At 66.7% G+C, this 47,469-nt stretch carries 45 protein-coding genes and 1 tRNA gene (1 of these 46 only partly in view); 29 read left to right on the top strand and 17 right to left on the bottom strand.

Features of this window, described 5'->3' with window-relative positions; translation table 11 throughout:
• The 11 genes from infB to IE187_RS16875 all read left to right on the top strand — a co-directional run.
• Positions 1 to 2,336, top strand: a 2,336-nt coding sequence (gene infB, locus IE187_RS16925) for a translation initiation factor IF-2 (RefSeq protein WP_189677187.1), incomplete at its 5' end; no start/stop codon positions are given.
• Positions 2,337 to 2,491: 155 nt separating this feature from the next.
• The gene (gene rbfA / locus IE187_RS16920) at positions 2,492 to 2,893 is read left to right on the top strand and encodes a 30S ribosome-binding factor RbfA (RefSeq protein ID WP_189677186.1); all 402 of its coding nucleotides are present in this window, start codon (positions 2,492 to 2,494) and stop codon (positions 2,891 to 2,893) included.
• Positions 2,894 to 2,924: 31 nt separating this feature from the next.
• Entirely contained in the window at positions 2,925 to 3,191 is a 267-nt protein-coding gene (locus tag IE187_RS16915) for an AbrB/MazE/SpoVT family DNA-binding domain-containing protein (protein ID WP_189677185.1), read from the top strand.
• Positions 3,188 to 3,580, top strand: coding sequence for a type II toxin-antitoxin system VapC family toxin (locus IE187_RS16910; RefSeq protein WP_229839461.1), 393 nt, complete (start codon positions 3,188 to 3,190; stop codon positions 3,578 to 3,580). The genes IE187_RS16915 and IE187_RS16910 overlap by 4 nt, the downstream gene beginning before the upstream one ends.
• On the top strand, positions 3,580 to 4,158 hold the full coding sequence (locus tag IE187_RS16905) for a thymidine kinase (RefSeq protein WP_189677183.1): 579 nt from the start codon (positions 3,580 to 3,582) through the stop codon (positions 4,156 to 4,158). The genes IE187_RS16910 and IE187_RS16905 overlap by 1 nt, the downstream gene beginning before the upstream one ends.
• A 15-nt stretch (positions 4,159 to 4,173) precedes the next feature.
• On the top strand, positions 4,174 to 4,878 hold the full coding sequence (locus IE187_RS16900) for a site-2 protease family protein (RefSeq protein ID WP_189677182.1): 705 nt from the start codon (positions 4,174 to 4,176) through the stop codon (positions 4,876 to 4,878).
• Positions 4,875 to 5,876 (top strand): tRNA pseudouridine(55) synthase TruB, encoded by a 1,002-nt coding sequence (gene truB / locus IE187_RS16895; RefSeq protein ID WP_229839460.1) that lies wholly within the window; start codon positions 4,875 to 4,877, stop codon positions 5,874 to 5,876. The genes IE187_RS16900 and truB overlap by 4 nt, the downstream gene beginning before the upstream one ends.
• Before the next feature lie 20 nt (positions 5,877 to 5,896).
• Positions 5,897 to 6,166 (top strand): 30S ribosomal protein S15, encoded by a 270-nt coding sequence (rpsO, locus tag IE187_RS16890; RefSeq protein WP_010183700.1) that lies wholly within the window; start codon positions 5,897 to 5,899, stop codon positions 6,164 to 6,166.
• Positions 6,167 to 6,339: 173 nt separating this feature from the next.
• Positions 6,340 to 8,712 (top strand): polyribonucleotide nucleotidyltransferase, encoded by a 2,373-nt coding sequence (pnp, locus tag IE187_RS16885; protein WP_189677181.1) that lies wholly within the window; start codon positions 6,340 to 6,342, stop codon positions 8,710 to 8,712.
• Positions 8,713 to 8,854: 142 nt separating this feature from the next.
• A complete protein-coding gene (locus IE187_RS16880; RefSeq protein ID WP_189677180.1) occupies positions 8,855 to 10,606 on the top strand; it encodes a DUF885 domain-containing protein in 1,752 nt (583 codons plus the stop codon).
• 52 nt (positions 10,607 to 10,658) lie between these two features.
• Positions 10,659 to 11,876, top strand: a complete 1,218-nt coding sequence (locus tag IE187_RS16875) for a histidine-type phosphatase (RefSeq protein WP_189677179.1) — start codon at positions 10,659 to 10,661, stop codon at positions 11,874 to 11,876.
• A 123-nt stretch (positions 11,877 to 11,999) separates the two neighbouring features.
• Here IE187_RS16875 and IE187_RS16870 read toward each other — a convergent pair whose 3' ends face one another.
• Together IE187_RS16870 and IE187_RS16865 are read right to left on the bottom strand one after the other, a co-directional pair.
• The gene (locus tag IE187_RS16870) at positions 12,000 to 12,800 is read right to left on the bottom strand and encodes a MerR family transcriptional regulator (protein ID WP_189677178.1); all 801 of its coding nucleotides are present in this window, start codon (positions 12,798 to 12,800) and stop codon (positions 12,000 to 12,002) included.
• A 71-nt stretch (positions 12,801 to 12,871) separates the two neighbouring features.
• Positions 12,872 to 13,714 (bottom strand): oxidoreductase, encoded by an 843-nt coding sequence (locus IE187_RS16865; protein WP_189677177.1) that lies wholly within the window; start codon positions 13,712 to 13,714, stop codon positions 12,872 to 12,874.
• A 190-nt stretch (positions 13,715 to 13,904) separates the two neighbouring features.
• Between IE187_RS16865 and IE187_RS16860 the strand changes: the two genes are divergently transcribed.
• From IE187_RS16860 to IE187_RS16845, 4 genes are all read left to right on the top strand, one after another.
• Positions 13,905 to 14,585, top strand: a complete 681-nt coding sequence (locus IE187_RS16860) for a response regulator transcription factor (RefSeq protein WP_189677176.1) — start codon at positions 13,905 to 13,907, stop codon at positions 14,583 to 14,585.
• Positions 14,566 to 15,909 (top strand): sensor histidine kinase, encoded by a 1,344-nt coding sequence (locus tag IE187_RS16855; protein ID WP_189677175.1) that lies wholly within the window; start codon positions 14,566 to 14,568, stop codon positions 15,907 to 15,909. The genes IE187_RS16860 and IE187_RS16855 overlap by 20 nt, the downstream gene beginning before the upstream one ends.
• 193 nt (positions 15,910 to 16,102) lie before the next feature.
• Entirely contained in the window at positions 16,103 to 18,568 is a 2,466-nt protein-coding gene (locus tag IE187_RS16850) for a TonB-dependent receptor (protein ID WP_189677174.1), read from the top strand.
• A gap of 23 nt (positions 18,569 to 18,591) precedes the next feature.
• A complete protein-coding gene (locus IE187_RS16845; RefSeq protein WP_189677173.1) occupies positions 18,592 to 19,305 on the top strand; it encodes a phosphatase PAP2 family protein in 714 nt (237 codons plus the stop codon).
• 37 nt (positions 19,306 to 19,342) lie between these two features.
• Here the strand turns inward: IE187_RS16845 and IE187_RS16840 are convergent, their stop codons facing one another.
• Positions 19,343 to 20,074, bottom strand: a complete 732-nt coding sequence (locus IE187_RS16840; protein WP_133190162.1) for a VIT1/CCC1 transporter family protein — start codon at positions 20,072 to 20,074, stop codon at positions 19,343 to 19,345.
• A gap of 206 nt (positions 20,075 to 20,280) precedes the next feature.
• On the opposite strand from IE187_RS16840, the gene IE187_RS16835 reads away from it, so the two are divergent.
• From IE187_RS16835 to IE187_RS16825, 3 genes are all read left to right on the top strand, one after another.
• Positions 20,281 to 20,958, top strand: a complete 678-nt coding sequence (locus IE187_RS16835) for a response regulator transcription factor (RefSeq protein WP_189677172.1) — start codon at positions 20,281 to 20,283, stop codon at positions 20,956 to 20,958.
• The gene (locus IE187_RS16830; RefSeq protein WP_189677171.1) at positions 20,945 to 22,306 is read left to right on the top strand and encodes a sensor histidine kinase; all 1,362 of its coding nucleotides are present in this window, start codon (positions 20,945 to 20,947) and stop codon (positions 22,304 to 22,306) included. The genes IE187_RS16835 and IE187_RS16830 overlap by 14 nt, the downstream gene beginning before the upstream one ends.
• Before the next feature lie 90 nt (positions 22,307 to 22,396).
• Positions 22,397 to 22,936: a DUF3833 family protein gene (locus IE187_RS16825; protein ID WP_189677170.1), complete on the top strand. Its 540-nt coding sequence runs from the start codon at positions 22,397 to 22,399 to the stop codon at positions 22,934 to 22,936.
• 99 nt (positions 22,937 to 23,035) lie between these two features.
• On the opposite strand, the gene IE187_RS16820 is transcribed toward IE187_RS16825, so the two are convergent.
• A complete protein-coding gene (locus IE187_RS16820; protein ID WP_189677169.1) occupies positions 23,036 to 23,290 on the bottom strand; it encodes a hypothetical protein in 255 nt (84 codons plus the stop codon).
• A 174-nt stretch (positions 23,291 to 23,464) separates the two neighbouring features.
• Between IE187_RS16820 and IE187_RS16815 the strand changes: the two genes are divergently transcribed.
• The 7 genes from IE187_RS16815 to IE187_RS16785 all read left to right on the top strand — a co-directional run bounded on the left by IE187_RS16815 (position 23,465) and on the right by IE187_RS16785 (position 33,387).
• Positions 23,465 to 24,169 (top strand): response regulator transcription factor, encoded by a 705-nt coding sequence (locus IE187_RS16815; protein WP_133190172.1) that lies wholly within the window; start codon positions 23,465 to 23,467, stop codon positions 24,167 to 24,169.
• The gene (locus IE187_RS16810) at positions 24,166 to 25,500 is read left to right on the top strand and encodes an ATP-binding protein (protein WP_189677168.1); all 1,335 of its coding nucleotides are present in this window, start codon (positions 24,166 to 24,168) and stop codon (positions 25,498 to 25,500) included. Before IE187_RS16815 ends, IE187_RS16810 begins: the two co-directional genes overlap by 4 nt.
• Positions 25,501 to 25,725: 225 nt before the next feature.
• The gene (locus IE187_RS16805; RefSeq protein ID WP_133190174.1) at positions 25,726 to 26,421 is read left to right on the top strand and encodes a carbonic anhydrase; all 696 of its coding nucleotides are present in this window, start codon (positions 25,726 to 25,728) and stop codon (positions 26,419 to 26,421) included.
• Positions 26,422 to 26,438: 17 nt separating this feature from the next.
• Positions 26,439 to 27,917 carry a SulP family inorganic anion transporter gene (locus tag IE187_RS16800; protein WP_165954579.1) on the top strand — a complete coding sequence of 493 codons (1,479 nt, stop codon included), beginning with the start codon at positions 26,439 to 26,441 and terminating at the stop codon, positions 27,915 to 27,917.
• Positions 27,918 to 28,220: 303 nt separating this feature from the next.
• Positions 28,221 to 29,039: a TorF family putative porin gene (locus tag IE187_RS16795; protein ID WP_438810934.1), complete on the top strand. Its 819-nt coding sequence runs from the start codon at positions 28,221 to 28,223 to the stop codon at positions 29,037 to 29,039.
• Between the two features lie 67 nt (positions 29,040 to 29,106).
• Positions 29,107 to 30,702, top strand: coding sequence for a tetratricopeptide repeat-containing sulfotransferase family protein (locus tag IE187_RS16790; RefSeq protein WP_189677167.1), 1,596 nt, complete (start codon positions 29,107 to 29,109; stop codon positions 30,700 to 30,702).
• Between the two features lie 102 nt (positions 30,703 to 30,804).
• Positions 30,805 to 33,387 carry a TonB-dependent receptor gene (locus IE187_RS16785; RefSeq protein WP_189677166.1) on the top strand — a complete coding sequence of 861 codons (2,583 nt, stop codon included), beginning with the start codon at positions 30,805 to 30,807 and terminating at the stop codon, positions 33,385 to 33,387.
• A gap of 81 nt (positions 33,388 to 33,468) precedes the next feature.
• On the opposite strand, the gene IE187_RS16780 is transcribed toward IE187_RS16785, so the two are convergent.
• Both IE187_RS16780 and asd read right to left on the bottom strand, forming a co-directional pair.
• Positions 33,469 to 34,116: an outer membrane protein gene (locus IE187_RS16780; protein WP_133190182.1), complete on the bottom strand. Its 648-nt coding sequence runs from the start codon at positions 34,114 to 34,116 to the stop codon at positions 33,469 to 33,471.
• A 557-nt stretch (positions 34,117 to 34,673) separates the two neighbouring features.
• Complete coding sequence (asd, locus tag IE187_RS16775; RefSeq protein ID WP_189677165.1) at positions 34,674 to 35,525, bottom strand: archaetidylserine decarboxylase; 852 nt, start codon at positions 35,523 to 35,525, stop codon at positions 34,674 to 34,676.
• A gap of 122 nt (positions 35,526 to 35,647) precedes the next feature.
• Here asd and IE187_RS21825 point away from each other — a divergent pair, with 122 nt between their 5' ends.
• The gene (locus IE187_RS21825; protein WP_416194508.1) at positions 35,648 to 35,986 is read left to right on the top strand and encodes an HNH endonuclease signature motif containing protein; all 339 of its coding nucleotides are present in this window, start codon (positions 35,648 to 35,650) and stop codon (positions 35,984 to 35,986) included.
• Between the two features lie 371 nt (positions 35,987 to 36,357).
• Here IE187_RS21825 and IE187_RS16770 read toward each other — a convergent pair.
• Positions 36,358 to 36,432 (bottom strand) — tRNA-Val (locus IE187_RS16770).
• Positions 36,433 to 36,513: 81 nt separating this feature from the next.
• Positions 36,514 to 36,891 (bottom strand): cell cycle two-component system response regulator CpdR, encoded by a 378-nt coding sequence (gene cpdR / locus IE187_RS16765; protein WP_133190186.1) that lies wholly within the window; start codon positions 36,889 to 36,891, stop codon positions 36,514 to 36,516.
• A gap of 111 nt (positions 36,892 to 37,002) precedes the next feature.
• Here cpdR and IE187_RS16760 point away from each other — a divergent pair, with 111 nt between their 5' ends.
• Positions 37,003 to 37,851 carry an N-formylglutamate amidohydrolase gene (locus IE187_RS16760; RefSeq protein ID WP_189677164.1) on the top strand — a complete coding sequence of 283 codons (849 nt, stop codon included), beginning with the start codon at positions 37,003 to 37,005 and terminating at the stop codon, positions 37,849 to 37,851.
• Between the two features lie 169 nt (positions 37,852 to 38,020).
• On the opposite strand, the gene IE187_RS16755 is transcribed toward IE187_RS16760, so the two are convergent.
• The 3 genes from IE187_RS16755 to IE187_RS16745 are packed head-to-tail and all read right to left on the bottom strand — an operon-like array spanning position 38,021 to position 40,883.
• A complete protein-coding gene (locus IE187_RS16755; RefSeq protein WP_189677163.1) occupies positions 38,021 to 38,596 on the bottom strand; it encodes a cytochrome b in 576 nt (191 codons plus the stop codon).
• Positions 38,596 to 39,366 (bottom strand): SapC family protein, encoded by a 771-nt coding sequence (locus IE187_RS16750; protein WP_133190192.1) that lies wholly within the window; start codon positions 39,364 to 39,366, stop codon positions 38,596 to 38,598. The genes IE187_RS16755 and IE187_RS16750 overlap by 1 nt, the downstream gene beginning before the upstream one ends.
• Positions 39,367 to 39,425: 59 nt before the next feature.
• Positions 39,426 to 40,883, bottom strand: a complete 1,458-nt coding sequence (locus IE187_RS16745; RefSeq protein ID WP_438810935.1) for an FAD-binding oxidoreductase — start codon at positions 40,881 to 40,883, stop codon at positions 39,426 to 39,428.
• A gap of 85 nt (positions 40,884 to 40,968) precedes the next feature.
• Between IE187_RS16745 and IE187_RS16740 the strand changes: the two genes are divergently transcribed.
• Positions 40,969 to 41,424: a hypothetical protein gene (locus tag IE187_RS16740; RefSeq protein WP_229839459.1), complete on the top strand. Its 456-nt coding sequence runs from the start codon at positions 40,969 to 40,971 to the stop codon at positions 41,422 to 41,424.
• A 99-nt stretch (positions 41,425 to 41,523) separates the two neighbouring features.
• A complete protein-coding gene (locus IE187_RS16735; protein ID WP_189677161.1) occupies positions 41,524 to 43,143 on the top strand; it encodes a DEAD/DEAH box helicase in 1,620 nt (539 codons plus the stop codon).
• Between the two features lie 244 nt (positions 43,144 to 43,387).
• Here IE187_RS16735 and IE187_RS16730 read toward each other — a convergent pair whose 3' ends face one another.
• The 6 genes from IE187_RS16730 to queA form a co-directional block, all read right to left on the bottom strand.
• Positions 43,388 to 44,011: a glutathione S-transferase family protein gene (locus tag IE187_RS16730; RefSeq protein WP_189677160.1), complete on the bottom strand. Its 624-nt coding sequence runs from the start codon at positions 44,009 to 44,011 to the stop codon at positions 43,388 to 43,390.
• Positions 44,012 to 44,075: 64 nt separating this feature from the next.
• Positions 44,076 to 44,948, bottom strand: a complete 873-nt coding sequence (locus IE187_RS16725; protein WP_189677159.1) for a dienelactone hydrolase family protein — start codon at positions 44,946 to 44,948, stop codon at positions 44,076 to 44,078.
• Positions 44,949 to 45,047: 99 nt separating this feature from the next.
• The gene (locus IE187_RS16720) at positions 45,048 to 46,115 is read right to left on the bottom strand and encodes an MBL fold metallo-hydrolase (protein ID WP_189677158.1); all 1,068 of its coding nucleotides are present in this window, start codon (positions 46,113 to 46,115) and stop codon (positions 45,048 to 45,050) included.
• A gap of 44 nt (positions 46,116 to 46,159) precedes the next feature.
• Positions 46,160 to 46,816: an HAD hydrolase-like protein gene (locus IE187_RS16715; RefSeq protein ID WP_189677157.1), complete on the bottom strand. Its 657-nt coding sequence runs from the start codon at positions 46,814 to 46,816 to the stop codon at positions 46,160 to 46,162.
• A gap of 9 nt (positions 46,817 to 46,825) precedes the next feature.
• Positions 46,826 to 47,296, bottom strand: a complete 471-nt coding sequence (locus tag IE187_RS16710; protein WP_133190206.1) for an EF-hand domain-containing protein — start codon at positions 47,294 to 47,296, stop codon at positions 46,826 to 46,828.
• Positions 47,293 to 47,469, bottom strand: partial view of a tRNA preQ1(34) S-adenosylmethionine ribosyltransferase-isomerase QueA gene (gene queA / locus IE187_RS16705; protein WP_189677156.1) — the final stretch only. It continues 867 nt past the right edge of the window; 177 of the gene's 1,044 nt are visible here — the last part of the coding sequence; its start codon lies off the right edge, out of view; the stop codon is at positions 47,293 to 47,295. Before queA ends, IE187_RS16710 begins: the two co-directional genes overlap by 4 nt.

Raw genomic sequence — 47,469 nt, 5'->3', positions numbered from 1 at the left:
CGCAGCCGGCGCCCGAGCCTGTCGCGGCCCCGGTCGCCGAGGCTGCTGAGCCCGTCGCCGCACCGGCCGCGGCCGTCGAAGCCGCACCCGCGCCCGCCCCTGCGGCAGCTGCCCCGGTCGCTGCTCCGGCTGCGCCTGCGCCCGTCGCTGCTGCGCCGGCCCCTGCTCCCGCGCCAGCCGCACCGCCTGCCCCGGTGCTGCGTCCGCTGAGCCTCGAGCGCGATCCGTCGATGCCGGCGCCGCGCCTGTTCACGCCAGTGCCGCGTCCCGAGCGTCCGCGTCCGGCACCGCCTGCCCCGGCGCCCGAGCCTGCGCCTGCTGCCGCCACGCCTGCTGCAGGTGCTGCCGGTGCCGCCAAGCGTCCCGCCATCGGCGTCGCCGCGCCGGTTGCGCCGAACGAACCCGCGCGTCCCGGCCAGCGTGACCGCAAGGGCGACGAGCGTCGCGGCGGCAAGCTGACCGTCAACCGTGCGCTCGACGGCGGCGACGGCGCCCGCGCCCGTTCGCTCGCTGCGCTCAAGCGTGCGCGCGAAAAGGAACATCGCCGGATGGGCGGCCCGCGCGAAGTGCAGGCCAAGCAAGTCCGCGACGTCGTCGTGCCCGAAGCGATCACCGTCCAGGAACTCGCCAACCGCATGGCCGAGAAGGGCGCCGACCTCGTCAAGATGCTTTTCAAGATGGGCTCGCCCGTCACGATGACGCAGACGATCGACCAGGATACGGCCGAGCTGCTGGTGACCGAATTCGGCCACAACATCGTCCGCGTCAGCGATTCGGACATCGACATCGCGATCGAGACCGATGCCGATCCCGAGGACACGCTGCTGCCGCGTCCGCCGGTGGTCACGATCATGGGCCATGTCGATCACGGCAAGACCTCGCTGCTCGACGCTTTGCGCGGCACCGACGTCGTGCGCGGTGAGGCCGGTGGCATCACCCAGCATATCGGCGCCTATCAGGTCACGCTGAAGGACAAGTCGAAGGTCACCTTCCTCGACACGCCGGGCCACGAAGCCTTCACCGAAATGCGCCAGCGCGGCGCCAACGTGACCGACATCGTCGTGCTCGTTGTCGCGGCCGATGATGCGATCAAGCCGCAGACCGTCGAGGCGATCAACCATACCAAGGCCGCTGGCGTCCCGATGATCGTCGCGATCAACAAGGTCGACAAGCACGACGCCAATCCGCAGAAGGTCCGCGAGGCCCTGCTGCAGTATGAAGTCGTGGTCGAGGAAATGTCGGGCGACGTCCAGGACGTCGAAGTCTCGGCGCTCAAGAAGACCGGACTCGACGAGCTGATCGAGAAGATCCAGCTCCAGGCCGAACTGCTCGAGTTGAAGGCCAACCCGAACCGCGCGGCCGAAGGCACCGTGATCGAAGCCAAGCTCGACAAGGGCCGTGGTCCGGTCGCGACCGTGCTCGTCAACCGCGGCACGCTCAAGGTCGGCGACATCTTCGTCGTCGGTGCCGAGAGCGGCAAGGTCCGCGCGATGACCAACGACAAGGGCCAGCAGATCAAGGAAGCCGGCCCGTCGATGCCGGTCGAGGTCCTCGGTCTCTCGGGTGTCCCGCGGGCGGGCGATCCGCTGTCGGTGGTCGAGAACGAAGCGCGTGCGCGTGAAGTTGCCGAGTATCGCCAGAGCGTCATCACCTCGAAGCGCACCGGCGGTGGTCCGGCGAGCCTCGAGTCGATGTTCAGCGCGCTGAAGGAAAAGCAGGCGATCGAATATCCGCTGGTGGTCAAGGCCGACACGCAAGGGTCGGTCGAGGCCATCGTCGGCGCGATCAACAAGATCTCGACCGATCTCATCAAGGCGCGCGTGCTGCATTCGGGCGTCGGTGGCATCACCGAGAGCGACGTTACGCTCGCTGGAGCGTCGGGCGCGCCGATCATCGGCTTCAACGTTCGTCCGAACGCCAAGGCGCGCGAGATCGCCGAGCGTCACAAGGTTGCGTTCAAATATTATGACGTGATCTACGACCTCACCGACGAGATCCGCGCCGGCATGGCGGGCGAGCTCGGACCGGAAGCGTTCGAAACGGTCGTCGGCCGCGCCGAAATCCGCGAGGTCTTCTCGGCGGGCAAGCACGGCAAGGCCGCAGGTCTGCTGGTTACCGAGGGCAATATCCGCAAGGCGCTCAAGGCGCGTATCACCCGGGCGGATGTCATCATCTACCAGGGCGAGATCGCCTCGCTGCGCCGCTTCAAGGATGACGTTGCCGAAGTGCGAGCGGGTCTCGAGTGCGGCGTGACCTTCACGTCGAACTTCGTCGACATCAAGCCGGGCGACTTCCTCGAAACGTTCGAAGTCGAACTGCGCGAACGCACGCTGTAATCGTGTTCCCCTCTCCCGCTTTCGCGGGAGAGGTAGGGGCCTGCGCAGCGGGAGGGTGAGGGTTTTCTTCTTCCTCCTGCTCGTCACGCCTCGACGAAGAAGACCCTCACCCAACCCTCTCCCGCCAAGGCGGGCGAGGGCTTTAGGCTTTAGCGATGCGCCCCAACGAAACCGCCGAATCCCGCAACGTCCGCCTGCTCCGCGTCGGCGAGCAGATGCGCCACACGCTGAGCGAGATCCTCGCGCGCGGCGACGTCCATGACGAAACGCTCGCCAAGCATTCGGTGACGATCACCGAAGTCCGCATGTCGCCCGACTTGCGCCATGCCACGGTGTTCATGAAGCCGCTGCTCGGCCGCGACGAGGAAGCCGTGCTGAAGGCGCTGCGCACCAACACAGCCTACCTCCAGCGCGAGGTCGCCGCGCGCGTCCATATGAAATATGCCGCCAAGCTCAAGTTCCTCGCGGACGACAGCTTCGACGAAGGCAGCCACATCGACACATTGCTCCGCGATCCGAAGGTGGCGCGCGATCTTGAGCCCGATACCGACGATTGACAACCGTTTAGGTAAGACACATCTTACCACGATGAATGCGCAGACCAAAATTTCGTCGAAAGGCCAGGTCGTTATCCCGAAGGATATTCGCGACTCGCTCCAGCTCAAAGCGGGCGAGACGCTGAATGTGTCGCGGCAGGGACGTCGTATCGTGCTCGAGGTTGCGGAGCCCGAGCGCGAACGGATCAGTTACGAGGAATTTCGGCGACGCGTTCCCTCCTATGTCGGGCCAGCGGTATCGATCGAAGACATGAACCGGGCAGTCGACCGGATGTTCGCGGAGCGCCACAGACCTTGAAGGCGATCGATAGCAATATCGCCTTGCGCGTGATCACCAACGACGATCCCGTTCAAACGCCAATCGCCGTGGCGTTGATCGCAAGCGAGCCAGTATTCGTGTCGCTCACGGTCGCGATGGAAATCGAATGGGTGCTGCGGAGTGCGTATCGCTGGACGACCGACGCGATTGCCAACGCGCTCACAGCTTTTGCCGCGCTCGACAATGTGCATGTCGAGGAAGCAGGGTGGCTCGGCTGGGCGATTCATCGTTTGCGCGACGGCGCCGATTTCGACGACATGATACACCTCATCGCCGCTCGCGATTTTGACGGGTTCATATCGTTCGAACGTAAACTCAAAACTCAGGCCGGGCCCGACAGCCCGGTCCCCATCGATCGTCTCTCCTGATGGCCAAGCTCTATTTCTACTATGCCTCGATGAACGCGGGCAAATCGACCAACCTGCTGCAGGCCGATTTCAACTATCGCGAACGCGGGATGCGCACGGTGCTGCTCACCGCAGGCGTAGACGATCGTTTTGCCGCAGGGACGATCACCTCGCGGATCGGGCTCGCCGCCGATGCGATTGCGTTCGATCGCGACACCGATCTCATCGCGGTCGTGACGCGCGAGGGCGAGGCTCCGCCCGCCTGCGTGCTGGTCGACGAAGCGCAATTCCTCACCGCCACCCAGGTCGATCAGCTTGCTACCCTTGCGGACTTCCACGGCATTCCCGTGCTCGCCTACGGGCTGCGCACAGACTTCCTCGGCGCCTTGTTCGAGGGTTCGGCACGACTGCTGGCGATCGCCGACTCGCTGATCGAGATCAAATCGGTCTGCGCGTGCGGGCGCAAGGCAACGATGAACCTGCGCGTCGATCCCACCGGCCGCGCGGTCGCGGCGGGGGCGCAGACCGAGATTGGCGGCAACGATCTGTACATTGCGCTGTGTCGTCGCCATTTCAGCGAAGCGCTTGCCGCCGCCTGACCCGAACGGACCCCGATGACCAATCCCGACCTGCCCTACACCATCGCGGTGTGGCTCATCCCGCTCGTGATCGCGATCGTGTTCCACGAGGTCGCGCACGGCTATGTCGCGCGGATCTTCGGCGACCATACCGCCGAGCGGATGGGGCGGCTGACGCTCAACCCGATCAAACATGTCGATCCGATCGGCACGGTCGTGCTGCCGATGATTCTGGCGATCGCACACGCGCCGATCTTCGGCTGGGCCAAGCCTGTGCCAGTGATCGCGTCGCAGATGCGCAACCCGCGGCGTGATATGATGCTGGTCGCGCTCGCGGGGCCGGCGACCAACTTCGTGCTGGCGACGCTGACCGCGCTGGGGCTGGCGGCGTTCGTCGGGCTCGCCGGCGGCGTTCCGGCCGAGGGCGCACCGCATACGGCGGTCGGCTTCGCGTTCGACGTGCTCTACAGCTTCCTGCTGATCAACGTGTTCCTGGGCGTCTTCAACCTGATCCCGCTGCCACCGTTCGATGGCGGGCATGTCGTGCAGGGCCTGCTGCCGCGCGCCGCGGCGATCCAGTACGCCAAGCTCGCGCGCTTCGGGCTGCCGCTGCTGCTGATCCTGCTGTTCGTGCTGCCGATGATCAGCCCGCAGCTCGACATCATCCGCCGTGTGATCGGACCAATCGCCAACGCCGTGGCGGATGTTTTCCTGCGGATCGCGCAGCTCGGCGGGGTGTGAGCGGCGTGCATGGCTGGCTGATTCTCGACAAGCCGCTCGGGCTGGGCTCGACGCAAGCGGTATCCGCAGTCAAGCGCGCGCTGCGGGCGTCGGGCTACGATGTCAGCAAGCGCGGCATCAAGGTCGGGCATGGCGGGACGCTCGATCCGCTGGCCACCGGCGTGCTGCCGATCGCGCTCGGCGAGGCGACCAAGCTGGCCGGGCGGATGCTCGACAGCGACAAGGTGTATGATTTTACCGTGACGTTCGGGGCGGAGACCGACACGCTCGACCTCGAGGGCAAGGTGATTGCCGAGAGCGCGGTGCGGCCGACGCTGGCGCAGGTCGAGGCTGTTTTGCCGCGCTTCACCGGGCCGATCGAACAGGTGCCGCCGGCTTACTCTGCGCTGAAGGTGGATGGGGAGCGGGCCTATGATCTTGCGCGCGCTGGCGAGGCGGTGGTGCTGGCGAGCCGGTCTGTGACGATCCATTCGCTCGTCTGCGTTCGAGAAGATGGCCCTCACCCAACCCTCTCCCGCGAAGGCGGGAGAGGGCTTTCCGCTCCCTCTCCTTCTCCCGCCTTCGCGGGAGAAGGTCGGGATGAGGGCCTTCGTCTTGACCACATCACCCTCACTGCCCACGTCTCCAAGGGCACCTACATCCGCTCCCTCGCCCGCGACATCGCGCTTGCCCTAAACACCGTCGGCCACGTCACCATGCTGCGCCGCACCAAGGCCGGCCCGTTCACCCTCGAAAACGCGATATCGCTGGACAAACTGGCCGAACTCGGGCAGGCGCGCGCCCTTGAAGACAAACTCCTGCCATTGAGGGCGGGGCTGGACGACATCCCGGCTCTCTCCCTCTCCCCCGATCAGGCAGGGCTGCTCCGTCAGGGGCGGGTGTTGATCGGGATCGCCGCCGACGATGGCTCCTACTTCGCGACATCGGAAGAAATTCCCGTCGCTCTGGTGGAAGTCGAGAACCGCGAGGTTCGCGTCGTTCGCGGTTTCAATCTCTGAATGATGTCGAAGGAAGAAACATGACGATCACTGCAGAGCGCAAGGACGCGCTCGTCAAGGAACATGGCCGCGTCGAAGGCGACACCGGCAGCCCCGAAGTCCAGGTCGCGATCCTCACCGAGCGCATCCGCAACCTGACCGAGCACTTCAAGGGCCACAAGAAGGACAACCATTCGCGCCGCGGGCTGCTGATGATGGTCAACAAGCGGCGCACGCTGCTCGACTATCTTCGCCACAAGGACGGGGCGCGGTATACCGCCCTCATCGCGAAGCTCGGGTTGCGCAAGTAACTCAGGACCTCACGGAACGGCGCCCTCGGGCGCCGTTTCTACATCCAACCCCTTTCGCCATTCCGCAATTCGGCGGTTTGGCCGGGAGCCACGAAAGGCTCCGAACCGCGCGGACCGGCTAGTCCGCACATAGGCCCCACTGGCATCCGGCCAGTGGTGTTGAAGGAAACGATATGTTCGATACCAAGACCGTAACCACCCAATGGGGTGGCAAGACGCTGACGCTGGAAACCGGCCGCGTCGCGCGCCAGGCAGACGGCGCCGTGATGGCGACGCTCGGCGAGACCGTGGTGCTCTGCGCCGTGACCGCCGCCAAGGGCGTGAAGGAAGGCCAGGACTTCTTCCCGCTGACCGTCCATTACCAGGAAAAGTATTCGGCTGCCGGCCGCATCCCCGGTGGCTTCTTCAAGCGTGAGCGCGGCGCGACCGAAAAGGAAACGCTGACCAGCCGCCTGATCGACCGCCCGATCCGCCCGTTGTTCCCCGAAGGGTTCTACAACGAGATCAACGTGATCTGCCAGGTCCTGTCGTATGACGGCGAGAACGAGCCCGACGTGCTCGCGATGGTCGCTGCATCGGCTGCCCTCACCATCTCGGGCGTGCCCTTCATGGGCCCGATCGGCGCAGCGCGTGTCGGCTATATCGATGGCGAATACATCCTCAACCCGACCGTCGAGCAGACCAAGTCGGGCGAGCTCGACCTCGTCGTCGCCGCAACCGGCGCCGCCGTGATGATGGTCGAATCCGAAGCCAAGGAGCTTTCGGAAGAGGTCATGCTCGGCGCCGTCCAGTTCGCGCACAAGGCGTGCCGCGAAGCGGCGAACCTGATCATCGATCTTGCCGAGCAGGCTGCCAAGGATCCGTGGGAAATGGCCGCCCAGGCCGATCTCACCGCCGCCAAGGACAAGCTGCGCAAGCTCGTCGGCAAGGACATTGCCGCTGCCTACAAGGTGACCGACAAGGGCCAGCGCTCGCATCTGCTGTACGAAGTCCGCGCCAAGGCCCGCGAAGCCTTTGCCGATGCCGCGCCGCAGGACCAGATGGCGGCCGGCAAGCTCGTCAAGAAGCTCGAGGGCGAGATCGTCCGCGGTGCGATCCTCAAGGACGGCACGCGCATCGACGGTCGTACCACCACGCAGATCCGTCCGATCGAGGCGATGGTGCACTTCCTGCCGCGCGCGCATGGTTCGGCGCTGTTCACGCGTGGCGAGACGCAGTCGATCTGCACCACCACGCTCGGCACCAAGGACGCCGAGCAGATGATCGACGGCCTGACCGGCCTGTCGTACGAGAACTTCATGCTGCACTACAACTTCCCGCCCTACTCGGTCGGTGAAGTCGGCCGCTTCGGTGCGCCGGGCCGTCGTGAAGTCGGCCACGGCAAGCTCGCCTGGCGCGCGCTGCACCCGGTGCTGCCGTCGAAGGACGAGTTCCCGTACACGATCCGCGTCCTGTCGGACATCACCGAGTCGAACGGCTCGTCTTCGATGGCGACGGTCTGCGGCGGTTCGCTGTCGATGATGGACGCCGGCGTGCCGCTCAAGCGCCCGGTCTCGGGCATCGCGATGGGCCTGATCCTCGAGGGCAAGGACTTTGCGGTTCTCTCGGACATCCTCGGCGACGAGGATCACCTCGGCGACATGGACTTCAAGGTCGCAGGCACCGAAGCCGGCATCACCACGATGCAGATGGACATCAAGATCGCCGGGATCACCGAAGAGATCATGCGTGTCGCTCTGGCGCAGGCCAAGGAAGGCCGCGCGCACATCCTCGGCGAAATGGCCAAGGCGCTCGACCACACGCGTGAAGAACTCTCGGCGCACGCACCGCGCATCGAGACCTTCACGATCGACAAGACCAAGATCCGTGACGTCATCGGCACGGGCGGCAAGGTCATTCGCGAGATCGTCGCGACGACCGGCGCCAAGGTCGACATCGACGACGAGGGCGTGATCAAGGTGTCGTCGTCCGACACCGCGCAGATCGAAGCCGCGATCAAGTGGATCAAGGGCATCGTCGAGGAAGCCGAAGTCGGCAAGGTCTATGACGGCAAGGTCGTCAACCTGGTGGACTTCGGTGCGTTCGTGAACTTCATGGGCGGCAAGGACGGCCTCGTCCACGTCTCCGAAATCAAGAACGAGCGCGTCGAGAAGGTCTCGGATGTTCTTTCCGAGGGTCAAGAAGTGAAGGTCAAGGTTCTCGAGATCGACCCGCGCGGCAAGGTTCGCCTGTCGATGCGCGTCGTCGACCAGGAGACCGGTGCCGAGCTCGAAGACACGCGCCCAGCGCGCGAGCCGCGCGAAGGCGGCGACCGTGGTGCGCGTCCGCCGCGTCGTGATGGCGACGGTGGTCGTGGTCCCGGCGGCGGTGATCGTGGTCCGCGCGGCGGTGGCGGCGAAGGCCGTGGCCCGCGTCGTGACGGCGACGGTGGCCGTGGTCCCCGCCGCGATGGCGGCGGTGCACGCCCCGAGCGCGCCGCTGGCGGAAACGAGGACGGCCCTGCGCCCGAGTTCGCTCCGGCGTTCCTGACCGGCGATCGCGACTAACACCCTGGCCGCAAGGCTAGGGTGAGAGAGGGGCTCGGAGCGATCCGGGCCCCTTTTTCGTGCGCGCTCGAACTGCGTAGAAACCAGCTCTTATCGGCTGCCGAAACTTCGCCTAGGCTTGCCCCACCATAAGGGGGATTCCATGCGTCGTTTCGTTCTCGCAGCCTTGCTCGCCACCGTCGCCGCGCCCGCGGTTGCCGCACCCGCCGACGATCTCCACCGCGTCATCGCCGATCACTGGGCGTGGTTCCTCAAATCGAACCCGGTCTATGCGACCTCGCTCGGCGTCCACGCCTATGACGACCGGCTCGGCGATTTCAGCCTGGCCGAGCTCGACCGCCAGGCGGCGCAGGCGGCGCTGTTCATCAAGCGGCTCGATGCGATCCCGGCGGCCAAGCTGACCGACGAGGACCGCACCAACAAGGCGATCCTGCGCCGCATCCTGTCCGAACAAATCGAGGCGAACGGTTTCGGCGAGCGGATGATCACCTTCACCACGCTCGGCAGCTGGTACCAGAGCTTTGCCGGGCTCGCCGACACGGTGCCGGTTCGCACGCGCGCCGATTTCAAGAGCTACCTCATCCGGCTCGCGCAATTCCCCGGTGCCAATGCGCAGCAACTCGAGATCACGCGGCAAGCCGTCGCAGGCGGCTATGTTCAGCCGTGCGCCGCGCTGAACGGCTTCGAGACGACGATCTCCGGCGTGATCACCGCCAAACCCGAAGACTCGCGCTTCTACGCGCCGTTCAAGGGCAACCGCCCGGCGGGGATGAGCGACACCGAATGGGCCGACTGGCAGAGCCGCGCGCGCGTGCTGATCACCGACACGATCAACCCCGAATATCGCAAGATCGCCGACTATTATCGCAGCGCCTATCTCCCCAAATGCCGCGTCAGCGTCGGCGCCGCGGCGCTGCCCGAGGGCGCGAAATACTACGCTTTTCAGGTACGCCAGCAGACCACGACCGATCTGACGCCGGCGCAGATCCACGATATCGGCCTGTCGGAGGTAAAGCGCATCAAGACCGCGATGGAAGCGCTCGCCAAGAAGGCCGGTTTTGCCAGCCGCGAGGCGTTCATCCAGGAACTCCGCACCAACCCGAAATATTACGCCAAGAGCGAGACCGAGCTGATGAGCGCCGCCGCGTTGCAGGCCAAGGCGAACGACGGCAATATGCCCAAGCTGTTCGGCACGCTCCCGCGCCTGCCCTACGGCGTGCGCGCGATCCCGGCCGAAACCGCGCCGAGCAGCCCGACCGCCTATTACATGCCGGGGTCGCCCAAGGTCGGCATTTCGGGAACGTTCTACGTCAACACATCGAAGCTCGACCAGCGCCCGCTCTATGAGCTGCCCGCGCTGGTGAGCCATGAGGCGGTGCCGGGGCATCACAACCAGATTGCGCTGCAGCAGGAAATGAGCCTGCCCGACTTCCGCAAATACGACACCAATTTCACCGCCTTCGTCGAAGGCTGGGGGCTCTATTCGGAGCATCTCGGGATCGAGCTCGGCATTTATGACACGCCCGAGAAGGACATGGGGCGGCTGTCGTACGAAATGTGGCGCGCGTGTCGGCTGGTGGTCGATACCGGGCTGCACGCGCAAGGGTGGACCAAGGACCAGGCCCTCGCCTTCATGAAGGCCAACACCGCGCTGACCGACGCCAATATCGAGGCCGAGGTCAATCGCTACATCACCAATCCGGGGCAGGCGCTGGCCTACAAGCTCGGCGAATTGAAGATCCTCGCACTGCGCCAGCGCGCCGAGACCAAGCTCGGCGCAAAGTTCGACGTGCGGCGCTTCCACGATGCGGTGCTCGAACATGGCGCGGTGCCGCTCGACTTGCTCGACATGCAGATCGACGCCTGGATCGCGCGCGAGCAACGCGCCGCCTGACGCCGCACGGCTGTCATACAAAGCGGGCAAGGCGGGGCGAAGGAGACAGACCATGAAGACCCCGCTGCGGCTTGCCGCGCTCGCGCTTGCCGTGACAGCGCTCGGTGGCGCTGCGCCCGCGCCGAATGCCCCGGCCGGCCTAAAGGTCGATCGCGTCGTGCTGCTGATGCGCCACGGCATCCGCCCGCCGACCAAGGCGCCGCCGATGCCGCACGGTGTCGCCGCCGACGTGTGGCCGAGCTGGCCGGTCGCGCCCGGCTGGTTGACCCCGCACGGTGCCGCCGCGGTGGTGGCGGTCGCGGGCGCGGACAGGGCAAGCTTTGCCGCGAGCGGACTGATGCCCGCGACGGCGTGCCCGACGCGCGTCGCATTGCTCGCCGACAGCGACCAGCGCACGATCGCGACTGCGCAGAGCTACGCAACGGGGCTCGCACCCGGCTGCGCGATCGCGATCGAGCATCGCGCGCAGGACGAGGCCGATCCGCTGTTCAACCAGATCGCCGACGGCCACGCCCCGCTCGACCCCGCGCGCGCCGCCGCTGCGGTCGATGCAGCGGTCGGGCCGGGCGGGATCGCGACGGTCGAGCGGAGCGTGGCGCCTTTGCTCGCGCGGCTCGATCGCATCCTGTGCGGGGCGGCGAAGACAGAGTGCGGCGTGGCGCGCGAGCCCTCGACGCTCACCCCCGCCACCGCAACGACGCGCCCCAAGCTCGGCGGCGCGCTCGACCGCGCCTCGACCGCGGCGCAGATCCTGCTGCTCGAATATGCCGAGGGGAAGCCCGTGGCGGAGGTCGGCTGGGGCCGCGCCACCGCCGCCGATGTTACCGCGCTCGGTGCCTTCCATGCGCTCGAGTTCCGTCTGCTCGCGCGCCCGCCCTACATCGCGGCGCGCAACATGGCGGGGCTGAGCCCGCGGATCGTCGGCTGGCTCTTGGACGACGCACCAACCGCACCGACGATCGCGATGATCGCGGGGCACGACACGCAAGTCGCCAACCTCGCCGGGCTGCTCGATTTGCATTGGCGCGTGCCGGGCATCGCCGCCGACGATCCCGTTCCGGGTGGCGCGATCGTGCTCGAGCGGCTGAGCGACGCGAGCGGACAGCATTACATCCGCGCCGTGTACCGCGCGCAGTCGCTCGCCGAGCTGCGCGCCGGCACCGCGCGGGCCCCGTACCGCGCGGTGTTGCCGATTGCAGGCTGCACCGCGCGGGGTGTGGTCGGCCTGTGTACGCTGGCGGCGTTCAGCGCGAAGCTCGCGGGACGCTGAAGCCGTTCTCCCAGTTCGCCCCTCTCGGTCACCCCGGCCTCGTGCCGGGGTCCACCGTGCCGCGCGTCCTGCGGGCGCAGCGTACCCGTCACGGTGGGCCCCGGGACGAGCCCGGGGTGACGGTTAGGAGGGACAGGAGCGACCGTGCCCGTCCGCCGCCTTGCGCGCCAGCATCGCTTGCTGGATGAAACCGAACACGACGGCGTCGAAGCCGGGATCGGCCTCGTGCTGCCATTCGTCCATCCGCTGGTACATCGCATTTACCCCCGACCGCATCGCGGGCGTCGCGACCGCTTCGAACGGCGCGAGCAACGCCTGCCACTCGTCGAGAAAGCGCTGCGCCGCATCGCTCTCGGGCGCGAGCGGCAGCGCCGCCTTGATCCGCCCGCCGAGATCGGCCCATTGCGCGGCATAGGCGGTCGGATCGTATTCGCGCGGCATCGCGCGCGCCGTTTCGGCAAACGCGGCTTTCTCCTCGGGCGTGAAGAAGCGGTCGGTCACCAAATCCCATTGATCGTGCGTCATCACTCGGTCTCCGTGCTGGATCAGCGAGCAGAAGGTCGCGACATCGATGGGCTCGCTACGCTCGATGCGGGACTGGACGGTGAGCAGCAGCGCGCGCGCCGCGGCAATGTCGTCGGCTTGCGCCGAGAGCGCGGCGAGTTGCGCCGCGACGATCCGCGCGAGCGAAACGGGCCCGTCGCGAGTGAAGCGCTCGATTTGCGCGAGCGTCAGCCCGGCGCGCTTGAGCGTCACGATCTGATGAACGCGCTCGAGCTCCGCGGGACCATAGAATCGCCGTCCCGATGCCGAGCGGAGCGGCCGTACCAGTCCGCGCGCTTCATAAAAGCGCAGCGCGCGTGTCGTCAGGCCGGTGCGGCGGGCGACGTCGCTGATGTCGAGCGTGAGGGGCAAATCGGGCATGACGACGCTATGCCGCTTGACGCTGCGTCAACCGCAAGCGGTTTTTTCGCAGCGCCCGTATTCGATCCCGGTCAGCTCGGAAAATCGGTCCCGATGCTCGTCGCTTCCGCTGCCTCGATTTCGGCGAGCGTTTCGCGCAGCTTCTTGGACACCGCGTCATAGCCCCATTTGCCGAGCACGAGATGGCGCGGCGGATCGGCCTGTTCGGTGAGCGCGATCATCGCGGTCGCCGCGCGTGCGGGATCGCCGGCCTGGCTGCCGCTGCCCTCGGACGTCCCGGCCAGCCGCTTGCCCGCAGTTTCGGCATAGGCGTCGATCGCGACCGGCGTCTGCTTGAGCGAGCGCCCGGCCCAGTCGGTGCGAAACGGCCCGGGCTCGACGCACGTCACCTTGATGCCGATCGGCGCGCCCTCGGCGCGCAAAGCGTCGGAGAAGCCTTCGACCGCGTGCTTGCTCGCGGCGTAATAGCCCGAGCCCGGGAAGCCGGCGAACCCGGCGACCGAGCTCAGATTGATGACATGGCCAGACTTCCGCTCGCGCATTCCAGGAAGGACGGCGCGGGTCAGCGCGAACAGGCCGAAGACGTTGGCCTCGAACTGCGCGCGAATCTCGGCATCGTCGCCTTCCTCGATCGACGCCTGATAGCCATAGCCGGCATTGTTCACGAGCACGTCGATCGCACCGAAGCGCTCGGTCGCGGCCTTGGCCGCCGCCGCGATCTGCCCGGCATCGGCCATGTCGAGCGCCAGCGCGAGCACGCGGTCCTCGGCACCCTCCGCCAGATCGGCCACGCGCGCGGCGTCGCGCGCGGTCGCGACGAGCCGCCAGCCGCGCGCGAGAACTTGCTGCGCAAGCTCGCGACCGAAGCCGGTCGAGCAGCCGGTGACGAACCAGACGGGGGTATCGGAGGCCATGCGCAATTCCTTGATCGGGGTCGGCGGGATCGGCGCGCGCGTATCACGCGCTCCGCGCTCGGTCTGGTCAAGACGCCTGACGCGGCGAAGCGATCCCGGCGCGTCACCTGCGGGTCGGGCGGACCGACCGTCACGAAGGTTTCACACTTGCGGCGGATGGCGGTGCTTTCCTCTGTCCAAGGTAACAACGGTGGCGACGGTCCTGGTGGTCGAGGACGATCCCAAATCGGCGGACGCGATCTGCGCGATCCTCGCCGAGGAAGGGCTGCGCGTGACGACGGTGCAAGACGGCGCCGCGGCGTTCCTTCAGGCGAAGGACCAGGATTTCGACGCGATCGTGCTCGACCGGATGCTGCCCGGCGGGATCGACGGGGTCGGCGTGCTCGACATGTTGCGCAAGGCCGGCATTCGCACCCCGGTGCTGATCCTCAGCGCACTTTCGGCCTTGGAGGAGCGCGTGCGGGGCTTGCGCGCCGGGGGCGACGATTATCTCGCCAAGCCGTTCGAGCCGCTCGAGCTCGCCGCGCGCGTGATGGCGCTGATCCGCCGGCGCGTGGCGGAGACCTCGTCGATCAGCCTCGAGCAGGGGCGCGTGCGGATCGACTTGATCGCGCGCGAGGCGTGGGTCGACGGCCAGAAGATCGAACTGCAGGCGCGCGAGCTGCAATTGCTCGAATATCTCGTGCGGCATCACGATCGGCCCGTCAGCCGCGCGATGATCTTCGAGGACGTGTGGGGCTATCGCTACGATCAGCGCACCAACGTCATCGACGTCCATGTCACGCGGCTGCGGCGCAAGATCGAGCGCGGCGACCTGCCGCCGCTGATCGAGACCGTCAGGGGGACCGGCTATGTCTTTCGCAGCGCTTGAACGCTGGCGCCGCAGTTCGAGCGTCCGCGTCGCGATCCTCTTCCTGCTGCTGTTCGGTGCGGCGGCGACCAGCCTGCTCGGCTTCGTGCATGATCGCGCGATCGCGCATTTCAATGCGCAGACCGACGAGTGGCTCGCGCGCGAAATCGTGCGGATGCAGACGCAGACCGATCGCGCCGGGGCGATCGAACGCGTCGCGCGGCACAACCGCTCGGACGTTCATCATCTGCGCCCGTTCGGCCTGTTCGATCCGAGCGGACGCTGGCTCGCCGGCGCGCCGCGCGCGCTCCCCGTCGGGCATCCCGACGAGCTGCCGTTCGACCTGACCAGCGTGACGCCGCGCGGCGAAGTCGATCTTCGCGCGATGACGCTCCGGCTGGCCACCGGCGATCGCTTCCTCGTCGCGCAGGACCTGCAGGAATCGCGCGCCTTCGCCGCAGAAATGGTGTCGGCGATCGTGTGGGGCGGCCTCACATTGCTCGTGCTCGGGCTGTCGGGCTCGGTGCTGCTCGCCGTCTCGCAGGAACGGCGGATCCGCCAGCTGACGCAGTCGCTGCACGCGATCATGGCGGGGCGGCTCGATGCGCGCCTCGCGCCCTCGAAACGCCGCGACGAACTCGACGCGCTCGCGTGCGAGGTCAATCGCATGCTCGACGAGGTCCAGCGGCTGATGCTCGAAGTGAAGGCGGCGGGCGACAATATCGCGCACGACATGCGCACACCGCTGACGCGGCTGCTCGCGCGGTTGCGCCAGGCCGATGCCGGCAACGCCAGCCCCGTGGTCATGGCCGCGGCGATCGGCGACGCGGTCGAGGAAGTGACCGGGATGATCGCGATGTTCAACGCGTTGCTGCGCATCTCGGAAATGAACGAGGGCGCGCGCCGCGAGGGCTTCCGCATGCTCGATCTCGCGCAAGTGGTGACCGATGCGACCGACTTCCACGAAGTCGCCGCGATCGAGCGCGGAGTCCGCATCCGCCGTGAGATGCCCGCCACGGTCGCGTTCGAGGGCGATGCCGATCTGCTGTTCGAGGCGGTCGGCAATCTGGTCGACAATGCGATAAAGTATACGCCGGCGGGCGGCGAGATCGTCATCGGGCTCGCGGCGGGGCCGGTGCTGACCGTCGCCGACAACGGCCCCGGCATCCCGCCGGGCGAGCGCGACAAGGTCTGCGCGCGCTTCCACCGCGTCGAGGCGAGCCGCAGCCAGCCGGGGAACGGCCTTGGCCTCGCGCTGGTTTCGGCGATTGCGCAGGTCCATCGGCTCGAACTGCGGATCGGCGATGGCGCGCCCGGCTGCGTCGCCACGCTCGCCGCGGCGTGAGCGGCCCTGCATTAACTCGAATTTAGCATAGCGACTTGGGCGGGCCATCGAACCGCCACACGACCGTAACCGCGCCGGCCTAGAGGCGGGGTCAGCCAGCGGGGAAGCAACCGGGGTTCGCCCTGCGATGGCGGCCCGGCAGAAGCGCAACAATCGCCTGCAGCGTCTGGCCGATCTTATTGGGGAATTTTCGATGCGCGCGACTTTCCGACAGACCCTGCTCGCCGGGGTGGCCTTGTCCGTAACCTTGCCTGGCACCGCGATGGCGAACGATACGACCGCACCCGCCGTCGCGCCTGCGCCTGCCGCGCAAGCGACGCCGGGTAGCGAGCAGACCTCGACCAGCGCGAACAGCGCGGGGCAAGCGAACGACAAGCAGTCGCTGACCTCGGCCGACATCATCGTCACCGGGTCGAAGACCGCGCAAAGCGCGCCGATCACCGTCTCGCTGACGACCACGCAGCCACAAGCCGCAGTCAGCCGCGACTATATCGCCAACACCACCGCCACAGCCGATTTCAACGAGCTGATCGCGCTGACCCCGAGCGTGTCGATCTCGGGCGCGGGCAACGGCTATGGCCTGGGCGAGACCAAGGCAACGATCCGCGGCTTCCAGGACGGCGAATATAACGTCACCTACGATTCGATTCCCTTTGCCGACACCAACAACCCGACGCACCATTCGACCGCGTTCTTCCCGTCGAACACGATCGAGACGATTGTCGTCGATCGCGGCCCCGGCAATGCCAGCCAGCTCGGCCAGGCGACCTATGGCGGCAACATCAACATGTATTCGCGCGCCGCGAGCGACCAGCAGAGCGCGCAGGTCGAGGGCATCGTCGGCAACTGGAACACCTTCATCGGCCGCGCCGAATATCAGTCGGGCAGCATCGCGAAGCTCGGCGGCGCGCGGATCGTGCTGACCGGGCAGTATCTCCAGTCGGACGGGGCGCTGACCTATTCGCCGGTGGGTTCCAAAAACCTCTACGGCAAGATCGTCGCGCCGATCGGCAGCCACAACACGCTGACGATCATGAGCACGTGGAACCGCAACCATTATTACCAATCGGACGTGCTCAAGGGCGCGACCTGCGGGAGCGCACGCGTCGGCGCCAACGGTACGACCGCGCTCGGCGCCGACGGCCAGCCGCTGACACAGCTGACCGGCAATGATTGTGCGGTGAATTCCAACGTCGGGTTGTATGGCCGCAACTACGGGCTCGGCAACAATCCGAGCCTGCCCGACTATTGGAAATACAACCGCACCGACAAGACCACCGATTTCTCGTACGTTCGCCTGCAGAGCGATCTCGGGTCGGGCTTCTCGCTCGACAATCGCGGGTACATGTATGGCTACACCAACAACACGCTATCGGGGAACACCGGCTCGGTCATCAGCGGCTTCAGCGGCGCAGGCACCGCGGCCTCGCCCTACAAGACGGTGGCGGGTCCGCCGACCGACATCCTCGGCTATGACAAGCTCAACAAATATCGTGTCTTCGGCTATATCGGCCAGATCAATTACGACTTCGCGCTCGGCAAGATCCGTGTCGGCGGCTGGTACGAACACGCCGTCACCGATCGCCACCTGATCGACCTCGACCGCACCACCGGCGGCTTCAGCTTCAACGAGAAGTTCAACAACGGCAACGGCACCGCAGCGCAGCTTGCGCTGCCGCCGATCGCGCAGGCCAATCTCGCTTACGTCCAGCATTCGAGCTGGAACCAGTATCAGCTGTTCGGCGAGTTCGAGTTCCACCCGGTCGAAGGCCTGTCGATCACGCCGGGCGTGAAGTACGTCCATTTCGAGCGCGGCATCGCCGCCCCGGTCAACCAGAAGACGCGCCTGCCGCTCTACACCAGCCAGATCTGGACCAAGACGCTGCCGTTCGCGACGATCAACTATATGCCGACGAGCAACTGGTCGTTCTACGGCCAATATGCGCAAGGGATGTACGTCCCCGACCTGTCGAGCTTCTACTCGGCCTCGGGCACGCTCTCGACCGCGCTCGATGCGCTGAAGCCGCAGACCTCGACCAACTATCAGCTCGGCAGCGTGTGGCACGGCAACAAGGTCTCGGTCGACGTCGACGGCTACATCATCAACATCGACAACAAGATCGGCACGTGCACGACGACCGGATGCGACCAGACGCTGCTCGTCAATATCGGCAAGGTCCGCTACAAGGGCGTCGAGGGCTCGCTCAGCTACATGCCGGTCCGTGGTCTGACGCTGTTCGGCAACGGCTCGTACAACAAGGCGCTCAGCGTGACGAGCGGCGCACAGATCGCCAAGGCGCCCTTCTCGACCGCGGCGGGCGGCTTCATCTATCGCAATGCGGGCTTCCGCCTGTCGTTCGACCAGAAGTTCACCGGTCCCCAATATGCCAGCGAATATACCGGCAGCCCCGGCTATCGGCTGTATCGCATCCGCCCGTACAGCATCGGCGAATTCGCGATCAGCCAGGAATTCAAGGGCGGGTTGCGGCTCGGCGTCACGGTCAACAACGTGTTCAACAGCCGCGCGGTGACCGCGATCTCGACCAGCGCGAGCGGCGCGCCGGTCACGGGCGGCTTCCAGAGCGGTTACGGTCAGCTCGACCAGTTCAGCTATTTGCCGCCGCGCTCGTTCCTGGCTTCGGCCCGGATCAAGTTCTGATCGCTCCGGCCGAGGATATGACGATGCAGAAGCTTCTGGGTTCGACGCTGGCGGTGCTGGCGCTGGGGATGATCGGGTCGGCCGGAATGGCTGCCCCGCACGCCTTCCACTATCTCGCGGCACCCGATTTCGCGCCGAGTGCGGTGCTCCCCGCCCCGCCCGCGCCGGGATCGGTGCAGGAGCAGAGCGAACTCGCGCAGCTGCGCACGCTGATCGCGGCGGCACCGGTCGAACGGCTCGCGCGCGCGCGATTCGACGACGGCAACGAGACCCCGGCGCTGTTCGATCGCACGCTCGGCGTCGAGCTCGAGAAATACCCGCTGACTTGGGCGCTGCTGCGCGACGTGCAGGCGGAAGCCGAGGCGGCGGTCAGCTTGAGCAAGGCCTATTTCCACCGCACGCGGCCTTATGGGATCGACCCGACGCTGCCCAATTGCGCCAAGAAGCCGATCGGCAAGCCCGCCACTTCCTATCCGAGCGGCCACGCCATCCTCGGCTATTCGACGGGCTTCGTGCTCGCGCGGCTGATCAAGGGTCGCTCGTCAGAGATCTTTGATCGCGCCGCCGATTATGCGATGAGCCGCGAATTGTGCGGCGTCCATTTCGCAAGCGACCTCGATGCGAGCCACGCGCTCGGCACGCTCGTCGCGAGCGCGCTGCTGGCCAATCCCGCCTTTCGCGCGAAGTTCGAGGCCGCGCACGCCGAACTGCTCGCGGCGCACGTCGCCGGGGCCTGAGCGAAGCAGGCAGCGCGACTGCCCGGAGCCTATACGCTCAGCCGACCGTCGTGTGGAACACGTGTCCGACGCCCGCGGTCACCGCCATCGCGATCGATCCCCATACCATCACGCGGACCACGCCGGGCAGGATCGGCGCCCCGCCGGTCCGCGCCCCCGCTGCGCCGAGCACCCCGAGCGTCAACACCGCGACGATCGCGATCGCCCACAGGATCATGCTCGCGGGCACGAGCAACGCGGTCAGCACCGGCGGCAAGCCACCGGCGAGGAAGCATGCGGCCGAGGCGACCGCCGCCTGGAGCGGATTGGCGGTCGAGGTGTCGGTAATACCGAGCTCGTCGCGGGTATGCGCCTCGAGCGCGTCATGCTCGCTCAGCGCCGCGACCACCTCGACCGCGAGCGCCTTGGGCAGGCCGCGCTTCATGTAGATCGCCGCGAGTTCACGCTGTTCGTGCTCGGGATTGGCCTCGAGCTCGAGCCGTTCGCGCTCGATATCGGCCTTTTCCGAATCCGCCTGCGAGCTGACCGAGACATATTCGCCCGCCGCCATCGACATCGCCCCCGCGACGATCCCCGCGACGCCGGTCAGGATGATCTGCGACGTTCCCGCAGCGGCGGCGGCAACGCCGACCATCAGGCTCGACGTCGACAATAGCCCGTCATTGGCGCCGAGCACCGCCGCGCGCAGCCAGCCGATCCGCGTGACGTAATGCGACTCGCCATGCGCCTTATCGGCGCGCTCCTGTGCGGTTGCTTCGAGCAAACTCATCGAACGCCTTTCCAATAGCCGATCCCCGTCCGAATCGCCCGGTCCGGCCGTACCGCGCCGATCACGTACCCGTAAGCCCCTTTGCACGTCGGTACGTTCCACGCTCCGCAGCGCACGCCCCGCCGGCAGCGAGTCCGGCATCACAGCGCGGAGTCTGAACCGCAATTCAGTTGACGCCCGCCACCCCCCGCGCCGAACACGCGTGCGTGACTCGCATCCTTCTCCTCGAAGACGATATCGGCACCGCGACCGAGATAACGCTCGAGCTCGTGGCGAACGGCTATGCGGTGACGCACCGGCTCCTCGTATCCGAAGGGTTGGCTGCAGCGCACGAGGAGGCGATCGACTTGCTGATCGTCGACCGCCAGTTGCCCGATGGCGACGGGCTCGAACTCATCGCCGAGCTCCGCCGGAGCGGTCGCCGGACGCCGGCACTCGTGCTCAGCGCACTCGGCAGCCTCGACGATCGCGTGCGCGGGTTGCGCGCGGGCGGCGACGACTATCTGCCCAAGCCCTTCGCGCTGGTCGAGCTGATCGCCCGCGTCGAGGCGCTGCTGCGCCGCCCCAACGAGACGCGCGATACGCGGCTGATTGCCGGGCCGCTCGATCTCGACTTGCTCGCCGGCGTCGCCACGCGCGCCGGTCGCGCGCTCGAACTGCTCCCGCGCGAATTAAAGCTGCTCGACTATCTGGTGCGGCGCCCGGGTCGGATCGTGACGCGCTCGATGTTGTTGCAGGATGTATGGGGCTACACGTTCGAGCCCAACAGCAACGTGGTCGATGTCCATATCGGCCGGCTGCGGCGCAAAGTCGATGCCGAGGGCGAGCCGCAGCTCATCCGCAACGTTCGCGGACAAGGATATATCTTCGATGTTCCTGGCTGACCCGCGCGTGCGTGCGACGTGGCGCTGGGGCGGTGCGATCGCGGTGTTGCTCATCGTCCAGTCGGTGGTGCTGTCGGGGCTGTTCTGGCTACTTGCCTCGAACAGCCACCGCCATTCGGCCGAGGCCGCGTTCCAGGCCGATTGCCGGACGGTCGGCGCGCTGCACGATCCCGAACGCCATGCCGCCTTGCGCCGGATGATCGCCGAGGACATCCACCGCGATCGCTTCCTCGCTTTGTTCGACGCGGACCGGCGGCTGCTCGACGGCAATGTCGCCGCGATCCCGCCGGGGGTCATCGTCGGTCGCGGCTCGACGATCGCGACGGTGGTGCCGACGCAACTGCCCGGCAAGACCAGCGACGTCGCGCGGCTCGCGCTGTGCGCAATGCCCGATGGTGATCTGCTGCTCACCGGGATCGACCTCGATGAAGCCGAAGAGGCGCTCCGCGTCGTCGAGCGATCGCTGATCATCGGGCTCGCACTCGGGCTGGTGCTCGCAGTCGGCGTCGGATTGATCGCGGGCCGCCGTGCCGCGCGCCAAGTCGACAGCGTGCGGGAATTGACCGAAGCGATCGTCGCAGGCGATCTCGACGTGCGGCTTGCGGTCGGCGCACGGCCCGACAGTTTCGAGCTGCTGTGCGCGCACATCAACACGATGCTCGACCGATTGCAGGTGCTCGTCTCCGATGTGCGCGTCATCGGCGACGACATCGCGCACCAGCTTCGCACGCCGCTCACGCGACTGCGCGCGCGGATCGAGCGCGGCTTGCGCGAGGCGGGCGATCGCCCCGCGTTCGAGCAAGTGGCCGAGGCCGCGCTCGCCGAGATCGACACGCTGCTCGGCATCGTCGCGGCACTGCTGCGCGTCCGCGAGCTCGAGAACACTGCACGTCGCAGCCGCTTCGCGACGATCGACCTCGCGCACCTCGTCGGCGACGCGTGCGAACTTCACACGCCGACCGCCGAGGATCGCGGTATCACGCTCGAGTGCGCGATCGAGCCCGCGCGCGCAGTCGAGGGCGATGCGAGCTTGCTGATCGAAGCGGTGTCCAATCTGATCGACAATGCGATGAAGTTCGGCCCTGCCGGCGGCACCGTCCGCGTCACGCTCCGCCGCGAGGGCGAGGCCGCGGTGATCACCGTCGCCGATGACGGCGCGGGCGTCGCGCCGGCCGAGCGCGCGCTCGTCACGCAGCGTTTCTATCGCGGGCGGCATGAGTGCGAGGGGGCTGGACTCGGCCTCAGCCTCGTCAAGGCGATCGTCGATTTGCACGGCTTCACGCTGCAATTCGCCGACCAGGGGAGCGCGGTGTCGCTCGTTTGCCGCCCAACCGCGCGACTGAACTAGAATTTAGAGAGCCAATGCGCGTTTCGTCCGTTGTCGCGGGCGTAGCGCCGTGGACGCCTTGTCCTGCGCCGCGTTGAAAGGGCGACACGCATGACCACTTTCGATCGAGCCCGGCGGCATGGCATCGCACCGCTCGGTGCGCTGATCGCCGGCCTCGCTCTCGGCGGCTGCGTGTCGACGACGCATGTCGCAAGCGCACCGGCGCCGCGCTTCGATGCGGTGGCGTTCTTTGCGGGGCGCAGCGAAGGCAAGGGCGTGCTCAAGATCGCGCTGCACCTGCCTGCCACCACGCTGGTCGAGGGCAATGGCCGCGTCACCGACGATGGCAGTATCGTGCTCGATCAGACGGTTCGGCGGCAAGGCAAGCCCGCGACGCAGCGCCAATGGGTGCTGCATCCGGTCGGCACCGAACGCTATACGGGGACGCTCAGCGACGCGGTCGGCCCGGTCGACGGGCGTGTCGACGGCTCTGTGCTGCACTTGCGCTTCGCGATGAAAGGCGGGTTGCAGGCGGAGCAGTTTCTCGCGCTTCAACCGGGCGGGACGGTCGCGCAAAACGTGATGATCGTCCGCAAGATGGGCGTGGCCGTAGCGCGCCTCGACGAAACGATCACGCGGCTCGGGCGCTGAACGCGCCCGAGCGGTTTGCATCCTCTGCCAGTGGCACTCGTCTGCGCGAGGCCTTGGTGGCTTGCATGACCGGCCCTCCTGGCGGCGGGCCCGGTCGCATCAATTGGCCGCGGCGAGCACGGTCTTGGCGGCCGGTGCCGCCTTGGTGGCAGCAACCGCGCTGCGATCGTCGCAACGGACAAGCGCGGGCGACTGGACGGTCTTGCCGGCCGGGGTATGCACGTGATGGACGGTGCAACCCTGCTTGAGCGCGTCGCTGACTTGCTGCGGGCTGTGCGCCAGGCGATTGGCGAGCGCGGGCGTTGCAATGAGAGCGGGGGCGATGAGCGCGGCGGCGAGAATGGTGCGGAACATGGGAGATCTCCTCGAAGGGACACTGACACCCAGATACGCGCGCAACCTTGCTCGCGCCGTTCGCCGCGATGACAAAGTGTTTCTGGCACAATCGGCTGCCACGCCGGATTTGACCCCCCTCCAGCCCTCGCCTACCTCACTGCAGCAATGTCTGTAACCGACCCCACCCCGCTCATGCCGACCATCGTCCTGGTCGAGGACGACCCGCATCTGCGCATGCTGACGACGCGCGCGCTGCAGGAAAACGGCTACACCGTCCGCCCCGCCTCGACCGCGCCCGAAATGTGGCTGGCGATCGACCAGGGGCCGGTCGATCTGGTGCTGCTCGACATCATGCTGCCGGGGACGAGCGGGATCGATCTGTGCCGCGCGATCCGCCAGAAGAGCGACGTGCCGATCATCTTCGTCTCGGCCAAGGGATCGGAGACCGACCGCGTCATCGGGCTCGAGCTCGGCGCCGACGATTACATCGCCAAGCCGTTCGGCACGCGCGAATTGCTCGCGCGCGTCCGCGCGGTGCTCCGCCGCGGTGGTGTCGAGCGACAAGCGACGCCGCGCGACAATGGGATGCTGAGGTTCGACGGCTGGTCGGTTAATCTGCCACGTCGCGAGCTGCTGTCGCCGACGGGTGCGCTGGTCGATCTGACCGGCGCCGAGTTCGACCTGCTCGTCACGCTGTGCGACCATAGCGGCCGCGTGATCGCGCGCGAGCGGCTGATCGAGCTCTCGCGCACCCGGCTCGGCGACAGTTCGGATCGCAGCATCGACGTGCTCGTCAGCCGCTTGCGGCGCAAGCTGTCGAGCACCGGGGTCGATGCGCCGATCGCGACGGTGCGTGGCATCGGTTATATGTTCAGCGCCCCCGTGACGCGCGATTGAGCGCGGCGCTGCGCCGGCACCTCCACACACCGGCCGGCCTGATCGGCCAGATCTTCGCGATCCTCCTGCTCGCGATGATCCTCGAATTCGGCGTGTCGACGGTGCTCTACGAACGCGCGAGCCAATTCTCGGTGCGCGACGACGAGGCGCGGCGGCTTGCCGAGCATCTCGTCATCGCGCGCAAATTGCTCGACGAGCAGGTACCCGCCGCACGCCCGCTGCTGGCGCGCGAGCTGACCACCAGCCGCTACGAAATCGAGTGGGCGCCAGCGCTCGCCCCGCCACCGCCGCTCGCGCCGTCGCTCGACCGGATGTACCGCCAGGTGATCGGCTGGGAGCCCGATCTCGCGCATGCCGATCTGCGGCTCAACCTCGCCTCGCCCGGGCGCAATGCGGTGACCGCGGGCGGCGTGACGCTCGCCGACCGCAGCTGGATGCGCTTCCACACGCGCCAGCCGATCCACCAGGCCAATCTCTCAAGCGAACGCATCATCCTCGCGATGATCCCGGCGGGCGCCTTGCTGCTGATGGGCGGTCTGTTCATCCGCCGCACACTGCTCCCCTTGCGCCGTCTTGCGCTCGCCGCCGACGCGGTCGGCAGCGGGAGCGACCGCGACGAAGCGGTGCCCGAGGCCGGCCCGAGCGAAGTGCGCCGCGTGATCGGCGCGTTCAACCGGATGCACGCGCGAATCTATCAGCTGATCGCCGACCGGACACAGGCGCTTGCCGCGGTCGGGCACGATCTGCGCACCCCGCTCGCGCGGCTGCGGATGCGCGCCGATGCGATCTCGGACGAGGCGTTGCGCGATGCGGTCGAGGCCGATGTGCTCGAAATGGACGCGATGGTCGCCTCGCTGCTCGCCTATCTCGGTGGCGAGGGCGAGAGCGAGCCGCGCGTCGCGATCGACCTCGCGGTGCTGTGCGAAACGGTGTGCGACGACGTCAGCGATCGCGGGCGCGAGGCGGTGTACACCGGCCCCGACCATCTCGAACTGTCGGTGCGCCCCGTCACACTCAAGCGCGCGATCGTCAACCTCGTCGAGAATGCGCTGCATTACGGCGAGCGCGTCTTCCTGACGCTGCTGCGCGACGGAGACCGCGTGGTGATTCGGATCGAGGATGACGGACCCGGCATTCCGGCGGCATCGCTGGCGCGCGTGCTCGAGCCCTTCGTGCGGCTCGACACGGCGCGCGCGCGCGACACGATCGGGCTCGGGCTCGGCCTGTCGATCGTGGCGCGCGTGGTGGCGGAGCATGAGGGGACGCTGAGCCTGTCGAACCGGCCCGAGGGCGGGTTGCGCGCGGAGATCGCGCTGCCGGCGGTTTCTTAGACCCAACCGTCACCCCGGCCTTGTGCCGGGGCCCACCGTGCCGCGCACCTTGCGGCTGACAGCGCGCGTGTCCCGGTGGCCCCCGGCACAAGGCCGGGGTGACGGAGAATGGGTCGCCTGCGCCAGAGCAATCATTCGTAACGGACCCGCCGCGTCGCAGCAAAACACGCCGGCTAAATGCTTTCCTGACCCCGTTCCCCCACGGGCACCTCAAGGAGCAGAGTCATGAACGACCTCATCGGACGCGTCCTCAGTTTCGAGAAAGCCGTCTTTCCCGACCAGAGCGCTCTTTATGCAAAGCTCGCGCAGCACGGCCAGAGCCCCAAGGCCCTGATGATCTCGTGCGCCGACTCGCGCGTCGTCCCCGAACATATCATGCAGGCCGAGCCGGGCGATCTGTTCGTCTGCCGCAACGCCGGCAACATCGTCCCGCCGTCGTCGTCGCAAATGGGCGGCGTGTCGTCGACCGTCGAATATGCGGTGTCGGCGCTCGGCGTGCGCGACATCATCATTTGCGGCCATTCGGACTGCGGCGCGATGAAGGCGCTGATGAACCCCGAGATGCTGAACGGCATGCCCAATGTCGCCGCCTGGCTGCGCCACAGCCACGCCGCCGAATGCGTCGTGCGCCAGGGCTATCCCGAGCTGACCAACGAGGAAGGCGTCCGCGCCGCAGCGCTCGAGAACGTCGTCGTCCAGCTCCAGCATCTGCGCACGCATCCCTCGGTCGCCGCGGGTATCGCGCGCGGCGAGATTTCGCTGCACGGCTGGTTCTTCGACATCGGCGCCGGCGCGATGTACGCGCTCGACGGCGCAACGGGTCGCTTCGCGCAGATCCAGGCGGATGAGCCGCTTCCGGTCGCCCACGCCGCGCAGCGCCACCGCGCTTCGGACGTCGAGTATCTGGAAGCCGCAGAGTGAGACTCCCGTCGCTGAGCATGATGGGGCGCGATTTCACCGCCTCGATCGTCGTGTTCCTGGTCGCGATGCCCTTGTGTATGGGCATCGCGATCGCGTCGGGCGTGCCGCCTGAAAAGGGCCTGATCACCGGCATCATCGGTGGTCTCGTCGTCGGCATGTTCGCGGGTTCGCCACTCCAGGTCAGCGGCCCCGCCGCCGGCCTCGCGGTGATCGTGTTCGAACTTGTCCGCGATCAGGGCCTGTCCGCCCTCGGACCGATCCTCATTCTTGCCGGCGCGATCCAGGTCGTGGCCGGCATCTTCCGTCTCGGCGGCTGGTTCCGCGCGATCTCACCCGCGGTGGTGCATGGCATGCTCGCGGGCATCGGTGTGCTGATCGTGGTCGGTCAGTTCCACGTGATGTTCGATGAGAAGCCGCTCCCGAGTGGCCTCAAGAACCTCGCGGCGGTCCCCGGCCGCCTGTTCGGCCTGTCGAGCGATATCGGCACGACCGAAGTCGCGATCGCGCTCGCGATCTTCACCTTGCTCGTGATGCTCGGCTGGGAGAAGTTCCGGCCAAAGGCGCTGCGGCTCGTGCCGGGCGCGTTGCTCGGCGTCGTCGCGGCAACGCTCGTCGCTTGGCTCTCGGGTATCGATGTCGCGCGCGTCGCGGTGCCGCAGAACATCGCCGGCGCGATCAGCCTGCCCGGCGCCGACTTCCTCACGCGTTTCCTTGACCCCGCGGTGATCGGCGCGGCGCTTGCCATCGCCTTCATCGCGAGTGCCGAGACGCTGCTTTCGGCAGCAGCGGTCGACCGCATGCATGACGGCGTGCGCACCGACTATAACAAGGAACTGCGCGCGCAGGGCATCGGTAACCTCCTGTGCGGTTTCGCCGGGTCGCTGCCGATGACGGGCGTGATCGTGCGCAGCTCGGCCAACGTCCAGGCGGGCGCGACGTCGCGGCTGTCGACGATCCTCCACGGTGCGTGGATCCTTGGCTTCGTCGCGCTGCTGCCGTGGCTGCTGCGCGAGATTCCGATGGCGGCGCTCGGTGCGGTGCTCGTGCTGACCGGCTGGCGGCTGGTCAATTTCAGCCATGCCAAGCATCTGTTCAAGGATCACGGGCTGCTGCCGGTGGTGATCTGGGCAGTGACGCTGCTGCTGGTCGTGACGCAGGATCTGCTGACCGGCGTGCTCGTCGGGATCGGGCTGTCGTTGCTCGAACTGATCCCGGTGCTGCGCAACCTCCGCCTCAAGGTGGTGCGTGTCGAGAATGACGGACACGAGACCGTCCATCTCGCGGGTGCCGCGACCTTCCTGACGCTGCCCAAGCTGTCGGGTGCGCTCGATGCCGTGCCCGAGGGTGCCCCGATGCGGCTCGACATGAGCCAGCTTTCGTCGGCGGACCACACGACGGCAGAGTTGCTCAAGGAATGGCTCGCACGCCGCCGTGCGGCGGGTGGCCAGGTCGAAGTCTATGGCGCTTCCGAACGGCTGACCAAACAGACAGCGTAACGCCAGCGGATCCTCCCTTCGGGGAGGGACATAGGGGTGGGGCATCTCTCCCCCGAGACCGACCCCCCAGGTACGCCTCACCCCGACCCCTCCCCTCACCGGGAGGGGTTTTTTGTGCGCTGCCGCATCGAGCAACAGTTCGTTACGATCGAGCAAGGAAGCAGCAGCACAGCGCGCATAAAAAAATGAGGTCCCGGCCGATCGCCGCCCCATCGCTTCCCGTTTGGAGAAGCGCTAGCGGTGAGATGCGGCGGCGGTCGGGGCAGCAGGCGGGACCCGATCGACCGTTTTCAGGGGGTTCCAGTGAAGATCTATTCCACCATCGCGGCAGCAGCGCTGACCGCTATCGCCACGCCAGCGTTCGCCGACGAAACCGATCCGCCACCGCCGATCGTGCTGTCGGGCTCGGTCGCGATCGTGTCGGACTATCGTTTCCGCGGCGTCTCGCAGAGCGACAAGGAAGCCGCGATCCAGGGCGGCATTTCCGCCACGCACAAGAGCGGCCTGTATGTCGGCACCTGGGCGTCCAACCTGGCCGGTTGGGGCACCTTTGGCGGCGCCAATATGGAGCTCGATTTGTACGGCGGCTACAAGCGTAGCCTTGGCGGCGGTACCGCGGTCGATGTCGGGCTGACGTGGTATATGTATCCGGGCGGCGCCGATCTCACCGACTTCGGCGAAGGCTATGCCAAGCTGTCGACGACGCTCGGGCCGGTCAGCGCGCTCGCTGGCGTCGCTTATGCGCCCAAGCAGCGCGCGCTCGGCAACTTCTCGAACACGCCGCAGAGCCGCGGGCAGAGCCAGGACAATACCTATCTGTGGGGCGATGTCAGCGCCGGGATCCCGACCACGCCGGTCACCGCCAAGGCGCATCTCGGCTATTCCTGGGGCAATCCGGGGCTGGGGCCGAACGGCACCAGCGTCACGCCGACGGGCAAGTATCTCGACTATCTCGTCGGGCTCGACGTGACCTTCAAGCCCGTCACGCTGGGGCTCGCTTATGTCGGCACCGACATTTCGCGCCGCCGCGCCGCCTATCTGCTGCCCAATTTCTCCTCGACCAAGAACGGGTCGTCGATCTCGTCGGGCAAGCTCGTCGTCTCGCTGTCCGCCGCCTTCTGATCGCGGCTGGATGAAATGCGTCCCCCGCTAGCCGGGGGGCGCATCGCGGCGCTACACAGGGGATCGCATGGCATCCCCTCCCCTCCCGCAATCGCGTTACGCGCCCGCCTTGGTCGAGGCCGCACTGGCGCTCCACGACAATCGGCTGTCCGATGCCGAACCTTTGCTCAAGCAGCAGCTCAAACACGATCCGTTCGACGTCGCCGCGATGCGGATGCTCGCCGAGCTCGCCGGGCGGATCGGGCGGTATCGCGATGCCGAGGTGTTGCTGCGCCGCGCGATCGAGCTGTCGCCCGCCTTCACCGCGGCGCGCGCCAATCTCGCGCTGGTGCTCTACCGGCTCAACCGCCCGTCCGAGGCGATCGCCGAGCTCGCCACCGTGGTGGTCGAGGATCCCGACAATCCCGGCCACGCCAACCTCCAGGCGGCCGCGTTCGGCCGGATCGGCGATTTCGACGCGGCGATCGCGCTGTACGAGCGCGTGCTTGCCGATGCCCCGGCACAGCCGCGCGTGTGGATGAGCTTTGGCCATATGCTCAAGACCGTCGGGCGCCAGGCCGACGGGATCGCCGCGTACCGCCGCGCGATCGATCTGTTGCCGAGTCTTGGCGAAGCGTGGTGGAGCCTCGCCAATCTCAAGACGGTCCGCTTCGACGAGGCCGACATCGCGCGGATGGAGACGGCGCTCGCTGCGACGGCGATCTCGGACGAAGACCGCTTCCACCTCGATTTCGCGCTCGGCAAGGCGTTCGAGGATCGCCGCCAGGCCGAGGCGGCGTTCGCGCATTACGCCGCTGGCAATGCGCGGCGGCGCGCGCAGCTGGCGTATGACGCCGAGGAGACGACGCGCTTCGTCGATCGCAGCATCGCGACCTTCGATGCCGCCTTCTTCGCCGAGCGCGCCGATTCCGGCTGCCCCGCCCCCGACCCGATCTTCATCCTCGGCATGCCGCGCGCCGGATCGACGCTGATCGAACAGATCCTGTCGAGCCACAGCCAGGTCGAAGGAACGAGCGAACTCCCCGACATCCCCGCGCTCGCCCGCGGCGAACCCGCATATCCCGAGGGCCTCGCCGACTGGTCGCCCGAGCGGCTGCGCGAGGCGGGCGAAGCGTATCTTGCACGCACCCGCATCCAGCGCCGCACCGACCGCCCGTTCTTCATCGACAAACTCCCCAACAATTGGGCACACGTTGCCTTCATCCAGGCGATCCTGCCCAACGCGCGGATCATCGACGCGCGGCGGCATCCGCTCGGCTGCTGCTTTTCCAACTTCAAACAGCATTTCGCGCGCGGTCAGGGCTTCAGCTACGGGCTCGAGGATATGGGGCGTTACTATCGCGATTACGTACGGCTGATGGCGCATGTCGATGCCGTGCTCCCCGGTCGCGTCCACCGCGTGCTGTACGAAGACATGGTGGACGATACCGAGTCCACGGTGCGCGCGCTGCTGACCGCATGCGGACTCGCGTTCGAGCCGGCCTGCCTCGCCTTCCATGAAACCGAGCGCGCGGTACGGACGGCGAGTTCGGAGCAAGTGCGCCGCCCGATCTTCCGCGAGGGCACCGACGCGTGGAAGCCGTTCGAGCCGTGGCTCGGCCCCCTCACGGCGGCGCTCGGCGAGACGCTCGACGCCTATCCGGCAGCACCGAACGCGTTGTAATTCCGCCACGCTTGCGCAGCATTGTTGCTGTCGTGTTGCTGCACGCTTGACGAATACCGCAGTCGCGAACAGCTTCTCCGCAACATCGTAAGGGGGAATTTGATGTCGCTGTTTGGGCACCGCGCCGTCGTCGCTGCATTGCTGTCATCGGTCGCCTGCGTCAGCCCAGCGCTGGCGCAGACCGCACCAGCCGAGCGGACGCCGCCCTCCGAGCCTGTCGTCGATGGCGGCGACATCGTCGTCACCGCGACCAAGCGCTCGGAAACGCTGCAGAGCGTGCCGATCGCGGTCCAGGCACTGCCGACCAAGGCGCTCGATCAGCTCAACATCACCAACTTCGCGCAATACGCCAAGCAACTGCCCTCGGTCTCGTTCCAGCCCGCCGCCAATGCCGGCGGCAATCCCGGCCAGATCGTAATCTACCAGCGCGGCATCGCGGCGGGCGGCGAAGGCAACCATTCGGGCTCGCTCCCCGCGGTCGGCGTCTATCTCGACGAGCAGCCGGTCACGACGGTCGGCGGCAATCTCGACGTCCATATCTATGACGTCGCGCGGATCGAGAGCCTGTCGGGGCCGCAGGGCACGCTGTTCGGCGCGTCGTCGGAGGCGGGCACGGTCCGCATCATCACCAACAAGCCCGATCTCTCGCATTTCTACGGCCGTGCCGATGTCGAGGGTAATCACGTCAGCAAGGGCGGCTTCGGCGGCAAGGCCGAGGGGATGCTCAACATCCCGCTTGCGGACAATATCGCGCTCCGCGTCGTCGGCTTCTACCAGCGCGACGCCGGCTATATCGACAATGTCGCGGGGACACGCCGCTTCTGCGGCGGCACCAACTTCGACGCCGCGGGCAATTGCGTGAAGGACGGCATCACCGTCAACAATGCCAGCTTCGTCAAGAAGGACTATAACGACACCGAGATCGCCGGCGGCCGCGCCGCGCTGAAGATCGATCTCGACAGCAATTGGACCGTGACGCCGACCGTCATGTACCAGGATACCCGCAGCCACGGCGCCTATGGCTATGATCCCAAGGTCGGCGACCTCAAGCTCCAGCATTTCCTCCCCGAGTATCGCCGCGACCGCTACGTCCAGGCGGCGCTGACGATCGAGGGCAAGGTCGGCAATTGGGACCTGACCTATGCCGGCGCGTATCTCGACCGCAAGGCGGCGCAGTCGAGCGACTATACCGATTACGCCGAGGCCTACGACAATCTCTATTCGTCGGTCGGCGGCCTCGCCGGCTATTTCTATTACAAGGACAATGCCGGCCGGCAGATCGCCCCGCTGCAGAACGTGGTGGCGACCGACCATTTCAAGAAACTGAGCCAGGAGCTGCGCGTCGCAAGCCCCGCGGGCGACCGCTTCCGGATCGTTGCTGGCGCGTTCTACCAACGCCAGAGCAACGACATCAACCAGGACTACCGCGTCGCCGGGCTCGCCACCGCGCTGTCGGTCAACGGGTCGCCGGGCACCTTGTGGCTGACGCAGCAGCACCGCGTCGACAAGGATTATGCGATGTTCGGCGAGGCGAGCTTCGACATCACCCCGACGCTCACCGCGACAGCGGGCGCGCGCGCCTTCATCTACGACAATTCGCTCATCGGGTTCTTCGGCTTCGGTCGTAACCCCTCGGGCAATTATTCGGATACGCCGTATAACGGCGCGGGCAGCTCGCGCACAGGCGTCGCAGGGTGCTTCACCACCAACGGCACGCGGTTGCGCGAAGCCGTCGCCGCGGGCGCATCGACCACGCTCGCCCCCGCCGCAGTCGCCGGGAGCCCGTGTACCAATCTCGGCAATTTTGTCGGAGGGCTTGGGGTCCAACCGGTCAAGGCCTCGGGCCAGGGCGTCACCTATCGCGCCAATCTCAGCTGGAAGCCGGTGCGCGGCGTGCTGCTCTACGGGACCGTCTCGCGCGGCTTCCGGCCAGGTGGGATCAACCGGCGCGCCGACGTCGCGCCGTATGCCGCCGATTATCTGACCAATTACGAATTCGGCGCGAAGACCACGCTGCTCGGCGGAAGAGCGCATATCAACGGCGCAATCTATCAGGAGGATTGGGCCAAGTTCCAATTCTCCTATCTCGGCGCAAACAGCTTCACCGAGATCCACAACGGCCCCAATGCGCGCGTCCGCGGGATCGAGCTCAACGGCAATCTCAATCTGGGGGGCCTGACGCTCAGCGCGTCGGGAGCGTATAACGACGCCAAGACGCGGCAGAATCTGTGCCTGATCGACGATCCGACGTATCGCTGCACCGACACCGGCAATGGCAACATCGTCTCGGCGCCGGCAGGCACGCGGCTGCCGATCACGCCGCGCTTCAAGGGGAGCGCGTCGGCGCGCTATTCGGTGCCGGTCGGCAGCTTCAAGGTATACGGCCAGGGCGTCGTCTCGCACCAAAGCTCGGCCGCGTCGGACATCCGCACCGCGACGAAATACCCGACCGGGAACGTCTACAATCCCGCCGCAGTGCTTGGCCGGCTCGCCGCCTTTACCAGCGCCGATTTTGCGCTCGGCGCGGAGTTCAACCGTTTCAGCATCGAGCTGTTCCTCCAAAACGCGTTCGACACGCGCGGGCAGATCGCGCGCTTCCAGGAATGCGGCAGCTGCGGTCAGCGGCCCTACATCATCCCGATCGTCCCGCAGACGGTCGGCGTGCGGCTCCACAGCGAGTTCTAGGCCTAGGTCTGCGCCGGACACGAAAAGGGCGGGGAGTGTCGCCACTCCCCGCCCCCTCGCGCTGTCCGAAAAAAGTTTGGCTTAGAAGTGCGTGATCACGCCCAGCATCGGCCGCAGGCTCTTGAAGTTGCTGTAGGTGTTGACCTCGGCACGGATGCGGAAGCCCGCATTGCCCGTGATGCCCTTGAGACCGATGTCCTTGGGACCGAACTCGGTGCCGATGCCGTAGGTGATCGAGTCATACTTCTTGTCGTTGCGGTTGCCCGTCGTATAGGCGGGGAACTTGTCGAACTCGACCCACTGGTAGCCGACCTTGCCGTAGAACATGCCGCTGTCGCCAGCGCGGACGCCGAAGCGGCCTGCTGCGCCATATTCCCAGTTGATGTTGCCCGACACGCCCTTGATGACGTTGCCTTCAACACCGACGAACACCGGACCGAGCGGAACGTTGACGCCGACGACGCCCTGCACCAGCGCACCGGCGAGGCGATAGTTGTTGCGCAGCGAGCCATTGGCGTTGAGCGCGCGCGGGATGCCGTGGTTGGGCTGGTTGTCGAACTGTTCCCAGCCGCCCATCACGCCGACATAGGGCTCGATGCCGAATGCACGGCTGCCGTCGGGTGCGGTCGGAGCGGTTTCGACTGGCGCAGCGGCGGGCGCGTCCTGGGCGAAAGCGGGCGCAGCGACGACCACGGCCAACGCGGCAGCGGCGATTTTAAGAGTACGCATGTGGAATGACCTTAATTTACGGACGTTTTTAGGGGGTGTGCCGGGTATGTGTCCGGAAGCCCGGTGCGCCCTTAACAAGCTTTTGCAGCCGATGTTGCACCGCAGCGTAATAATCTTGCCAGCGCAAGATTTTGTCACATTTCTGCAACGGTTTCTTTCCGCAGGATGAACGAAACCCGGAAAATGCCTCCACTGGCGTAGTTCGCGCTCCGGGTCGGGGACGTCGTGCCATCCACCAGGTCGAGACTCAGGTAACTCGAGCAACGCCATTCCGACACATCGCACGGCCGAGTCGGCACCGAGGTCGGGAACGGTAGAAAGTCGTGCAGACGACACCCAAGGCAATGCGATCGCATCGCAAAAATGCGCTGGGCGGACGATATCAGCGCGCCGACAAAAATGTCGCGGCGGGGCTAGGATCAAAGTCGCAACCCGCGCGACGGCGGCGCGCGCCCCGATTGCGAACGTCCAGGGCCGGGTGAGCCCCAAGCCATTCCATGTGGGCATCTGGGGTGTAGCGGATTTACAGGACAAATCTGCTTGTTCAGCCTCTGGTGTCACATCGGGCGATCGCCCATGCGCTCACCAAGCCGCACCGGCCGCGCCGGTATCCAGCTTTGATCAAACGCAATCGTACCCTGCCGAAATAGCATCACGATCGTCGAGCCAAGCAGGAAGCGCCCCATTTCCTCGCCCTGCTCGAGCGCAATCGCTTGATCGGCATAGCGCCATTCCGTCGGCTTGCCAGTCCGCTTCGCATTGACGGTGCCGTGCCATGCGGTCGCGATGCTCCCGACGATCGTGGCTCCGACGAGCACCATCACGAACGTGCCGTGCTCCGGACTCTCGAACACGCACACGAGACGTTCATTTCGCGCAAACAGATTGGGCACGCCGCGTACCGTGACGGGGTTCACGGAAAACAGCGTGCCCGGAATGTGGCGCATCAGGATCAAACTGCCGGCACACGGCATATGCAGCCGGTGATAGTCGCGTGGCGACAGATACAGATTCGCAAAACTGCCATGACGGAACTCGGCAGCCAGTGTGCCGTCGCCGCCGACCAGTTCGGTCGTGGTGAACCGGTGTCCCTTGGCTTGCACGATGTGATGGTCGTCGATCGCCCCGACTTGGCTGATCGCGCCATCGACTGGGCAGATGAAATCAGCCTGCGCCAAAGGGCGAATGCCCGCCCGCAAGGGCCGCGAGAAAAAGTCGTTGAAGCTGGCATAGCTGGCGACGTCCGAATTTTGGGCTTCGCTCATGTCGACCCCGTATCGGGCGACGAACCATCGGATCAGTCGTGTGGTCATCGCACCACCTCGCGCGCTGGCGATACGACCCGCCAGAAGGGTCAGGCGCTGTTTCGGCAGAGCGTATTGAAGCAGGACAGCAAATCGATCGGACATCTTAGACCCTCGCGCATCGGCCCGCGACTATAACGATCGATTGAGCGGCTATGCGAGCGTCTCATCAAACAGATCTCTGGACGCACCCTCGAAAGTGCGCGCCGAACCACCATATGCCGGGCATGGGCGGTCGGTTGAAACGGATAGCTGGGCTCGCGGAGGCTGCCGCAAGAACGGCCACACAGCCCGAAGATGCGTGCTGCGCGTTATGCGGCCGGCCTCTCGGACACCAGGTGGAGCGACATCACGGTGTTCCCAAGAGCGAGGGGGGCACGACGACCGTGCCAGTGCATCCGATCTGCCACCGTACCATCCATGCCTTCGTGACGAACCGTGAACTGGCTTCGGCCTATGGTTCGATGGAGCTGTTGCGCGAACGTGATGATATACGGCACTATCTTCGCTGGATCGCTGGAAAACCCGCCGATTTCCGCGCCCCTACACGGCGACGCAGCGCATAACGACGACTACAGACATCGGCCGAGCCTGCCGTTTGCCTCCAGCGCGCGCGCCAAGGCGCCGAGCGCCGGAAGCGTCGTGGCGTCGATGTCGCCCTCATGCGGTGCCCGCCACAGCGCATCTGGAACGAACGATGCATCGTCGGACAGCCGCCTGTCTGCGCGGCTCGATCCCGGTCCGCGACCCAGGCACCGCTGAGCGACCGCCGGAGCCGGCAACGTCGCAACCGACGCGCCGTGCTGCTCCGCTAAGGCTCGGTTGGGGCGACGACGTTTGCAGTCGAGATGCCTTTGCTGCACCGCAAGCGGCCCCGCTTCTCAAGCGACCAGCAACAAAAAAGCCCGCCAACTCATTGAGTCTGGCGGGCTTTTAATGGTGGGCGTGGCAAGGATTGAACTTGCGACCCCTGCGATGTCAACACAGTGCTCTACCACTGAGCTACACGCCCACTTCGCTGCGGCAGTGCCTAGCGAGGGGCGGGCTATAGCGAAGCCTTTGCCCGGGCGCAAGCACTTGCAGTGCGGAAAAATCAGATATTGTCGCTCATTCGTTCGAGCTCGAACATCCGGTCGACCTCGAGCACCAGATCGCGCAGGTGGAACGGCTTCGACAGCACGCGCGCTTGCGGCATCGTCTTGCCGGCCTTGAGCGTCACCGCGGCGAATCCGGTGATGAACATCACGCGCAAGTCGGGCGCTAGATCGGCGGCCTTCTGCGCGAGTTCGATGCCGTCCATCTCGGGCATCACGATGTCGGTGAGCAACAGGTCGAAATGCTGGCTTTCGAGCAGCGGGATCGCTGCGGTCCCGCGGTCGACCGCGGCGACGGCATAGCCCGAGCGTTCGAGCGCACGCGTCAGATATTCGCGCATCACGCGATCATCCTCGGCGAGCAAAATGCGTATCATGTCCAAAATCCCGCTTCGCGGCCGCGCCGCTTCCGTACCGCGCGATCCTATGCGCACAGGCCTTAACATTTTCCAGCCGGATCGGCGCGGGCTTATGGTAGGTATTGTCCCATGGCTTCCCTCCCGCCCTCGTTCGAGCGCTATGGCGACGATCCGCCCGCCAGCCCGGTCGTGCTGTCGGTGCCGCATGCCGGCCGCGACTATCCGGTGGCGCTGCAGGCCGCGCTGCGCGTGCCGTTAAATGCGGTGACGGTGCTCGAGGACCGCTACATCGATGCCGTCGCGCTCGCCGCGCATGCGCGCGAGACGATGTTCATCCAGCGCCGCGCACGCGCCTGGATCGACCTCAACCGCTCGGAGCAGGAACGCGATCCGATGATCGACGAGGGCGCGACCTGGACGTCGCAGCCGCTCGCCACCGCCAAGCTGCGCGGCGGGCTCGGGCTGATCCCGCGGAGGGTCGCGGGGGCGGGCGAACTGTGGCGGCGGCGGCTCGATGGCTATGACGTGGCGGCGCGGATCCGCGACGATCATCGCCCGTATCACGCAGCACTCGCAACGGCACTGGCGGCGGCACGCGCCCGCTTCGGGGTGGCCATTCTGCTCGACGTCCATTCGATGCCGACGCTGGGCGCTGGTGCGCCGCGAATCGTGCTGGGCGACCGCTTCGGGCGCAGTGCAGCATCCCGCTTCGTCGCGGTGGCAGAGGAGACGGCGAAAGCGTCGGGCCATGCCGTCGCGCGCAATGCGCCGTATGCCGGCGGGCATATCCTCGACACGCAGGCCCGCCCCGGTGCGGGGGTCCATGCTTTGCAGATCGAATTCGACCGGACGCTGTATCTCGATGCGGCAGGAGATCAGCCCGGCGACGGCATGCCCGCGATCGCACGGCTGCTCCGCGCGATCATCGACGCGCTCGCGGACGAAGCGACCGCCGGGCTGGCGCTCGCTGCGGAATAAAAAAACCACCGCGTGCAATGCAGCACGCGGTGGCCAAGGTTCAGGGAGGAGGCGCCCTGAAAGGGCGCCGCGCGGTCCCGCGAAAGGGGGGAAAACGGGTCCGCGTACGAGGGATATAGGTTGACGCTTTTCGGCCTTCAAGGGCAAAAGTTTCGCCGGCAACAGTTCGTCAGAATTCGGCGCGATCGCGCTTTCGCACGCCCGGCAGCATCCGCGCGAGCACGCCGTTACGCAGCAGGAAATGATGCCGCAGCGCGGCAGCGACATGCACGATAACGAGCGCGGCCATCGCATATCCAAGGATCGAATGCGCCGCGTCGCCGACCGCAGCGGTCTGCGCCGAGACGGGCAGACGGGGTACGTCGAACAGCGCGAACCAGCGCAGCGGATAGCGCGCTTCGCGCCCCGCCGAGCCCATCGCCCAGCCCGACAGCGGGAGCGCGAGGAGCAGCGCGTAGAAGGCGACGTGGCTTGCCCGCGCCGCCGCGCGCTCCCATGTCGACAAGGTCGCAGGCAGCCGCGGCGGGCGATGCGTCAGCCGCCAGGAGATCCGTGCCAGCGTCAGCGCCAGCACGGTGAGCCCGATCGACTTGTGCAGCGGGATCGCGCCCGCGACTCCGTCGAGCAGCGATTCGTGCAGCAGCCCGATCGCCAGATTGACCCCGATCAGCGCGGCGATGATCCAATGAAACCAGATCGCGCCGCGCGAATAGCGATCGATCCGAACGATCGCGCTGCGCGCCATCAGTTGACGAGCTGCGGCACCGGTGCCTTGCCGAGCTTGACCTGCCGATCGAAGATCTGCGGCAGCGTCGAGAGCGAGAAGAGGTGAGCGTAGATCAGCGGGAGCAGGCCCGACTTCTGGATCTTGCGCAGCTGGTCGCCGCGCAGCTCGTTGAGCTTCTCTTCATTGACCATCTGGAAGCCGCGGTAGATGAACGGCTGCTCGTTGCCCTCGACCTGCAGCGTGACTTCGCCTTCCATCAGCAAGCCCATCTCGCGCAGTTCGGACATGAAGTTGGCGGTGCGTGCGCCGGCCTGCTCGAACTGCTCGTTGAAGCCCAGGATGTTCTGGACGACTTCGGTCGGCTTGCCGTCGGCGAACAGCGCCTCGCCATCGTCGAACGCGCCGATCGCCTCGCCGGTCGGATCGAAGCAGAGCGACAGTTCCTCGGCGTCGGGACGCAGCCGCGCGAGCATGAAGGGATAGCGGCGGACATAGGCCGGGACATAGACCGTATCTTCGGTCAGCTTGCCGTCGTCGCCGATGAAGACGTTGACGCCTTCGTTGAGGCCCATCAGCGCGATCGGGATCGCATCGTCGCCGCTGGTGAAGACGATTGGCAACGTGCGCTGCGCCATCACGAATTCGTCGACGGTGATCGGAATGGCGTGCTGGCCGACGAGGAAGGTCGCGCGGTCGAGCATGCGCATCTTGAAGGCGGCATGCGTCTCGCTCGAAAGCGGCTCGAGCGCGTTGTAGAAGAGCGGAAGCGATTGCGGCGCGCTGGCCATCGGGATTCTCCATCGAACGTCAAAGCGCTGCGGTTTGCTACGCCGGATGGCCGCTGGCTCTATGGTGCAGGAGGGCTTTCCGCAAGGCCGAGCAGTTTATCGGGGTTCATCAACCCATAAGGATCGAGTCCCGCCTTGATCGCACGAAGCGCGGCCATGCGCGCGGGCGAGGACAGGCGCGCGAGTTCGGCGCGCTTCATCTGGCCGATGCCGTGCTCGGCCGAGATCGATCCGCCCGCCGCGACGACAAGATCGTGGACGAAGCGCGTGACCCCCGGCGCATCCTCGGCATACCAGCGCGCGGGGTCGACCCCGGCGGGCGCGCGGACGTGGAAATGGACGTTGCCATCGCCGAGATGGCCAAAGGCGGTGGCGTGGCTCCCGGGAAAGCGCGCCTCGGCGGCGGCGGCGGCCTCGACCATGAAGCGCGGCATGCTTGCGACGGGGACCGAGATATCGTGCTGCATCGCAGGGCCACTGGCGCGTTCGGCCTCGGACAGCGAATCGCGAATCCGCCAGAACGCCTCGGCCTGCGCCTCCGATGCGGCGATCGTCGCATCGGCGGCTTGCCCATCGGCGAGCGCCGGGGCGAGCAGGCGCTCGAGCAGCGCCGCGGGCGACTCGGCGGCAGGATCGGTCGCGACCGATTCGATCAACACGTGCCAGCGATGCGTGGTCGCGAGTGGTGCGCGCGTACCCGGGATATGCGCGAGCACTTGCGCGAGCGAATCGCCCGAGACGATCTCGAAGCTCTCGATCGTATCGGTCTGCCGTTCGAGCCGGCGCAGCAAGGCGAGCGCGGTTTCGGGGTCGGCGAGCCCGACCCAGGCGACGGCGCGCTGCGCGATCGCCGGATACAGGCGGAGCGTGACCGCGGTGAGGATGCCGAGCGTTCCCTCGGCGCCGATCAGCAGATGATCGAGATCATAGCCGCGATTGTCCTTTTTCAGCGCGGCAAGACCGTCATGGATTTCGCCGTTCGGCAACACCGCCTCGACGCCTGCGACGAGCCCACGCATCGTCCCGAAGCGTAGCACTTGCGTGCCGCCAGCATTGGTCGAGGCGAGCCCGCCGATCGTCGCGCTCCCGCGTGCGCCGAGCGTCAGCGGGAAGCGCATCCCCTCCGCCTCGGCCGCGGCATGGAGATTGGCGAGGATCACGCCCGCCTCGGCGACCGCGAGCCCGGCGGCAGGGTCGATCGAGCGAATCCGGTTCATCCGCCGCAGCGAGACGATCAGCGCCGAACCGTCGGCGGGCGGCGTCGCGCCGCCGACCATCGAGGTATTGCCCCCTTGCGGGACGAGCGGGACGCCGTGTTCGGCGGCGAGCCGCATGACCGTCGCGACCGCCGCGGTGCTATCGGGCGAAAGGATCGCCGGGCTGCGGCCGTGATAGCGTCCGCGCCAGTCGTCGAGCCACGGCGCGATGTCGCCCGGATCGGTCGTCACCGCAGCGTCGCCAAGCGCGGCACGCACGGCGTCGATGAGGCTGGTCTGGCGCGGACTGGGCTGTATCATGGTCATATCGCTGCCTCTATCACCGCCCTTCGCACGCCGCCAATTCATCCGCTGTTCAAGCCTATAGGGTAACCCCGCGTCCCCAATGCCGAACCTGGTCCTTCCCCTCACCGTGTTGCTTGCGCTCGCCCCGGCTGCTTCGGCCGAGATGGGGCCGTTCGACCGTGTCGAACTGGCGCAATTGTCGATCCACCAGCGCATCGTGATCCGCATCCCGCGCGTCTTCGGGCGGCGCGCCGAGGAGCGTTCGGAGTTTGCCGAGCAGCGCTGGGTCACTAAAAAAGGCCCGAAATGCGTGCCGATGGGAGCGATTGAAGGCGCGGTCATCACTGGCAGCGACAGTGTCGATCTGCTCGTCGCCGATGGTACGCGGTTGCGCGCGGAGTTCGACGACGATTGCCCGGCGCTCGATTTCTATTCGGGATTGTACGTCAAGGGCACGTCGGATGGGATGGTCTGCGCCGACCGCGACTCGATTCGCTCGCGCTCGGGCAGCGCGTGCAAAATCGAGCGTTTCCGGCGGCTCGTCGCCAAGCGATGAGGCTGGCGATGCCCTTTTTCTTGACATTCGCGGCTTAATCCGCAAGCGCTTTGCCCTGTTCGTGGGCGCTTTCGCCCCGGCGCTTTTTCCGGACACCGCATGACTTTTGCCGATCTCGGCCTTTCCGACGAACTCCAGCGCGCCGTCAACGAGTCGGGCTATACCGAGCCGACTCCGATCCAGGCCAGCGCGATCCCCTCGATCCTGATGGGCAAGGACCTCGTTGCCGTCGCGCAGACGGGCACCGGCAAGACCGCCGCCTTCGTCCTGCCGATGATCGACATTCTCGGCGAGGGCCGCAGCCGCGCCCGGATGCCGCGCACGCTGATCCTCGAGCCGACGCGCGAACTCGCCGCGCAAGTCGCCGAGAATTTCGAGAAATACGGCAAGTATCACAAGCTCTCGATGGCGCTGCTGATCGGCGGCGTGTCGATGGGCGACCAGACCGCCGCGCTCGAAAAGGGCGTCGACGTCCTGATCGCGACGCCGGGCCGGCTGATGGATCTGTTCGGGCGCGGCAAGATTCTGCTGACCGGCTGTTCGATGCTGGTGATCGACGAGGCCGACCGGATGCTCGACATGGGGTTCATCCCCGACATCGAGGAAATCTGCACCAAGCTGCCAAAGACGCGGCAGACCTTGCTCTTCTCGGCGACGATGCCGCCGCCGATCAAGAAGCTCGCCGACAAGTTTCTCGAGAATCCCAAGACGATCGAAGTCGCGCGCCCCGCGACCGCCAACGTCAACATCAAGCAGTGGCTGGTGCACGTCACCGCCGCCAAGAAGCGCGACAAATTGATCGAGCTGCTGCGCCAGGAAGACGTCAAGACCGGCATCATCTTCTCGAACCGCAAGACGACGGTGCGCGAGCTCAACAAGGCGCTCCAGCGCGCCGGCTTCGCGTCGAGCGAGATCCATGGCGACATGGAGCAATCGCAGCGCATCGCCGAGCTCGACCGCTTCAAGAAGGGCGAGGTCAGCATCCTCGTCGCGTCCGACGTGGCGGCACGCGGGATCGACGTGAAGGGCGTGAGCCACGTCTTCAACTTCGATGCGCCATGGCATCCCGACGACTATGTCCACCGCATCGGCCGCACCGGCCGCGCCGGTGCGACGGGGATCGCGTTTACCTTCGCGACGCCCGATGACGTCGAGAACATCCAGAATATCGAGAAGCTGACCGGCTTGAAGATCGAGCGCTATGAAGCGGGCGAAGCACCGGTCGTCGCGTCCGACGACGCCGAAGCGCCGCGCGCGGCGACCAAGGCGCGGCGTCGCCCCAAGGCGGCTGCGAGGCCCGAGGCCGCACCCGCCGAGGTCGAGACGGCGGTCGGGTCCGAGCGCCCTGCCCGCGCTCCGCGCGAAGAGCGCGCACCGCGGGCGGAACGTCCTGCGCGGGAGGAGCGGCCTGCTCGCGAGGAACGGCCCGCACGCGAGGAGCGTCCGGCTCGTGAAGAACGACCTGCTCGCGCGGAACGCCCGGCTCGTGACGAGCGTCCGGCTCGTGACGAACGCCCTGCGCGTGAGGAGCGCGCCCCGCGCGACGACCGTTCGGCCCGCGACACGCGACAGCAGCGCGATACGCGCCCGACCCGCGAGAGCGACGCGCCGCGCGCCGAGGTTCCCAACCAGATCGCGCCGATCGATGCCGTCGACGACGGCGGTTGGAACGGCCCGATGCCGGCATTCCTGCTCGCCAAGCTGACACTGACCGAGTGAGCCTGCGGATCGCTGGGTACGCGGCGGCAGTCGTCGCTCCTGGCGGGCTATATAAGGCTGCTCCACGCGACGGCGTGGAAATCAGTCTACACTGCCGCCAGGTTCCTCCCCCGCGAACCGGCGGGGGGAGCACTCGGCGAAAGGCGGAGCTCTCCGCGAGCGTGTCGCTTGTGGCTACGCCGCGTCCACCACCAACCTGAAGGCTGGTGGTCCCCCTCCTCCGCCTCGCGAGGGAGGATTGAAGTTACCCTGCCGCCCCCGCCTGCGCGATCAGCGCATCGTCGATCTCGCCAGCGCGCTTGTACGCCGGGCGGCTGAGGATCCGGCCGAGATAGTCCTCGAACGCCGCGCGCTTCGGCAGTGAACCGAACATCACGCCCCACGCGACTTGCGACCCGGCATAGACATCGGCCGCGCTGAAGCTTTCCCCAGCAATGTACGGATTGGCCGACGCCGCTTTCTCCAGCACATCGACCGTCAGATCGAAATGACCATAGCCCGCCATCCGTTGCTGATCATCGGTCGGCGTCACGCCGAGCGATTTGTTGGTCACGGCATGCTCGACCGGCCCCGCCGCAAAAAACAGCCAGCGATAATAATCGGCGCGCTCGCTGAGCGGCGGTGCGAGCCCGGCTTCGGGAAAGGCGTCGGCGAGATAGGCGCAGATCGCCGCCCCCTCGGTCAACACATGTCCGTCGTGGACGATCGCGGGCACCTTCCCCATCGGATTGATCGACCGATACGCCTCGCCCTTCATCGTCGTCGCATAATCGAGCACGACCGTTTCATACGGCGCGCCGACCTCCTCGAGCATCCAGCGCGCGATCCGCCCGCGCGACATCGGGTTGGTATAGAAGGTCAGCGCCATGATCGGTCTCCGAATCGGTCAGCAAGAACAATAGAAGAACATTACTGAGCCGAAGCGTCAATCCTCAGAGGGACTTGGCGAACAGCGCCAGCATCCGCGCCCACGCCTTGTCGGCCTGCGCTGCATTGTAGACCTTGCTGTCGGGCGGGGTCCAACCGTGCATCGTGCCGGTATAGACCTCGATCTCGGCGGGCAGCTTGGCTGCGGCAAACGCGGTGCGCAGCGTGTCCTTGGCAGCGGGATCACGTGCGTCGTCATTCGCAGCGATCGCGACGAGGTAGCTCGCCTTCATCTTGGGGATCAGCAGATGCGGGCTGTCGGGCTTGTCGGTGGCGAGCCCGCCGCCGTGGAAGCTCGCGCCCGCGCGGACTCGTGTCGGGTTGGCGGCCGCGGTGCGCATCACCATCGGGCCGCCCATGCAATAGCCAGTGGTCGCGAGACCCTTGGCGCGGTCGACCTGCTTCTGCGCGTCGAGCCAGGCGGTGAAGGCGAGCGCGTCGCGCGTCGTGCCGTCGGTGCTGAGCGCCTGGACATAGGGCATGATTTTCGCGCGCACTTCGGGCTGCCCGAAATCCTCGCCCGGCGCGATGATCGGCGATTTCACCGAGCGGTAGAATTGGTTGACGACCAGAACTGCATAGCCCGATTGCGCGAGCCGATCGGCCATCTGCCGGAACGCCGGGCGCAATCCCATGATGTCGGGCCAAACGAGCACGCCGGGCGCCTTGCCGGTCGCGGGTGCGACGAAATAGGCGTCGGCCTTGCCGTCGGGCGTGTCGATCACGACGTCGCGGCCGAGGATCTTGGCGGCGTTGGCCGGCGCCGGAAGCAGCATCGCGAGCCCGGCCGCACCGGCGATCGTGGCGAAGCCGCGGCGGGTGAGCGACGGATCGGCGAGATGCGCGTCATTCTCGGCCACGGTGAAATCGTCACACATCGGTCTCTCTCCTCGCGAATCGCCATTGAGGCGTTTGCCGCACCATAGGGAAATTTTTCGCGACGGATATCCTGCCGATCCTCGACGATCCCGGGGACGCTAGACGGTACGCCACCACCACACGCCGTCCTCGAGCGTCCGCACCGCCCGCCCCTCGACCTCCAAGCGCCGCACATGCGCGAGCGCCTCGCCCGTCGCCATGCCGAGCATGTCGGGCCCGATCGCACGGCGGAACAGCCGCCCGAAACAGTCGATCGCGCGTTTGGGCTCGGCGAGGAACACCTCGAGCTCGTCGAGCCGTTCGCGATGTTCGCGGTCCATCGCGTCGAGCCGCGCGTGCAGCCCGGTGAACGGGTCGCCATGCCCGGGCAGGACGAGCAGATCGTCGGGCAACTGCTTGAGCCGCGCGATCGATTCGAACCATTCGCCGAGCGGATCGGCAGCGGGCTCGGTCACGCCGAGCGAGATGTTCGGGCTGATCCGCGGCAACACTTGGTCGCCCGCGATCAGCACCTTGGCTGCAGGATCGTAGAGGCAGGCGTGTTCGGGGCTGTGTCCCGATCCGACGACGATCTGCCACTCGGTTTGCCCGATCCGCAGCGTGTCGCCATGCTGGATCCGCGTGTAGCCGAGCGGCAACGGCGTGACGATCCGGCGGAACCCAGCCCAGCCGCGTTCGCACGCATGCGCGATTTGCGCATCGTCCCATCCAGCGCCGCGCCAGAAGGCGAGCATCTCGTCGGGCACCGCGTCGCGCGCGTCGGCCACCAGCATCCGCGCGGTGAGCCACTCGCCGCGCGTCATCACGAGCGGGCAGCCATGCTTGTCGCACATCCAGCCGGCGAGCCCGATATGGTCGGGGTGGAAATGCGTGCCGATCATTTGCGTCACGCGCACGCCGGCGAGAGGCCCTTTTGACAGCGCCTTCCAGGCATCGCGCGCCTCGGTCGTGTTCATCCCCGTATCGACCAGCGCAACGCCGCCATCGTCGTCGAGCAGCCAGCAATTGACGTGCTTGAGCGGCCCGGGAACGTGCAGTCGGACCCAGCCAATGCCGGGTGCCACTGGCATCACGTCGTGCGCGTCAGGCTCGGCGCCGCCGAACGGATAGGTCAGCCCCTTGTGGCTGGTCGGGGCGAACGCGGGGGCGATGGGTGCGGTGGACATGGCACGGGGTAGCGCGATGGCGCCGCCGAAGTCACGCGTTTCCGCTATGCGGCGAGCGCGGCGCCCTCGCCGAGCACATGGCGCAGCACGTGGTCGGGTGTTTCGAACAGCATATCGGGCTCAAGCCGCGTCAGTACGTCGCGATTGGCATAGCCCCACAGCACGGCGCCCGAGCAGATCCCGACCTTCTTCGCCGCAACGACATCGCGCGTCTCGTCGCCGATCGAAATCGCCTCGCTCTGCGCGACGTCGCATTTGCGCAATACGCGACGATAGCGCCGCGCTTTGCCGAAGAGCGACGCGCCACATTCGAACCGCTCGATCAACGCGGCATTGGCAGGGCCCAGAATGGCGCGGGCATTGTCCTCGGCATTCGACGTGACGAGGGCAATCCGCACGCCGCTCGCCGCCAATTGCTCGAGCAACGCCGGGATCCCGTCGAACAGCGCGATACGATCGGTCTGTTGGGCAAGCAGGTCGTGTGTATATCGGCCGATCGCAGGCAGCTTCCAGCGCGGGATGCCGAGATGGCGGATCACTTCGCTCGACGTCTTGCCGCGCAATGATTCGACCTCGTCCGCGGCGACCTTACGAAACTTGAAGCGATCGGCGAGATGGTCGGCGATCGACAGGAACCAGTCTGCGCTATCGGCCAGCGTCCCGTCGAAATCGAAGATCACGAGACGATAGCGCGGCGACATCGGGCGATCTCAGCGCCGGCCGCGACGTTTGCCGCCATCGCCGTCCTGCGGGACGGCGGCGCTGCGAATCGTCACCAGTTCAGCGCGAGTGACGACGCCATCCTTGTCGAGATCGAACCGGTCGAACAGCACGCCGAATTGCGCCTGGAGTTCGGCGAGCGTGATGCGGTTGTCGGTGTCGGCATCGACTTGATAGGGGCTTGGCAGCGCGTTGCGGTCGCCGAGCCATTTCTGCGCCCAGTCGCTATAGCCGATATAGCCAGCCGATCCGGCGGGGTTCGGCCCGGCATCGACGAAACTGCGCGCGACGGAGGCGGTCAACTCGGCGCGCGTCGTGCGCGCATCACCATTGGCGTCGCAGGCGGCGATGAACAGCGCGGCGGGTTCGGCGACGATCGTCGCGCCCGGCTGGCGCGGCGGAACCGGCGCTGCCGGCGGCGGCACCTGCGCAGCGAGCGCGAGCAGAAGAATCAGACTCATGCACGCACCCCCCTGTCCGGCAGCAGCAAACTGGCGTCACCGTAGCTGTAGAAACGGTATCCGTCTGCAATGGCATGCGCATAGGCGGCCTGCATCGTATCGGTCCCCATCAGCGCGCTGACCAGCATGAACAGGGTCGAGCGTGGCAGATGGAAGTTGGTCACCAGCCCGTC

Source organism: Sphingomonas glacialis (assembly GCF_014653575.1).
Classification (GTDB): Bacteria; Pseudomonadota; Alphaproteobacteria; order Sphingomonadales; family Sphingomonadaceae; genus Sphingomonas; species Sphingomonas glacialis.
This window is presented reverse-complemented; position numbering and strand designations above follow the sequence as displayed.

Bases quoted from the DNA above. Each gene is read 5' to 3' on its own strand.
- rbfA (WP_189677186.1), top strand. From the start codon at position 2,492: ATGCGCCCCAACGAAACCGCCGAATCCCGCAACGTCCGCCTGCTCCGC.
- IE187_RS16915 (WP_189677185.1), top strand. From the start codon at position 2,925: ATGAATGCGCAGACCAAAATTTCGTCGAAAGGCCAGGTCGTTATCCCG.
- IE187_RS16905 (WP_189677183.1), top strand. From the start codon at position 3,580: ATGGCCAAGCTCTATTTCTACTATGCCTCGATGAACGCGGGCAAATCG.
- IE187_RS16900 (WP_189677182.1), top strand. From the start codon at position 4,174: ATGACCAATCCCGACCTGCCCTACACCATCGCGGTGTGGCTCATCCCG.
- rpsO (WP_010183700.1), top strand. From the start codon at position 5,897: ATGACGATCACTGCAGAGCGCAAGGACGCGCTCGTCAAGGAACATGGC.
- pnp (WP_189677181.1), top strand. From the start codon at position 6,340: ATGTTCGATACCAAGACCGTAACCACCCAATGGGGTGGCAAGACGCTG.
- IE187_RS16880 (WP_189677180.1), top strand. From the start codon at position 8,855: ATGCGTCGTTTCGTTCTCGCAGCCTTGCTCGCCACCGTCGCCGCGCCC.
- IE187_RS16875 (WP_189677179.1), top strand. From the start codon at position 10,659: ATGAAGACCCCGCTGCGGCTTGCCGCGCTCGCGCTTGCCGTGACAGCG.
- IE187_RS16870 (WP_189677178.1), bottom strand. From the start codon at position 12,800: ATGCCCGATTTGCCCCTCACGCTCGACATCAGCGACGTCGCCCGCCGC.
- IE187_RS16865 (WP_189677177.1), bottom strand. From the start codon at position 13,714: ATGGCCTCCGATACCCCCGTCTGGTTCGTCACCGGCTGCTCGACCGGC.
- IE187_RS16855 (WP_189677175.1), top strand. From the start codon at position 14,566: ATGTCTTTCGCAGCGCTTGAACGCTGGCGCCGCAGTTCGAGCGTCCGC.
- IE187_RS16850 (WP_189677174.1), top strand. From the start codon at position 16,103: ATGCGCGCGACTTTCCGACAGACCCTGCTCGCCGGGGTGGCCTTGTCC.
- IE187_RS16845 (WP_189677173.1), top strand. From the start codon at position 18,592: ATGCAGAAGCTTCTGGGTTCGACGCTGGCGGTGCTGGCGCTGGGGATG.
- IE187_RS16840 (WP_133190162.1), bottom strand. From the start codon at position 20,074: ATGAGTTTGCTCGAAGCAACCGCACAGGAGCGCGCCGATAAGGCGCAT.
- IE187_RS16830 (WP_189677171.1), top strand. From the start codon at position 20,945: ATGTTCCTGGCTGACCCGCGCGTGCGTGCGACGTGGCGCTGGGGCGGT.
- IE187_RS16825 (WP_189677170.1), top strand. From the start codon at position 22,397: ATGACCACTTTCGATCGAGCCCGGCGGCATGGCATCGCACCGCTCGGT.
- IE187_RS16820 (WP_189677169.1), bottom strand. From the start codon at position 23,290: ATGTTCCGCACCATTCTCGCCGCCGCGCTCATCGCCCCCGCTCTCATT.
- IE187_RS16815 (WP_133190172.1), top strand. From the start codon at position 23,465: ATGCCGACCATCGTCCTGGTCGAGGACGACCCGCATCTGCGCATGCTG.
- IE187_RS16805 (WP_133190174.1), top strand. From the start codon at position 25,726: ATGAACGACCTCATCGGACGCGTCCTCAGTTTCGAGAAAGCCGTCTTT.
- IE187_RS16800 (WP_165954579.1), top strand. From the start codon at position 26,439: ATGATGGGGCGCGATTTCACCGCCTCGATCGTCGTGTTCCTGGTCGCG.
- IE187_RS16790 (WP_189677167.1), top strand. From the start codon at position 29,107: ATGGCATCCCCTCCCCTCCCGCAATCGCGTTACGCGCCCGCCTTGGTC.
- IE187_RS16785 (WP_189677166.1), top strand. From the start codon at position 30,805: ATGTCGCTGTTTGGGCACCGCGCCGTCGTCGCTGCATTGCTGTCATCG.
- IE187_RS16780 (WP_133190182.1), bottom strand. From the start codon at position 34,116: ATGCGTACTCTTAAAATCGCCGCTGCCGCGTTGGCCGTGGTCGTCGCT.
- asd (WP_189677165.1), bottom strand. From the start codon at position 35,525: ATGTCCGATCGATTTGCTGTCCTGCTTCAATACGCTCTGCCGAAACAG.
- IE187_RS21825 (WP_416194508.1), top strand. From the start codon at position 35,648: ATGGGCGGTCGGTTGAAACGGATAGCTGGGCTCGCGGAGGCTGCCGCA.
- cpdR (WP_133190186.1), bottom strand. From the start codon at position 36,891: ATGATACGCATTTTGCTCGCCGAGGATGATCGCGTGATGCGCGAATAT.
- IE187_RS16760 (WP_189677164.1), top strand. From the start codon at position 37,003: ATGGCTTCCCTCCCGCCCTCGTTCGAGCGCTATGGCGACGATCCGCCC.
- IE187_RS16755 (WP_189677163.1), bottom strand. From the start codon at position 38,596: ATGGCGCGCAGCGCGATCGTTCGGATCGATCGCTATTCGCGCGGCGCG.
- IE187_RS16750 (WP_133190192.1), bottom strand. From the start codon at position 39,366: ATGGCCAGCGCGCCGCAATCGCTTCCGCTCTTCTACAACGCGCTCGAG.
- IE187_RS16745 (WP_438810935.1), bottom strand. From the start codon at position 40,883: ATGATACAGCCCAGTCCGCGCCAGACCAGCCTCATCGACGCCGTGCGT.
- IE187_RS16740 (WP_229839459.1), top strand. From the start codon at position 40,969: ATGCCGAACCTGGTCCTTCCCCTCACCGTGTTGCTTGCGCTCGCCCCG.
- IE187_RS16735 (WP_189677161.1), top strand. From the start codon at position 41,524: ATGACTTTTGCCGATCTCGGCCTTTCCGACGAACTCCAGCGCGCCGTC.
- IE187_RS16730 (WP_189677160.1), bottom strand. From the start codon at position 44,011: ATGGCGCTGACCTTCTATACCAACCCGATGTCGCGCGGGCGGATCGCG.
- IE187_RS16725 (WP_189677159.1), bottom strand. From the start codon at position 44,948: ATGTGTGACGATTTCACCGTGGCCGAGAATGACGCGCATCTCGCCGAT.
- IE187_RS16720 (WP_189677158.1), bottom strand. From the start codon at position 46,115: ATGTCCACCGCACCCATCGCCCCCGCGTTCGCCCCGACCAGCCACAAG.
- IE187_RS16715 (WP_189677157.1), bottom strand. From the start codon at position 46,816: ATGTCGCCGCGCTATCGTCTCGTGATCTTCGATTTCGACGGGACGCTG.
- IE187_RS16710 (WP_133190206.1), bottom strand. From the start codon at position 47,296: ATGAGTCTGATTCTTCTGCTCGCGCTCGCTGCGCAGGTGCCGCCGCCG.